Annotated in this window: 51 protein-coding genes, 1 tRNA gene and 1 riboswitch (2 of these 53 cut by a window edge); of the genes, 14 read left to right on the forward strand and 38 right to left on the reverse strand. The window is 67.1% G+C overall.

Annotated features, from left to right (window positions below; genetic code table 11):
• From ABGI63_RS17310 to ABGI63_RS17325, 4 genes are all read right to left on the reverse strand, one after another.
• A protein-coding gene (locus ABGI63_RS17310) for a XapX domain-containing protein (protein WP_137944997.1) crosses the window boundary here: on the reverse strand, positions 1–104 show its beginning. It extends 169 nt beyond the left edge of the window; 104 of the gene's 273 nt are visible here — the first part of the coding sequence; it begins with the start codon at positions 102–104; its stop codon lies off the left edge, out of view.
• A 16-nt stretch (positions 105–120) separates the two neighbouring features.
• On the reverse strand, positions 121–774 hold the full coding sequence (locus tag ABGI63_RS17315) for a hydrolase (RefSeq protein ID WP_349743591.1): 654 nt from the start codon (positions 772–774) through the stop codon (positions 121–123).
• 44 nt (positions 775–818) lie between these two features.
• Positions 819–1,646 carry an alpha/beta fold hydrolase gene (locus tag ABGI63_RS17320; protein WP_349743592.1) on the reverse strand — a complete coding sequence of 276 codons (828 nt, stop codon included), beginning with the start codon at positions 1,644–1,646 and terminating at the stop codon, positions 819–821.
• A 153-nt stretch (positions 1,647–1,799) separates the two neighbouring features.
• On the reverse strand, positions 1,800–2,432 hold the full coding sequence (locus ABGI63_RS17325) for a response regulator transcription factor (RefSeq protein ID WP_349743593.1): 633 nt from the start codon (positions 2,430–2,432) through the stop codon (positions 1,800–1,802).
• Between the two features lie 201 nt (positions 2,433–2,633).
• On the opposite strand from ABGI63_RS17325, the gene ABGI63_RS17330 reads away from it, so the two are divergent.
• Positions 2,634–3,302 (forward strand): response regulator transcription factor, encoded by a 669-nt coding sequence (locus ABGI63_RS17330; RefSeq protein WP_349743594.1) that lies wholly within the window; start codon positions 2,634–2,636, stop codon positions 3,300–3,302.
• Between the two features lie 11 nt (positions 3,303–3,313).
• Here ABGI63_RS17330 and ABGI63_RS17335 read toward each other — a convergent pair whose 3' ends face one another.
• The 4 genes from ABGI63_RS17335 to ABGI63_RS17350 form a co-directional block, all read right to left on the reverse strand.
• The gene (locus ABGI63_RS17335) at positions 3,314–3,616 is read right to left on the reverse strand and encodes a hypothetical protein (protein WP_349743595.1); all 303 of its coding nucleotides are present in this window, start codon (positions 3,614–3,616) and stop codon (positions 3,314–3,316) included.
• Between the two features lie 170 nt (positions 3,617–3,786).
• Positions 3,787–4,716: a 2-hydroxyacid dehydrogenase gene (locus ABGI63_RS17340; protein WP_349743596.1), complete on the reverse strand. Its 930-nt coding sequence runs from the start codon at positions 4,714–4,716 to the stop codon at positions 3,787–3,789.
• Entirely contained in the window at positions 4,716–5,486 is a 771-nt protein-coding gene (locus tag ABGI63_RS17345; RefSeq protein ID WP_349743708.1) for a class II aldolase/adducin family protein, read from the reverse strand. The genes ABGI63_RS17340 and ABGI63_RS17345 overlap by 1 nt, the downstream gene beginning before the upstream one ends.
• Positions 5,487–5,590: 104 nt before the next feature.
• Entirely contained in the window at positions 5,591–6,631 is a 1,041-nt protein-coding gene (locus ABGI63_RS17350; RefSeq protein ID WP_349743597.1) for a GlxA family transcriptional regulator, read from the reverse strand.
• Between the two features lie 152 nt (positions 6,632–6,783).
• Here ABGI63_RS17350 and ABGI63_RS17355 point away from each other — a divergent pair, with 152 nt between their 5' ends.
• Positions 6,784–8,121 carry a tetratricopeptide repeat protein gene (locus ABGI63_RS17355; protein WP_349743598.1) on the forward strand — a complete coding sequence of 446 codons (1,338 nt, stop codon included), beginning with the start codon at positions 6,784–6,786 and terminating at the stop codon, positions 8,119–8,121.
• 27 nt (positions 8,122–8,148) lie between these two features.
• On the opposite strand, the gene ABGI63_RS17360 is transcribed toward ABGI63_RS17355, so the two are convergent.
• From ABGI63_RS17360 to ABGI63_RS17375, 4 genes are read right to left on the reverse strand one after another with little or no spacing between them, the layout of a single operon-like run.
• A complete protein-coding gene (locus ABGI63_RS17360) occupies positions 8,149–9,111 on the reverse strand; it encodes a tripartite tricarboxylate transporter substrate binding protein (protein WP_137944987.1) in 963 nt (320 codons plus the stop codon).
• Positions 9,108–10,625: a class I adenylate-forming enzyme family protein gene (locus ABGI63_RS17365; RefSeq protein WP_349743599.1), complete on the reverse strand. Its 1,518-nt coding sequence runs from the start codon at positions 10,623–10,625 to the stop codon at positions 9,108–9,110. Before ABGI63_RS17365 ends, ABGI63_RS17360 begins: the two co-directional genes overlap by 4 nt.
• 9 nt (positions 10,626–10,634) lie before the next feature.
• Positions 10,635–11,618 (reverse strand): tripartite tricarboxylate transporter substrate binding protein, encoded by a 984-nt coding sequence (locus ABGI63_RS17370; protein WP_432767434.1) that lies wholly within the window; start codon positions 11,616–11,618, stop codon positions 10,635–10,637.
• A 33-nt stretch (positions 11,619–11,651) separates the two neighbouring features.
• Complete coding sequence (locus ABGI63_RS17375) at positions 11,652–13,340, reverse strand: long-chain fatty acid--CoA ligase (RefSeq protein WP_349743600.1); 1,689 nt, start codon at positions 13,338–13,340, stop codon at positions 11,652–11,654.
• Positions 13,341–13,619: 279 nt separating this feature from the next.
• Here ABGI63_RS17375 and ABGI63_RS17380 point away from each other — a divergent pair, with 279 nt between their 5' ends.
• The 6 genes from ABGI63_RS17380 (at position 13,620) to ABGI63_RS17405 (ending at position 19,032) form a co-directional block, all read left to right on the forward strand.
• The gene (locus ABGI63_RS17380; protein ID WP_349743601.1) at positions 13,620–14,456 is read left to right on the forward strand and encodes an IclR family transcriptional regulator; all 837 of its coding nucleotides are present in this window, start codon (positions 13,620–13,622) and stop codon (positions 14,454–14,456) included.
• Complete coding sequence (locus ABGI63_RS17385) at positions 14,456–15,349, forward strand: DMT family transporter (protein WP_349743603.1); 894 nt, start codon at positions 14,456–14,458, stop codon at positions 15,347–15,349. The genes ABGI63_RS17380 and ABGI63_RS17385 overlap by 1 nt, the downstream gene beginning before the upstream one ends.
• A gap of 109 nt (positions 15,350–15,458) precedes the next feature.
• Positions 15,459–16,304: a PIG-L deacetylase family protein gene (locus tag ABGI63_RS17390; protein WP_349743604.1), complete on the forward strand. Its 846-nt coding sequence runs from the start codon at positions 15,459–15,461 to the stop codon at positions 16,302–16,304.
• 15 nt (positions 16,305–16,319) lie between these two features.
• Complete coding sequence (locus tag ABGI63_RS17395) at positions 16,320–17,300, forward strand: succinylglutamate desuccinylase/aspartoacylase family protein (RefSeq protein ID WP_349743605.1); 981 nt, start codon at positions 16,320–16,322, stop codon at positions 17,298–17,300.
• A 10-nt stretch (positions 17,301–17,310) separates the two neighbouring features.
• Positions 17,311–17,961 (forward strand): DsbA family oxidoreductase, encoded by a 651-nt coding sequence (locus ABGI63_RS17400; protein ID WP_349743606.1) that lies wholly within the window; start codon positions 17,311–17,313, stop codon positions 17,959–17,961.
• A gap of 81 nt (positions 17,962–18,042) precedes the next feature.
• Positions 18,043–19,032 carry a recombination-associated protein RdgC gene (locus ABGI63_RS17405; protein WP_349743607.1) on the forward strand — a complete coding sequence of 330 codons (990 nt, stop codon included), beginning with the start codon at positions 18,043–18,045 and terminating at the stop codon, positions 19,030–19,032.
• A gap of 22 nt (positions 19,033–19,054) precedes the next feature.
• Here ABGI63_RS17405 and ABGI63_RS17410 read toward each other — a convergent pair whose 3' ends face one another.
• The 16 genes from ABGI63_RS17410 to rimP form a co-directional block, all read right to left on the reverse strand.
• The gene (locus ABGI63_RS17410; protein WP_349743608.1) at positions 19,055–19,858 is read right to left on the reverse strand and encodes a substrate-binding periplasmic protein; all 804 of its coding nucleotides are present in this window, start codon (positions 19,856–19,858) and stop codon (positions 19,055–19,057) included.
• A gap of 25 nt (positions 19,859–19,883) precedes the next feature.
• A complete protein-coding gene (locus tag ABGI63_RS17415) occupies positions 19,884–21,119 on the reverse strand; it encodes a DEAD/DEAH box helicase (RefSeq protein ID WP_349743609.1) in 1,236 nt (411 codons plus the stop codon).
• Positions 21,120–21,163: 44 nt separating this feature from the next.
• Positions 21,164–21,742 (reverse strand): methylated-DNA--[protein]-cysteine S-methyltransferase, encoded by a 579-nt coding sequence (locus tag ABGI63_RS17420; RefSeq protein ID WP_349743611.1) that lies wholly within the window; start codon positions 21,740–21,742, stop codon positions 21,164–21,166.
• A gap of 23 nt (positions 21,743–21,765) precedes the next feature.
• Positions 21,766–22,815: a tRNA dihydrouridine(20/20a) synthase DusA gene (gene dusA / locus ABGI63_RS17425; RefSeq protein ID WP_349743612.1), complete on the reverse strand. Its 1,050-nt coding sequence runs from the start codon at positions 22,813–22,815 to the stop codon at positions 21,766–21,768.
• A 128-nt stretch (positions 22,816–22,943) separates the two neighbouring features.
• A complete protein-coding gene (locus ABGI63_RS17430) occupies positions 22,944–25,238 on the reverse strand; it encodes a M14 family zinc carboxypeptidase (protein ID WP_349743613.1) in 2,295 nt (764 codons plus the stop codon).
• Positions 25,239–25,332: 94 nt separating this feature from the next.
• On the reverse strand, positions 25,333–25,764 hold the full coding sequence (locus ABGI63_RS17435) for a hypothetical protein (RefSeq protein ID WP_349743614.1): 432 nt from the start codon (positions 25,762–25,764) through the stop codon (positions 25,333–25,335).
• A 41-nt stretch (positions 25,765–25,805) separates the two neighbouring features.
• Positions 25,806–27,098: an MFS transporter gene (locus tag ABGI63_RS17440; protein WP_349743615.1), complete on the reverse strand. Its 1,293-nt coding sequence runs from the start codon at positions 27,096–27,098 to the stop codon at positions 25,806–25,808.
• Positions 27,099–27,188: 90 nt separating this feature from the next.
• Positions 27,189–29,168 (reverse strand): gamma-glutamyltransferase family protein, encoded by a 1,980-nt coding sequence (locus tag ABGI63_RS17445; RefSeq protein WP_432767435.1) that lies wholly within the window; start codon positions 29,166–29,168, stop codon positions 27,189–27,191.
• An 82-nt stretch (positions 29,169–29,250) separates the two neighbouring features.
• Complete coding sequence (locus ABGI63_RS17450) at positions 29,251–30,372, reverse strand: enoyl-CoA hydratase/isomerase family protein (protein WP_349743617.1); 1,122 nt, start codon at positions 30,370–30,372, stop codon at positions 29,251–29,253.
• A gap of 11 nt (positions 30,373–30,383) precedes the next feature.
• Positions 30,384–31,289: a DMT family transporter gene (locus tag ABGI63_RS17455; protein ID WP_349743619.1), complete on the reverse strand. Its 906-nt coding sequence runs from the start codon at positions 31,287–31,289 to the stop codon at positions 30,384–30,386.
• 49 nt (positions 31,290–31,338) lie between these two features.
• Entirely contained in the window at positions 31,339–33,162 is a 1,824-nt protein-coding gene (gene typA, locus ABGI63_RS17460; protein WP_349743620.1) for a translational GTPase TypA, read from the reverse strand.
• On the reverse strand, positions 33,159–34,121 hold the full coding sequence (gene truB / locus ABGI63_RS17465) for a tRNA pseudouridine(55) synthase TruB (protein WP_137944966.1): 963 nt from the start codon (positions 34,119–34,121) through the stop codon (positions 33,159–33,161). The genes typA and truB overlap by 4 nt, the downstream gene beginning before the upstream one ends.
• 9 nt (positions 34,122–34,130) lie before the next feature.
• Complete coding sequence (gene rbfA / locus ABGI63_RS17470) at positions 34,131–34,541, reverse strand: 30S ribosome-binding factor RbfA (RefSeq protein WP_137944965.1); 411 nt, start codon at positions 34,539–34,541, stop codon at positions 34,131–34,133.
• A gap of 92 nt (positions 34,542–34,633) precedes the next feature.
• Positions 34,634–37,657, reverse strand: a complete 3,024-nt coding sequence (gene infB, locus ABGI63_RS17475; RefSeq protein ID WP_349743622.1) for a translation initiation factor IF-2 — start codon at positions 37,655–37,657, stop codon at positions 34,634–34,636.
• 67 nt (positions 37,658–37,724) lie between these two features.
• Positions 37,725–39,200, reverse strand: a complete 1,476-nt coding sequence (gene nusA, locus ABGI63_RS17480) for a transcription termination factor NusA (RefSeq protein WP_262972709.1) — start codon at positions 39,198–39,200, stop codon at positions 37,725–37,727.
• The gene (rimP, locus tag ABGI63_RS17485) at positions 39,197–39,751 is read right to left on the reverse strand and encodes a ribosome maturation factor RimP (RefSeq protein WP_349743623.1); all 555 of its coding nucleotides are present in this window, start codon (positions 39,749–39,751) and stop codon (positions 39,197–39,199) included. The genes nusA and rimP overlap by 4 nt, the downstream gene beginning before the upstream one ends.
• A 263-nt stretch (positions 39,752–40,014) precedes the next feature.
• On the opposite strand from rimP, the gene fabI reads away from it, so the two are divergent.
• On the forward strand, positions 40,015–40,794 hold the full coding sequence (fabI, locus tag ABGI63_RS17490; RefSeq protein ID WP_349743625.1) for an enoyl-ACP reductase FabI: 780 nt from the start codon (positions 40,015–40,017) through the stop codon (positions 40,792–40,794).
• A 121-nt stretch (positions 40,795–40,915) separates the two neighbouring features.
• Here fabI and ABGI63_RS17495 read toward each other — a convergent pair whose 3' ends face one another.
• On the reverse strand, positions 40,916–43,180 hold the full coding sequence (locus tag ABGI63_RS17495; RefSeq protein ID WP_349743626.1) for an Orn/Lys/Arg family decarboxylase: 2,265 nt from the start codon (positions 43,178–43,180) through the stop codon (positions 40,916–40,918).
• Between the two features lie 153 nt (positions 43,181–43,333).
• Here ABGI63_RS17495 and ABGI63_RS17500 point away from each other — a divergent pair, with 153 nt between their 5' ends.
• A complete protein-coding gene (locus ABGI63_RS17500; protein ID WP_349743627.1) occupies positions 43,334–43,762 on the forward strand; it encodes an NfeD family protein in 429 nt (142 codons plus the stop codon).
• Between the two features lie 27 nt (positions 43,763–43,789).
• The gene (locus ABGI63_RS17505) at positions 43,790–44,701 is read left to right on the forward strand and encodes an SPFH domain-containing protein (RefSeq protein ID WP_349743629.1); all 912 of its coding nucleotides are present in this window, start codon (positions 43,790–43,792) and stop codon (positions 44,699–44,701) included.
• Here ABGI63_RS17505 and ribB read toward each other — a convergent pair.
• Entirely contained in the window at positions 44,698–45,390 is a 693-nt protein-coding gene (ribB, locus tag ABGI63_RS17510) for a 3,4-dihydroxy-2-butanone-4-phosphate synthase (RefSeq protein ID WP_349743630.1), read from the reverse strand. The two genes, ABGI63_RS17505 and ribB, sit on opposite strands and share 4 nt — an antisense overlap.
• A 108-nt stretch (positions 45,391–45,498) precedes the next feature.
• Positions 45,499–45,650: riboswitch (FMN riboswitch) on the reverse strand.
• 134 nt (positions 45,651–45,784) lie between these two features.
• Between ribB and ABGI63_RS17515 the strand changes: the two genes are divergently transcribed.
• Positions 45,785–45,874, forward strand: a tRNA-Ser gene (locus tag ABGI63_RS17515).
• Between the two features lie 121 nt (positions 45,875–45,995).
• Here ABGI63_RS17515 and ABGI63_RS17520 read toward each other — a convergent pair.
• From ABGI63_RS17520 to ABGI63_RS25905, 3 genes are all read right to left on the reverse strand, one after another.
• Entirely contained in the window at positions 45,996–46,298 is a 303-nt protein-coding gene (locus tag ABGI63_RS17520; protein WP_349743631.1) for an STAS-like domain-containing protein, read from the reverse strand.
• On the reverse strand, positions 46,292–47,215 hold the full coding sequence (locus ABGI63_RS17525; RefSeq protein WP_349743632.1) for an STAS domain-containing protein: 924 nt from the start codon (positions 47,213–47,215) through the stop codon (positions 46,292–46,294). The genes ABGI63_RS17520 and ABGI63_RS17525 overlap by 7 nt, the downstream gene beginning before the upstream one ends.
• 141 nt (positions 47,216–47,356) lie before the next feature.
• Entirely contained in the window at positions 47,357–47,659 is a 303-nt protein-coding gene (locus tag ABGI63_RS25905) for an RNase H family protein (RefSeq protein ID WP_432767436.1), read from the reverse strand.
• A gap of 223 nt (positions 47,660–47,882) precedes the next feature.
• Here ABGI63_RS25905 and ABGI63_RS17530 point away from each other — a divergent pair, with 223 nt between their 5' ends.
• Complete coding sequence (locus tag ABGI63_RS17530; protein WP_349743633.1) at positions 47,883–48,812, forward strand: GGDEF domain-containing protein; 930 nt, start codon at positions 47,883–47,885, stop codon at positions 48,810–48,812.
• A gap of 145 nt (positions 48,813–48,957) precedes the next feature.
• On the opposite strand, the gene ABGI63_RS17535 is transcribed toward ABGI63_RS17530, so the two are convergent.
• From ABGI63_RS17535 to ABGI63_RS17555, 5 genes are all read right to left on the reverse strand, one after another.
• Entirely contained in the window at positions 48,958–50,925 is a 1,968-nt protein-coding gene (locus tag ABGI63_RS17535) for a hybrid sensor histidine kinase/response regulator (RefSeq protein WP_349743634.1), read from the reverse strand.
• Positions 50,922–51,377: a response regulator gene (locus ABGI63_RS17540; protein WP_349743635.1), complete on the reverse strand. Its 456-nt coding sequence runs from the start codon at positions 51,375–51,377 to the stop codon at positions 50,922–50,924. Before ABGI63_RS17540 ends, ABGI63_RS17535 begins: the two co-directional genes overlap by 4 nt.
• Positions 51,343–52,821 carry a sensor histidine kinase gene (locus ABGI63_RS17545; RefSeq protein WP_349743636.1) on the reverse strand — a complete coding sequence of 493 codons (1,479 nt, stop codon included), beginning with the start codon at positions 52,819–52,821 and terminating at the stop codon, positions 51,343–51,345. Before ABGI63_RS17545 ends, ABGI63_RS17540 begins: the two co-directional genes overlap by 35 nt.
• A gap of 18 nt (positions 52,822–52,839) precedes the next feature.
• Entirely contained in the window at positions 52,840–53,883 is a 1,044-nt protein-coding gene (locus ABGI63_RS17550) for an ABC transporter substrate-binding protein (RefSeq protein ID WP_349743637.1), read from the reverse strand.
• Between the two features lie 295 nt (positions 53,884–54,178).
• Positions 54,179–54,460 carry a hypothetical protein gene (locus ABGI63_RS17555; protein ID WP_349743638.1) on the reverse strand — a complete coding sequence of 94 codons (282 nt, stop codon included), beginning with the start codon at positions 54,458–54,460 and terminating at the stop codon, positions 54,179–54,181.
• Positions 54,461–54,760: 300 nt separating this feature from the next.
• Between ABGI63_RS17555 and ABGI63_RS17560 the strand changes: the two genes are divergently transcribed.
• On the forward strand, positions 54,761–55,984 hold the 5' portion of the coding sequence (locus ABGI63_RS17560; RefSeq protein WP_349743639.1) for a LamG-like jellyroll fold domain-containing protein. Its footprint extends 840 nt past the window's final position; only the first 1,224 of its 2,064 coding nucleotides appear in the window; the start codon lies at positions 54,761–54,763; its stop codon lies off the right edge, out of view.

The raw sequence follows: 55,984 nt of genomic DNA on the forward strand, positions 1-55,984 counted from the left end.
CCCACCAGCGCGATCACCGGCGGCGCCGGCGAGCGCACATTGAACAGCGCGTAGATCACGCCGACCAGCAGGCCGATGGCCAGGGACAAGAGGTAAGGCTTCATGGGCATGTCCTTCAGATCAGCCTTCGTGCGCGCCGAACATGGACTTGGCATAGATGATGCCCAGGCCATAGGCGCCGCCGAACTTCTTGGCGATGCCGGTGGTCAGCTCGTAAGTCTCGCTGCGGGCCCAGTCGCGCTGCAACTCCAGCATGTATTGCAGTGCGGTCATCGGGCGCACGCCGGCCTGCACCATGCGCTCGACCGCGCGCTCGTGCGCCTCGTCCGAGACGTCGCCGCAGGCATCGGTGATCACATAGACCTCGTAACCCTGGTCCAGCGCCGACAGCGTGGGCCCGACGATGCAGACCGAGGTCCACAGGCCGGCGAAAACCAGGCGGCTCTTGCCGATCGCATTGACCTGCTTGATAACGGCGGCGTCCTCCCAGGTGTTCATCGAGGTCCGGTCCAGCAGGGCCTGGCCCGGGAAGGCGGCGGTGATCTCGTCGAACATCGGGCCCGAGAAGCTCTTCTCGGCCACCGTGGTCAGGATGGTGGGCACCTTGAAGCCGGCGGCGGCGTGGGAGATCAGGGCGGCGTTGTTGCGCAGCGCGATCGCGTCGATGGACTTGGTCGCGAAGGCCATCTGCGACTGGAAGTCGATCAGGACCAAGGCATGGTCGGTCGGCGTCAGCAGCTTGGCGCCGGCGGTGGGAGTGGCGGTGATGGGCATGGCGATGCTTCTTTCAGACAGTCAATTGAGAAAACGATGGCGTATCAGCCTTGCAGAAAGGCCAGCAAGTCGGCGTTGAGCTTGTCCTTGTGCGTGTCGGCCAGGCCATGGGGCGCGCCGGGGTAGACGACCAGCTTGGCGTTCTTGATCAGCTTGGCCGCAGCCAGGGCCGCCGCAGCGATAGGCACGATCTGGTCGTCATCGCCATGCAGCACCAGCGTCGGGATGTCGAACTTCTTCAGGTCTTCGGTGAAGTCGGTTTCCGAGAAGGCCTTGATGCAATCAAAGGTGGCCTTGTGGCTGGCCATCATCCCTTGCATCCAGAAGGTGTCGACCAGGCCTTGCGAGAGCTGGGCGCCCGGGCGGTTGAAGCCGTAGAAGGGCCCGGAGGCGATGTCCTTGTAGAGCTGGGCGCGGTTGGCGCGCTCGCCGGCGCGGATGCCGTCGAACACCTCGATCGGCAATCCGCCGGGGTTGGCCTCGGTCTTCAGCATCAAGGGCGGCACGGCCGAGATCAGACCGGCCTTGGCGACGCGCTTCGTGCCATGGCGGCCGATATAGCGCGCCACCTCGCCGCCGCCGGTCGAGAAGCCGAACAGCGCCGCACCCTGGATGTCCAGCGTGTCCAGCAGCGCGGCCAGATCGTCGGCATAGGTGTTCATCTCATGGCCGCCCCAGGGCTGGCTGGACCGGCCATGGCCGCGGCGGTCATGGGCGATCACGCGGTAGCCATGCTCGGCCAGGAACAGCATCTGTGCTTCCCAGCTGTCCGCGTTCAGCGGCCAGCCGTGGCTGAAGACCACGGGCTGACCGCGGCCCCAGTCCTTGTAGTAGATCTGCGTGCCGTCTTGGGTGCTGATGGTGTTGCTCATCGAAGAAGCTCCGGTGGTGGGCGAATGGCGGTCGTGCAGACAATGCTGCAGACTCGGTCGCCAGCATAGGAAAGCCTCGACGCGGCCGCCACCACAGGATGGCCTGACACTCGCTAGCCCATTGGAGGCAGTCGGCCCACGGGCCGCAGCCACTCAGAGCCGTATCAGCCCGCGCTTGAGCGCGATCGAGACCGCATGGGTGCGGTCCTTGGCGCTGAGCTTGGCCAGGATGCTTTTCATGCGCGCCTTGATCGTCTCTTCGGACACCGACAGCATCGCGCCGACCTCGCGGTTGGAATTGCCGGCGGCAATGCGCTGCAGCACCTCAATCTCGCGCTCGGTCAGCGGCTCCTCGCCGGCATGGCTGGCCAGCTCGACGGCGATCTCGGCCGGGATCCAGCGCCCGCCGGCGTGGACGGCGCGGATCGCCGCCAGCAGATCGGTGCGCAGCGAACTCTTCAGCAGATAGCCCAGCGCGCCGGCCCTCAGCGCTCGCCAGGACTGGGCATCGCCCTTGTAGGTGGTCAGCACCAGGATGCGGGCCTGCGCAAACTCGGCGCGGATCGCGGTGATCGCCTGCACCCCGTCCATCTCCGGCATCTGCACATCCATCAGCGTGATGTCGGGCCGCAGCTGCCGGAACTGCGCCAGCGCCTCCAGGCCGTTGCCGGCCTCGCCGACGATCTGCATATCGGCCTGGCGTTTGATGACCGCAGCAATGCCTTCCCGCAGCAGCGGGTGATCGTCGACCGTCAAGACCCGGATGGGCCGATCTGTGTGCTGCACTATCGCTCCCACTATCGCTTCATGTCCCCGTGTTGCTGCGCTGGCTGGCCGTGACTTTAACTGCTGTGGCCAGGCCCGCCCGAGGCCTCGACGATTACTCTTTCGGGTAGTCGCGATACACCCCGCCGGGGGTGGCTGCCATCACTCCGTTTGCCGATGATAGAGGCCGATGCCGGCACGCTTGCCGGGAGCGGAGGTCAGATGTTCACGACAACAAAACCCGATATCGCGGTGCTGCACAGCACCCCCTTGACCGCCGCCGGCCTGGCCGCGGCCCTGGACGCCGATTGGCAGGTCCGGCAGCTGTCCGCGCTCGACGCCGGGCAGCTGCCGGCGCCCGGCGAACCGGTGCCGTCCATGGTCGTCGCGGACTACAGCTGCGGCCTGGCGCTGATGCGGCAGTACAAGGCCCTGCCCTGGTTGCGCCAGCGCCAGCCGCGCTGCCTGATCGTCACCGAGGCCACCCGCTGCTGGCAGGTCCGGCAGGCACTGGAGCATGGCGTGCAAGGCTATCTGGGCGCCGACTGCAGCCTGCAGGAGTTGCGCGAGGCGGTGCGCGGCGTCCACCAAGGCCAGCGCGTGCTGTGCGCGGCCGCCGCCGCCAGCATGGCGGAAAGTATGGCCCAGACCGCGCTGACGGCGCGCGAAATGGATGTGCTGCTGCTGCTCGGCGAAGGGCTGGACAATAAATCGATCGCACTGCGCCTGGACATCGCGCTGGGCACGGTCAAGTCCCATGTCAAGGCGGTGCTGGACAAGCTCGATGCCAGCAGCCGCACGCACGCGCTGGCGGCCGCGCTGCAGCGCGGGCTGATCGGCGACGAGCGCCGCGCCGCGCCGATGCGGCAGGCCTTGTCGGCCGCCTGCTGAGCGGGCCCGGCCTAGACAAGCCCATCGCGACCGGCCAGCGCCTCACGATCAGCCAGCAGCAGCGCATCGGCGCGGTCCAGCAGCCGCTCCAGCGCCAGGCGCGCAGGGTCCTGGCTCGGGAAGCCCTCGGCGATCGACTGCAGTTGCAGCAACAGGCCTTGCACCCCCTGCACCAGCACATCGTGGGCGGCCTGCTGCGCCTGCTCGCGCGCGCGTTGCCGGGCTGCACGCCGCCGTATAGCCGCCCGGTACCACCACAGACCCAGCAGGCCCGACAGCAGCAGCAATGCGGGCCAGACCAGGACAGGCAGCATCTGAAGGCCGGTCTGCTGATACCCCATGAATGGCCCGTCTCCGAATGGCTTGAGCGACAGCGTCGGGACTGTCTCCGAGACCCGTGTCGCGGATCTTGCTGCAAGCCTAAGACCGGACTCAAGGCCCGGCCACTCTCATTGGAGCTAGGGCTTTGTGGGCAGAAGGTTCTTCAGTAGCCCGCCGCCCGGTCCACCGCCCACTCGGGCCGCCGCCCGGCACGCACCGCGCGCAGCGCCGCCAGGCACTGCGCGGCCACCACGGTCTCGCGCGCCTCACCGGCGATATGCGGTGTGGCCAGCAGCCGGGGATGGTGCCAGAGCCAGGATTCGGGCGGCAGCGGCTCGCGCTCGAACACATCGAGCGCGGCGCCGGCCAGATGCCCCTCGTCCAGCAAGGCCTGCAGATCGGCCTCGACCAGATGGCCGCCGCGCCCCACATTGATCAGCACCGCGCCACGCGGCAGCTGGGCCAGGCGCTCGCGGTTCAGCAGGCCCTGTGTCGCCTCGGTCAGCGGCAGGGTGCAGACCAGCAGATCGCTCTGGGCCAGCAGCTGCGGCAGCGCGCCAGCGCCGGCCAGGCTCTGCAGGCCTGCGAACTGCTTGGCTTGGCGGCCCCACAGCGTCACCGGGTAGCCCAGCGGCACAAAAGCGGCCGCCACGGCCTGGGCCACCGCCCCCTGGCCCAGGATGCCGACCCGACAGCGCTCGGGCGGACGCACCGGGTGGCGGCGCCACTCGGCACGCGCCTGCTGGGCCGCATACAGCGGCAGATCGCGGCTGAAATGCAGTGCGCAGGCGATCACATACTGGGCCATGGTGCGGGCCTGCAAGGGGTCGACCACACGGCTCACCGGCAGCCCCGGCGGCAGGTCCGGCACGGCCAGCAGCTTCTCGACGCCGGCGCCGGTCGAGCACAGCAGACGCAGGTTCGGGTAAGCGCCGAGCTGGCCGGGCTTGAGCCGCCAGGCCAGGATGGCTTCGACCGCCTCGGGCGGCGGCGCATCGGCCTCGGTCCAGACCTGCACCTCCGGGGCGGCCGCGCGCAGCGCCGCGACGAAGGGCGCCGAGGGCAGCGGCGCGCTGAGAACCAGGATGGCCATCAGCTGTCGTAGCCCGGCAGGCGGCGATCGAGCCGGCGCAAGAGACCCGGCCAGACCAGATTCGCGCCCAGGCCCTTGCTGACCTCGCGTGCCTGCTCGGGCATGGTGGCTATGATGGCCTGCGGCACCCGGGTCAGCGCGCTGCCACCGGCCTGTGCCAGCAGCTGGATGCGGCAGGCCGCCTCCAGCGTGTACATCTGCTGGAAGGCTTCGGCGACGCTGCGGCCGCAGGTCAGCAGCCCGTGGTTGCGCAGAATCATGAAACGCGCCGTGCCCAGGTCTGCGGCCAGGCGCGGCCGCTCGGCATCGCGCAGCGCGACGCCCTCGTAGTCGTGATAGGCCAGGCTGCCCAGCACAAAACCCGACTGCTGCGACAAGGGCAGCAGCCCCTCGGCCTGGGCCGCGACCGCGATGCCATGCGGGGTGTGCGTGTGCATCACGCAGCTCATCTCGGGCCGCGCCTCGTGCACGGTGCTATGAATCACAAAGCCGGCCGGGTTGATCGCGAACGGCGTGTCCTGCAGCGGCCGGCCGTGGTGATCCACCTTGACCAGGCTGGAGGCCGTGATCTCCTCGAAGAACAGGCCGTAGGGGTTGATCAGGAACTGATCGCCCTCGCCCGGCACCCGCGCCGAGATATGGGTGAACACCAGATCATCCCAGCCGAACATCGCCACCAGACGGTAGGCCGCCGCCAGATCGACGCGCTGCTGCCACTCCTCGGGCGAGACCTGAGCCTGCAGGCTGGGGATGGGGGGCAATTGCTTCATCATCATCATCGAATCCTCGGGCCGGTTGCCGCCACGCATTGTCGCCGCCAGGTGGCGTCCAAGCCCTGTCACGCCGGCGACAGCGGCCGTGCGCCACGCCGCACTCAGGCCTGCATCAGCGCCTCACGCAGACCGCCGAAGCGCCGGCGGTACTGCGGCGCCGACAGCTGGACCTTGCGTCGGAACAAGCGTCCGAAAAAGGCCGCGTCCTCATAGCCCACCTGCTCGGCGATGGCTTCGATCGGCAAGGCCGTCGTCTCGAGCAGGTGCTTGGCTTCCTCGATGCGCAGGGTATGCACATACTCCAGCGGCGTCAGGCCGGTGGCCAGCTTGAAGCGGCGCTGGAAGCTGCGCTCAGGCAGCTGGCTCAGCGCGATCAGCGAAGACACCGGCGCGGCGCTGGCGTAGTTGTCGGCGATCCAGCTCTGGCAGCGGCCGATCACCGCATCGTCTGACTGGCGCGTGCGGGCCACGCGTGCAAACGGCTGCTGGCCGACCTGGTGCCAGTCGATCAGCCAGACCCGGGCCACATGGGTGGCGGCCTCGATGCTGACCAGGCGCGCGATCAGGTACAGCGCCAGGTCCATCCACGAGGTGCCACCACCGGCCATCACCAGCCGTTGCCCCTCGCCGGACACCACCAGCGAGCGTTGCGGCCGCACGCGCACCCCCGGGTGCAGCTGCTGCATCGCGTCGCAAAAGGCCCAGTGCGTGGTCGCGTCCTCGTTCTCCAGCAGGCCCGCAGCGGCGAGCAGCATCGCGCCGGTACAGGCCGCCGTCACCAGCGAGCCCGCAGCGTGGCAGCGCTGCAGCCACGCGAGTTCGTCGGCAAATCTTGCCGTGACCGGTTCATCGGGCGCGAACTGCAGATCGGGCACGATGACGACGTCGGGCCGGCAGTCCGCCAGGGCGCTGCTGACCTGGACCATCGCCCCGTTGGCCACCTGCATAGGGCCCGCTTGCCGCCCGACCGTGATCGGGCGCAAGGCCGGCGGGCCCGGCCTGCCGTCGACGACGATGGGCCAGTCACGCCCGGCACTGTGAAAGAGGTCGGTCAGGCCATAGGCCACCGAGGCCGTGCTGTAAGGCGTGACCAGCACGGCCATGGTCGGCAGTCCCTGGGTGGCAGCGCTGGCAGCGGGCATGACGATCAGGCGGCAGTGGAGCTGCGGCCAGTATCGCCGCAGCCGATGGCGGATTCGTCAGCTTGCTTGCCGGAATGGCTGCGAGCGCCCGCCAGCCTCGGCCCTACGCTGCAAGCACTCTCAACTGACGCCTCTGATGGCAAGGAATCTCCATGAAACTGCATGACCGACACGGCCTGGCATTGTCGAGCTCCAACAGCGACTCGGCCGCAGCCTACGACGCCGCACTCGATCTGTTCCACAGCTGGCGCCTGGACCCGCTGGCGCTGCTGGCGCCGGTGCTCGCCGACGATCCCGACTTCATTGCCGGCCACTTGCTGCAGGCCTCGGTGATGCTCAGCGCCTTCGAGTTCTCGCTGTTCGCTGCGGCCGGCGACAGCCTGCGACTGGCGGCGGCCAGCCGACACACGGCGACCGCCCGCGAGCGCTCGCTGCTGGCCGCGCTGCAAGCCTGGGCCGCAGGCGACATCGACGCCGGCCTGAGCGCGCTGGACCATCATCTCGTCAGCCATCCACGCGACCTGCTCGCGCTGCAGCTCGCGCATCTGGGCGATCTGGTGCTGGGTCGCACGACGATGCTGCGCGACCGCATCGCCCGGGTGCTCGGCCACTGGAGCGAGAGCGACAGCGGCTATGGCTATCTGCTGGGCATGCTGGCCTTCGGGCTGGAGGAGACCTGCGCGTTCGAGCAGGCGGAAGCCGTCGGTCGCCGCGCGGTCGAGCTGCAGCCCCACGATGCCTGGGCGGTGCACGCGGTGGCGCATGTCTGTGAGATGCAAGGGCGCCCCGCCGACGGGCTGCAATGGCTCATGGCCACCCGCGCCGACTGGCGTCATGACAACGGCATGGCGGTGCACAACCACTGGCATCTGGCGCTGATGCAGCTAGCGCGTGGCGAACACGCCGCAGCGCTGGCCATGTACGACGAGACCGTGGCACCGGGCCCCGAGGTGCTGAGCCTGAACCTGGCCGATGCCAGCTCGCTGCTGTGGCGTTTGCAGCTGCGCGGTGTGGAGCCGGGCGCACGCTGGACCGCGCTCGCGCAGCGCTGGCAAGCCCAGGGGGTCTGGGGCGGCTCGGCCTTTCTGGATCTGCATGCGGCGATGGCCTTCGTCAGCGCCGGTGATCGCGCCGGGCTTCAGGCGCTTCGCCAGGCGGCCATCGGCGCCGCAGCCGGCCCGGGTGGCGAGTCCGTGTGGCGCCGCCTTGCGCTGCCGGCGATCGACGGCTTCGCCGCCCTGCTCGACGGCAAGCCGGTGCGCTGCACCGAGCTGCTGCTGCCGCTGCTGCCCGCCACCCAGCCGATGGGGGGCAGCCATGCGCAGCGCCAGGTGCTGCTGCTGACGGCGCAGGAAGCCGCGCGCCGCAGCGGCCAGCAGGCGCTGGCCGCCGCGCTGGCCGCCGAGCAGTCCGTGCATGGCAGCCGCGTGCTGCCCTCCCGGCACATCGGCACGCCGGCTGGCACGAACCGCGCGCTGGCGTCGGCCTGATCGGCCGTCGCGGCAGGCCGTCCGCCCTCAGTCCACCTTCACCTTGGCATTGCGTATCACCTGGCCCCATTTGGCCGTTTCGCTGGCGATGAAGCTGCCGAACTCGGCCGGGCTGCCGCCCATGGGCACCGTGCCCATGGCCTCCAGGCGCTGGCGCACCTCGTCCAGGCGGACGATGGCGTTGACCTCGTCGGCCACTCGCTTGACGATCGCCTCGGGCGTGCCGGCCGGCGCCAGCAGGCCGGCCCAGGTGCTGCCGGTGAAGCCGGCCACGCCCTGTTCGACAAAGGTCGGCAGCTCGGGCAGCGCGGGCAGGCGCTTGTCGCTGGCCACGCCGATCAGCCGCACCTTGCCGGCCTTGCCGGGGGCGATCAGGCCGGAGGCGGCGTCGAGAAAGAGCTGGATCTGGCCGCCCATCAGATCGGTCAGCGCGGCGGCCGCGCCGCGATAGGGGATGTGCACCATATAGCTGCCGGTCAGCGCCTTCAGCAGCTCGGTGCTGAGGTGGGCGGCCGAGCCGTTGCCGCTGGAGCCGAAGCTGATCTTGCCGGGGTTCTTCTTCGCATAGGCGATCAGCTCGGCGGCGGTCTTGAAGGGCGCCTCATTGGGGACCGCCGCGACCAGCGGCGACAGGCCGATCAGCGAGACCGGCGCGATGTCCTTGGCCGGGTCATAGGGCAGCTTCGGATACAGCGTCGTGTTGGCCGCATAGGCGGCGATCACGACGGCCATCGTGTAGCCATCGGGCGCCGATTTGGCCAGCGCATCGACGCCGATGATGCTGTTGGCGCCGGGCTTGTTGTCGACCACGACGGCCTGGCCCAGCCGCTCCTGCAGCTTCTGCGCGATCAGGCGCGCGGTCACGTCGGTGAAGCCGCCGGGCGGGTAAGGCACGATGAGCTTGATCGGCCTGGCCGGCCAGGCCTGGGCCCAGGCCGGTGCGCTCAGCGCGGCCAGGCCAAGGGCAAACTCGCGGCGGTTCGTCTTCATATCGTCTCCTGCTGCTTGTAGCCATCCCTGAGCTCGCGCTTGAGCACCTTGCCGATGGCGCTGCGTGGCAGCTCGGCGATCAGGCACAGATCGGCCAGGCGCTGGGTCTTGCCGACGCGGGCGTTGAGCCATTCGCGCAGCGCTGCGGCCGGCATGTCGAAACCGGCGCGCCGCACGACAAAGGCCACCGGGGTTTCGCCCCAGACGCTGCTGGCCACGCCCACCACCGCCGCCTCGGCGACGGCCTGGTGCTGGCGCAGCTCGGCCTCCAGATCGCTGGGGTAGATATTGAAGCCGCCCGAGATGATCATGTCCTTCTTGCGGTCGAGCAGGATCAGAAAGCCCTCGGCATCGAAGCGGCCGATGTCGCCGGTACGGATGAAGCGCTTGCCGTCCGGCGCGAACCACTCGGCCTCGCGCGTCTTCTCGGGCTGGCCGTGGTAGCCGGCCATCATCGCCGGCGAATGGCCGACCACCTCGCCGGCCTGGCCGGCCGGCAGTTCCAGCCCCGCCTCGTCGATCAGGCGGATGTCGTGCCCCTCGGCGGGCCGGCCCACGGTATGCAGCTTGTCGGGCTGCAGATGGGCTTCGAGGATGCAGGTGCCGCCGCCCTCGGTCATGCCGTAGAACTCGACCAGGCCACCGGGCCAGCGCGCCAGCACCTCGGCCTTCAGCGCGGCCGGGAACGGCGCGCTGGTGCAGAACTTGATCCGGCAGGCGCTCAAGTCATGGTCGTCGAAGCTCGGCAAGGCCATGATGCGCTGGTACTGCACCGGCACCAGCATCGTGTGCGTGGCACGGCGGGCATGGGCCAGGGCCAGATAGGCGGCGGCATCGAACTTGGCCATCAAGAGCACGCAGCCGCCATAGGCCAGGGCCGGGAAGAACACCACCAGGGTCGTGTTCGAGTACAGCGGCGTGGCCAGCAGGGTCACGCTGTCCGGCCCGTAGCCATAGGCCGCGCCACGCCGCACATGCATCCAGCGCATGCCATGAGGCTGGACGATGCCCTTGGGCGCGCCCGTGGTGCCGGAGGAATAGATGATGTTGAACGGCTCCTCGGCGCCGATCTCCACCGGCTGCGGCCGCGTGCCGAGCGGCGCCAGCCAGGCCTCGAAAGCGGCCTCGTCATCGAGCGAGATACGGCGGATGTCGCCGGCCGAGATCGGCGCCGCCGCGTCGGCAAAAAGCAGCCGCGCCTGCGCATCGCCCAGCATGCCGGCCAGCGCCGCCGCCGTGACCGAGGGGGCCAGCGGCGCGACGACGACGCCGGCCCGCAGCGCGCCGAGAAACAGCGCCGCCTGGCGCGGCGTGGCCAGGCCGCACAGCGCAATCGCCTGGCCGGGCGCGACGCCCTCGCGCTGCAGCGCGCCGGCGATACGGTCCATCAGCGCGTCGAGCGCGGCATAGCTCAACACCGTGTCGCCCTGGCGCAACGCCGGCGCGGCCGGTCGCTGCAGCGCATGCTGCTGGATCAGGTCGGCGATGCGCTGGAAGTCCTGGTCATCGGCCATCCCCACCGCCTACTTCGCTGCCAGGCCCAGGCGCTCGATCAGCGCCTTGTCCTTGGCATAGGTCTCGACCGCCCACTGGCGGTACTCCGCGCCGTTGCGATACCACATGGCCTGATTCAACTGCTCCAGCAACTCGATGTGCTTGGGGTCGTCCATCGCCTTCTTGTAGGCATCGTGCAGCGCCTTGACGACCGCCGGGTCCATGCCCTTGGGGCCGGCCAGGCCATAGGGCGAGGTCGACACGACGTTATAGCCCAGCTCCTTGGCGGTGGGCACCTGGGGCCAGCGCTTGGTGCGCTGCTCGCCGAAGGTCACCAGCAAACGCATCTGGCCGCCGTCGACGAACTTGTCCCAGCCGCTGGCATCGCTTTGCGCCATCACATGGCCGCCCAGCAAGGCCTGCTGCAGATCGGCATTGCCCTTGAAGGGGATGTGGTTGAGCTGCACCTTGGCATTGCCGGCCAACTCCTCCAGCAGCAGATGCGGGCTGCTGCCGGTACCGGTGGAGCCGTAATTGATCTGGCCCGGTGCCTTGCGCGCGGCCTCGATGTAGTCGTTGAAGCTCTTGAACGGCGAGTCGCTCTTGACGGTGAAGCCGAAGGTGTAGCCGCTGATGCCGATGATGAACGTGAAGTCGTTCAGCGGGTCCCAGGCGGTCTTCTGCATATGCGGGATGCGCAGCATGCCCAGCGGGTACTGCGAGATCGTGTAGCCGTCGGGCTTGGCGGTCTGCGCCATCGTGCCCGGGCCCAGCGTGCCGCCGCCACCGGGCTTGTTCTCGATGATGATCTGCTGGCCCAGATGCTTGGACGCGAGCTCGGACAGCGCACGCAGATGCCGGTCGGTCGAGCCACCGGCCGGCCAGGGCACGATCAAGGTGACCGGCTTGCTCGGGAAGGCCTGGGCCTGGGCGCCGGCGAGCGGCGCCAAGGTGGCCGCAGCGGCAGCCGCCAGCATCAGGCGGCGGCCCCACATCATCGTTTGCTTGCTCATCACTTGTCTCCTGGTTTTATGAGAGAGGGGGATTCAGGTGCGCGACTGCTGCTCCTGCAGTTCGCGCCACATCACCTTGCCGCTGCCCGACTTGGGCAGCGCGGCGACGAACTCGACGATGCGCGGGCTCTTGTAGGCGGCCATATGGCCATGGGCCCAATCGATGATGTCCTGCTCGCTGACCGATTCCGCCAGGCCGGGCTTCAGCACGACCAGGGCTTTGACGGTCTCGCCGCGTCGGGCGTCCTGCACGCCGATCACGCAGGCCTCCTGCACGGCCGGGTGGTGGTACATCAGCGCCTCGACCTCGGCCGGCCAGACCTTGTAACCCGAGGCATTGATCATGCGCTTGAGGCGGTCGGTCATGAAGAAGTAGCCGTCCTCGTCGATGCGACCCAGGTCACCGGTGCGCAGAAAACGCCGGCCGGCGATCTCGACAAAGGCCTGGGCGGTGGCGGCGGGGTTGCGCCAGTAGCCCTGCATCACTTGCGGCGCGGCGATGATGATCTCGCCGCTCTCGCCCTGCGGCAGCTCGGCCAGGCTGACGGGGTCGACGATGCGCGCATCGACATCGAAGACCGGGATGCCCAGGCACTGGGGCTTGGGCCGGTGCACCGGGTTGATATGGGTGGCGGCCATGGTCTCGGACATGCCGTAGCCCTCGACATAGTCCAGTCCGGTCAGCGCCTTCAGCTTGGCGCAGATGGCCTCGGGCATCGCCGCGCCGCCGCCGCGGATGCCGGCCAGGCTGGACAGGTCATAGTCCGCCAGCCTGGGGTTGGCCAGGAAGTCGATCAGCATGGTCGAGATGGTCTGCCAGACGGTGACCCGGTAGCGCTGCATGCACAGCGCCGCCGCATCGCGATCCCAGCGCGGCAGCACGACGATGGTGGCGCCGATATAGAGCGGCCCGTTGAGGCTGCCCGACAGGCCGGTGACATGGAAGAAGGGCAGCACCGACAGATAGACCGCGTCCTGGGTGCGGGCGAACCAGTTGATGCCGCCGACCAGGGTGCTCATCACGCTGCGGTGGGTGTGCATGCAGCCCTTGGGCTGGCCGGTCGTGCCCGAGGTGTAGGGCATCACGCAGAGATCGTCGGGGCCGGCCGTCAGCGGGCCCGGCACACGCCCGGCCTGCAGCATCTCGCGCCAGGCCCGCAGTCCCGTGCCGACCAGGGGCCGCGCCGGCGCGGCGACGAAATCGGGCACGCTCAGATCGGTAGCCTCGCGCAGATAGTCGCTATAGCACGCGACGATCAGATGCTGCAGCCCGCCCGTGCCCGGCAAGGACTGCAGCGGCTGCAGCTGATCCAGCAGATCCTGCGCGACGAAAGCCGTGCCGGCGCCGCTGTCCGCGACATAGTGGCGCAACTCCTCGCCCCGGTTCATCGGATTGACCGGCACGACCACCGCATTGGCGCGCAGGATGGCGTAGAAGGCCAGCACCCATTGCGGGCTGTTCTGCATATAGAGCAGCACCCGGTCGCCCGCCTGGACGCCGCAGTCCTGCTGCAGATAGCCGGCGATGCGCTCCGTCTCGCGCAGGAACTCGGCGAAGCTGATCGCCGTGTCGTAGAAGATGATGAAGGGCTTGTCGGGGTAGCGCGCGGCGGCCACCTCGACATTGAAGAAGAGGTGGGTCTGCGGCAGGGTCAGGTGTTGCGGCAGGCCCGGCGGCCAGTGCGCCAGATGCGGTGCCTGCGATGAAGGGACTGAATTCATGGGGCTGGGCCATGGCCGGCATCGCTGCGCGGCCGCTGGCTTCTTGTCTCCGTCCTTGCTTATAGGTCGATGCCTGGGGCACCGCTGTCGCATCGGCGTCATTCCTTCATTCCGCTCGACGGAATACACAAATGCTACGACCCAGTCTACGCAGCCCTTCGGCGGCTGTAAATTGGAATGGATCTGAAATCAGGGATTGCGAGCATCCAGGCGCCGCAGCGAGCAAAGACGTGGCGCGCTATATTCCGTCGAGCGGAAAATAACCGGATTGCAGCAAGCATGGGACGACAGCGCAGCAGCCTCGCCGAGGCCGCCGAGGGCAAGGAGACGGCCGACCCGGCCGAGGACCGCCGCTTCGTCACCGCGCTGGCCCGCGGGCTGGAGCTGCTGCGCTGCTTCAAGCCGCAGGACCGCTGGCTTGCCCATCAGGAGATCGCCCGCCGCACCGGCCTGCCCCAGGCCACCGTCTCGCGCCTGAGCTTCACGCTGACCAGCCTGGGCTATCTGCGCCACCGCCCGCAGACCGGCGAGTACGCGCTGAGCCCGGCCGTGCTGTCGCTGGGCTTCTCGGTGCTGACGAATTTCGAGATCGGCCGCATCGCCCGCCCCTTCATGGAGACCCTGGCCGAGCACACCCAGGCCGCGATCTCGCTGGGCGTGCGGCATGACTTGAGCATGGTCTATGTCGCCCACTGCCGCAGCACCGCGCGGCTGATCCTGGGCCTGGATGTCGGCACCCGGCTGCCGCTGGCCGAGACCGCGATGGGCCGCGCGATGTGGTGCTGCGCCTCGCCGGGCATGCGCACCCTGCTGGGCCAGCGCCTGCAGGCCCAGGACGCCGGGCGCTGGGCCCGCCAGCAGCCGGCGCTGCGGCGCGCCGAGGCCGACTACGCGCGGCGCGGCTATGCCTGCTCCGAATCGGAGTGGGAGAGCGATATCGCGGCCATCGGTGTCGGCATCGACATCGGCGACGGCCGCGAGCCGCTGGCGCTGACGGTGGGCGGCCCGGCCACGCGGCTGCGTGGCGCGCTGCTGCACGAGGACTTCGCTACTGCGCTGAAGCACACCGGCCGCGAGATCGTCGACGCCATCCAGGCGGCCGACTGGCGCGACTGATGCCGGGCCGCACCCCTTGGCTGGCCTATGCCTGCCTGGCACTGAGCACCAGCCTGGTCGGCAGCTATGTCGGCCTGTCCAAGCTGCTGCTGGCGGTGTTCCCGGTGTTTCTGCTGGCCTGGCTGCGCTTTGGCAGCGCGGCCGTGCTGATGGCCGGCTGGGTCCGGCGCGGTGCCGACGAAGCCCGGCTCGATGCCCGCTCGCGCCGCCTGCTGTTCCTCGAGTCCTTTGTCGGCAACTTCCTGTTCTCGATCTGCCTGCTGTTCGGCCTGCAGCTGAGCTCGGCCGTGGTGGCCGGCGTCATCATGGCCGGCATCCCGGCTGCGGTGGCCCTGCTGAGCCGGCTGCTGCTGGGCGAGCGCATCGCGCCGCGGGTGATGGCCGGCATCGTGCTGAGCGTCAGCGGCATTGCGCTGGTAGCACTGAACCGCGAGGGCCAGGGTCAGACCACGCCCTGGGGCGCCGCCCTGCTGCTGGCGGCGGTGTTCTGCGAGGCCGGCTATGTCGTGATCGGCAAGCAGCTGACCGCCCATCTCTCGCCCAAGCGCATCAGCGCGCTGATCAATCTCTGGGGCCTGGCCCTGGTGACACCGCTGGGCCTGTGGCAGGCGCTGAGCTATGACTTCGCCCGGCCCAGCGGCCAGCACTGGGCGCTGCTGCTGTTCTATGCGGCGGCGGCCAGCATGGTGACGGTCTGGCTGTGGATGACCGGGCTGAAGAAGGTGCCGGCCGCGCAGGCCGGCGTCTTCATGGTTTTTCTGCCGATCGCCACCGCGCTGGTGGGCCTGGTCTTTCTCGGCGAGCGCATCGGCGCCGTCCAGCTGCTGGCCTATGGCCTGGCCCTGGCCGGCGTGCTGCTGGCCACCGCGCCGAGCAGCAGGAAAAATGCATGAGACCCCCAACAAAAGCTATGACCGCGTCTCGCCGACACCCACTCGCCTTGCCCTAGCATTGCCGGCACCCTCGTCCCTTACCACTCCCCTCTTCTCTTCGCCCCTACCCATGGACGACTTTGAATACTGGCAGCAGCAGGTGTCAGGTTTTGCCGCACTGATGCAGGCCCGGCCGGCCGCCGCCGCCAAGCCGGCACGCGGCAAGCCGCTGCCCGGCCACTGCATGATCTTCTCACCCCACCCCGATGACGAATGCATCGTCGGCGCGCTGCCGCTGCGGCTGCGCCAGGAAGCGCAGTGGCGCATCACCAATGTGGCCGTGACGCTGGGCAGCAAGCCCGAGCGCCGCGAGCCGCGCTGGCGCGAGCTGCAGGCCGCCTGCGAGGTGCTGGGCTTCGACAATATCCGCCTGACCGAGCAGGGCCTGGCCCTGGTGCGGCCCGAGACCGAGACCGAATCGCCCCAGCTCTGGCGCGCCCATCTGCAGTGCGTGACCGAGTTATTGGCCGAGCAGAAGCCCGCCCTGGTGCTGGCCCCGCATGCGCGCGACGGCATCGCCACCCATATCGGCGTGCACAAGCTGCTGACCCAGGCGCTGCAGGCCAGCGGCATCAGCTGCGTGCTGGCCGAGACCGAATACTGGGCGACGCTGCAGGCGCCGAACTGGCTGGTCGAGACCGGCGTGGCCGACACCGCGCGCCTGGTCCAGGCCCTGGCCTGCCACCACGGCGAAATCGCCCGCAACCCCTATCACCTGCGCCTGCCGGCCTGGCTGGCCGACAGCGTGCGCCGTGGCGGCGAGCTGCTAGCCGGCGCCGGCAGCGACGTGCCCGGCTATGCCTTCGGCACGCTGTACCGGCTGAGCCTGTGGGCCGACGGCCGGCCCCAGCAAGACCTGTCCCCCCGCCTGTGCCCCGCCGATCAGGCGATCGATGCGCGCTGGCTGAAGCCCTGAGAAAGATCCCCGGCAATGTCTGAACACCCTACTCATCTGCGCATCCATCAGTTCGCCGGCCTGCACGCCGGCCCGCGCCTGCTGGTCAGCGCCGCCGTGCATGGCAACGAGATCTGCGGCGTGGCCGCGATCCGGCGCCTGGTGGCCGAGCTCGACAGCGGCGCGCTGCGCCTGCTGCGTGGCACCCTGAGCCTGATCCCCATCGTCAACCCGCTGGCCCATGCGCTGGGCCGGCGCGAGGGCGAGCGCAATCTGAACCGCAATCTGCGCCCGGCCGTGATTGCGCAGGACTTCGAGGACCGCATCGCCGGCCCGCTGTGCCGCTGGCTGGCCGATCACGAGGTGCTGCTGGACCTGCATTCCTTCCAGGGCCAGGGCCAGCCCTTCGCGATGCTGGGCCCGCGCAACAACAGCGGCGAGCTCGAGCCCTTTGCCCATGAGCTGGCCGAGGCGCGGCTGGCCGCCTGCGTCGGCACCGGCCGCATCGTCGAGGGCTGGCTCTCGACCTATGCCCTGGGCCTGCAGCGGCGCGCGGCCAGGACCGGCGACGGCACGCGCCGCGCCACCCTGCAGCAAGACCCGCATTACGGCGTCGGCACCACCGAGTACATGCGCTCGCAGGGCGGCTACGGCATCACGCTGGAATGCGGCCAGCACGAGGACCCGGCCGCGCCGGAGTTTGCCTACCGGGCCATTCTGCGCACCCTGGTACTGCTGGGCATGGTCGAGCCCGGCGTCGTCGCCCCCCGCCCGGCCGAGCCGCCCGAGCTCTTGCAACTCTATGAGGTGATCGACCGCGAGCACGAAGGCGACCGCTTCGAGCGCGCCTGGGTCAGCTTCGACGCGGTCAGCAAGGGCCAGCTGATCGGCAGCCGCCATGACGGCACACCGGTGCTGGCGCCCGATGATGGCCGCATCGTCTTCCCGGCTGCCAATGCCCAGCCCGGCAGCGAGTGGTTCTATCTGGCGCGAGCGAGTGAGCGCCGGCTCGGCTAGAGTGCGGACCATGCGTATCGATTTTGTCTCCGACGTTTCCTGCCCCTGGTGCGTGATCGGCCTGAAGTCGCTGGAGCAGGCCCTGGCCCGGCTGCCCGAGCTGGCGGTGGACCTGCACTTCCAGCCCTTCGAGCTGAATCCGCAGATGGCCCCCGAAGGCCAGGACATCGACGAGCATCTGGCACAGAAATACGGCGCCGGGCCTGAGCAGCTGGCGGCCACGCGCGAGGCGATACGCCAGCGCGGCGCGGCGCTGGGTTTCACCTTCACCGCGGGCGCCCGCAGCCGCATCTACAACACTTTTGACGCCCATCGCCTGCTGCATTGGGCCGGGCTGCAGGACGCCGACCGGCAGAAGGCCTTGAAGCTGGCCCTGTTCGGCGCCTACTTCAGCGCCGGCAAGAATCCGGGCGCCCATGAGGTGCTGCTGGATGCCGCCGCCGAGGCCGGCCTGGACCGGCAGGCGGCTGCGGCCGTGCTGGGCTCGGACGCCTACCGGCAGGAGGTGCGCGATGCTCAGAGCTTCTATCTGAGCCAGGGCATCAACTCGGTGCCGGCCATCATCATCAACGAGCGTCATCTGATCCAGGGCGGCCAGCCCAGCGAGGTGTTCGAGCAGGCGCTGCGCCAGATCGCGGCCGAGGCCATCCCGTCGGCCTGAGCGACAATAGAGCCCAGACCTTTCCCCCCAACCGCCCCGCCCTCGGGGCGGTTTCATTTGCGCACGACGCCGAGCAACAAGATGTTCAAGAACTTGACGATTTACCGCGTGGGCCCGAGCTGGCAGCCCACCCAGCAAGAGGTTGAAGAGGCCCTGGCCAAGGGCCAGTTCCTGCCCTGCGGTCCCAGCGAGCCGCTGTCGCTGGGCTGGGTGCCGCCGCGCGGCATCGAGCACGCGCCCCTGGTCGAGGTGATCGACGGCCATCTGCATCTGAAGCTGACGATAGAGTCGCGCGTGCTGCCGGGCTCGGTGGTCAAGGAGCGGGTCGACGAGATCGCCGCCCAGATCGAGGAGCAGACCGGCCGCAAGCCCGGCAAGAAGGCGCTGAAGGACCTGAAGGAACAGGCCACCCACGAGCTGCTGCCGCTGTGCTTCAAGAAGCGCAGCAGCATCCGCATCTGGATCGCGCCCGAGCAGCGCCTCTTGATGATCGACGCGTCCAGCCCGGCGCGCTGCGAGGAGGTCGTCAGCCTCCTGATCAAGGCACTGGACGGCCTCACCCTGCACCTGGTGCAGAGCGCCGAGACGCCGGCCGCCTGCATGGCCGCCTGGCTGATGGACGGTGTGCCGCCCGAGGGCTTCACGATAGACCGCGAGTGCGAGCTCAAGAGCGAGGACGAGATGAAGTCGGTGGTGCGCTATGCCCGCCATGCGCTGGACATCGAGGAGGTGCGCCAGCATCTGAGCAGCGGCAAGCGCCCGACCAAGCTGGCGATGAGCTACAAGGACCGCGTCTCCTTCCTGCTGACCGACACGCTGGCCATCAAGAAGATCGCCTTTCTGGACCTGGTGTTCGAGGGCCATGACAAGCCCGAGAAGGACGAGCAGTTCGACGCCGATGCGGTGATCGCCACCGGCGAGCTCGCCGAGCTGATCCCGGCCCTGATCGAGGGCCTGGGCGGCGAGCACGACTTCCTGGGCTCGGCCCCGAAGTCACTGGACATCGCCGAGCTGCTGCCGCCGGATCAAGACCTGGCCCCGGCCAGCGATGAGGCGCCGCCCTGGGCTTGAGCCTGCGCCGAGGCCTGGCGCCTCAGCGCATCGACATGCCGTAGCGCTGGGCCAGCCTTGCGATCTCGCCGCTGGCCTGCAGGCTGTGCAAGGCCTTGTCGACGGTCGCGACGGCCCAGCGCGATTTCGGCGACACCAGGCAGTGCGTGTCGACCACCGAATAGGGTTTGGCACTGAGCACAAAGCGCTCGCGCTCTTTCGGATGGCGCTGGAAATAGCCCTCGATCTCGGCCTCCGAGACGATCAGCACATCGGCCATGTCGCGGCTGACGAGGCGAAACAGGTTGTCGGACTGCGTGTCGTTGATACGCTTGATGCGGCCCGCCTCCATCAGCGGCTGCAGGCTGGGAAAGCTGTAGCCCAGCAGCACGGCCACGCGCTGGCCGTCCAGATCCTCGGGCAGATGTCCCGGGGCCGGCCGCTCGGCCGGGCCAACCACCCGCTCGATCTGCGGCAGCACCGCCTGGGTCCATTGCGACGCCGGCGCCCGAGTCCAGACCGGGCTGGAATAGCAGACCAGGTCGGCCTGGCCGCCCAGCACCGCCGGCTCGATGCGACGGCGCGGGTAGAGCTGCTGCACGGCCCGCGTGCCCAGCTCCGCCGCCAGCCGCTCGGTCAGATCATGCAGAAAGCCGCCGCTGACCTTGCCGCCCTCCACCGTCAGCAGCGGATAGCCCATGCCCGAGGTCTGGGCAATACGCAGGGTCGGCAGGGTCGGCAGGGTCGGCAGGGTCGGCAGGGTCTGCTTGGACTGCTCGGCGAGGGCTCCGCTTGCACACAGCACCAGCAGAGTGGCCAGACAGGTCTGGCGAGCGGACGGGTTCATCTTTCTTTGTCCCAACGAGTCCAGGTCAGGATGCCGATTGTGCCGCCGCCTCGCGCAGCTTGTCCTTTTTGCTCTTGCGCTTGCCCTTGATACCACCGACGGCCTGGGCCTCGCTGGCGACTTCGCCGGGCTCGAAGCCGGCGATCTGCTCGCGCGCGACGCGCTGGCCCTGGCGTTTCTCGATCAGGCGGAAGTGTGCCTCGGTGTCGGCCGTGATGAAGCTCAGCGCGACGCCGCTGGCACCGGCCCGGCCGGTGCGGCCGATGCGGTGGGTGTAGTCGGCCGGCGAGCGCGGCAGCTCGTAGTTCAGCACCGCCGGCAGCTCCGGGATGTCCAGGCCGCGGGCCGCCACATCGGTGGCCACCAGCACCTGGATCTCATTGGCTTTGAGCGCCGCCAGCACCTGGCGCCGCGTGCCCTGGCTCAGCTCGCCATGCAGGGCCGCCGCCTTGATGCCGGTCTTCCAGAGCTTGTCCGAGACATGCTCGGCCGCGTACTTGGTGGCGACAAACACCAGCAGCCGCGGCCAGGCCTCGGTGGCGATCAGATGGCGCAGCAGCGGCGTGCGCGCGGCGGTATCGACCTGGATCGCGCGCTGCACGATGTCCGGCAGCTCGGCCGGCGTGGCCTCGATCGCGATGCGCTGCGGCTCGCGCAGGAGGGCATCGGCCAGGGCCTGCACGGCCGGCGCGAAGGTGGCCGAGAAGAACAGGTTCTGGCGCTGCGCCGGCAGCAGGCCAAGCACCCGCTGCAACTCTTCGGCAAAGCCCAGCGCCAGCAGGCGGTCGGCCTCGTCCAGCACCAGGGTCTGGGCCGTGTCCAGGCGCAGCGCATTGTGCTCGACCAGGTCCAGCAGCCGGCCCGGCGTGGCCACCATGATGTCCACGCCGCCGCGCAAAGCCATCAGCTGCGGGTTGATGGACACACCGCCATAGGCGATCGCGATCTTCAGCGGCTCGGGCAGCGCGCGAGCGAACTCGCGCAGCACCTCGCCGACCTGCTCGGCCAGCTCGCGGGTGGGCAGCAGCAGCAGCGCGCGCAGGCGGCGCGGGCCACCGTCACGAGCGGCCAGCACCCGCTGCAGCAGCGGCAGCGCATAGGCCGCGGTCTTGCCCGAGCCGGTCTGGGCCAGGCCCAGCACATCGCCGCCGCCCAGCACGGCGGGAATGGCGGCGGATTGAATCGGGGTCGGTGCGTGATAGCCCTGCTCGCGCACGGCGCGCAGCAAGGCGGGGGACAGGCCCAGGGTGGAGAAAGACATCGAGGGCGGGCCTGTGAAGAGGAATGAAGGCGGGATTCTACGGTTCAGCCGAACAGCGGCGTCTGCTCGCCGACCTGCTGGCCGGTGGCGCGCGCCTCGATGGCCAGCAGGCGCAGTTTCGTGGCAACGCCGCCGTGAGCAGAGAAGCCCACCAGATTGGCAGACGCGATGCCGCCCGCCCCCATCACCCGATGGCAGGGCACGATGGGCGCAAAGGGGTTGCTGCCCTCGGCGCGACCGACCGCGCGGGCCGCGCCCGGCTGGCCCAGGCGCGCGGCGACTTCACCATAAGTCAGGGTCTGGCCGACCGGGATGCGCCGGGTCAGCGCATGGACCTGGCGATTGAACTCGGGCACGCCGCGCTCGTCCAGCACGATCTCGAGCAGATCGCGCGGCTCGCCGGCCAGCAAGGCCTGCACGCCGGCACGGGCCTGCTGCACCGGCGGCGGCAGCTGCTCAAGCGCCAGCACCTCGCGCGCGGCCACAAAGCGCACCCGCATGCGGTCGCGTGTCGCGGCGGCGCTTTCCTCGGGCAGCTGCGAGCCGACGATGCCCTGCCCTCCCCAGGCCAGCGCACAAGTCCCCAAGGCCGTGTCATAGCAATGGAAGAACAGGGTGTCCATCAGATCGCTTTTCAGACCGGCTATCAGACGGTCTGGGTGGCCCGCTCGGCCTTGTCCTGCGCCACATGGGTAGCGACGCCCATACGCTCCCGGGTGGCCAGGGCCGCGACCTCGTCCACCGGCAGGCGCTTGAGTTGCGCGTCGCTCCAGACCTGGCGCCAGCGCCGGGCCCCGGCCTGGCCATTCCACAGGCCCAGCGCATGGCGCATCGCCTGGGTCCAGGGCCGCCCGGCCTCGACCTGCGCGCGCAGATAGTCCAGCCAGTCGGCCTCGACCTGCTCGCGGCTGGCGGCCGGGTCGGCCCTGCCGAAGAAGCGCGAATCCCATTGCGCCATCTGCCAGGGCTCGTGATAGGCCTGGCGGCCCACCATCACGCCGTCCACATGCTGCAGCTGCTCGGCGATCTCGGCATCGCCCTTGAGGCCGCCGTTGATGACGAGGGTCAGCGCCGGGAACTCGCGCTTGAGGCGGTGCACCAGCTCGTAGCGCAGCGGCGGGATCTCGCGGTTGTCCTTGGGCGACAGGCCCTGCAACCAGGCATTGCGCGCATGGACGATGAAGACCTCGCAGCCGGCCTCGGCAATGGTGCCGACGAAGTCGCGCACGAACTCATAGCTCTCGACCTTGTCGATACCGATGCGGTGCTTGATCGTGACCGGAATGCTGACGGCATCCTTCATCGCCTTCATGCCCTCGGCCACCAGGGCCGGCTCGGCCATCAGGCAGGCGCCGAAAGCGCCGCGCTGCACCCGCTCGCTGGGGCAGCCGCAGTTCAGATTGACCTCGTCATAGCCCCATTGCTCGGCCAGCTTCGCGCAGGCCGCCAGATCGGCCGGCTCCGAGCCACCCAGCTGCAGCGCGACGGGGTGCTCCTGCACGTTGAAGTCCAGATGGCGCGGCTGGTCGCCATGCAGCAGCGCGCCGGTGGTCACCATCTCGGTGTAGAGCCGGGTCTGGCGGGTCAGCAGGCGGTGAAAGCTGCGGCAATGCTTGTCGGTCCAGTCCAGCATGGGGGCGACCGACAGGCGCCAGGGGCTGGGGGCTGCAGTGGAGTTATCGAGAGAATCGGGCATGTCTTGGCGGGGATGAGCCGCAATTATCCCGCCGAACGGCATTGGCCTGTGCAGGCAGGCCGGCAACACCACACGGTCGGCCGGCCTGCCTTGCCCCGAAAGATCAGGGCTTGTGATCTACGCTTTCCTCAAGGTGTGTAGCTGATCTGCAAGCTGGCGCCCGAATAGGCACGGTAGCCGTACAGCCCGATATAGAGCCAGCCCGGGGCCGGATTGCTCAGGCTGCAGGTCTCGAGATTGGTGCTGCCCTCCTTCTTGCAGTTGTAGCTGCTGGCCGTGGGTTTCTGGCCCGGCTGGGTGAACAGGTCCAGGTCGCCGCTGCCGCCACTGGTGCGCACCTGCAGCTGGGTGGTGCCGGCCGGCACCGCGACCTTCCAGTAGCGCCAGCTGCGGGCCGCCCCGGCCAGGCCGCCGACGCTGTTCAGCAGCACCGGCACGCCGTCGTCGCTCAGCACCACGCTGCGGCTGGTGTTGGCGCTCAAGCCCTCGTTGTCGGTCACGGTCAGGCGCACGTTGTAGCTGCCGGCCGCCGCATAGGTCTTGACCGGGTTGGTGCCGCTGGCGCTGCTGCCGTCACCCAGCTCCCAGCTGCGCGCGGTGATGCTGCCGTCATCGCTGCTGCGGTCGCTGAAGGAGACCGTCAGGCCGTTGACGCTGTAGTCGAAAGCGGCCTGTGGCGGCGTGCCACCGCTGCCGGATTCGATGTCCAGGTAGACGGCGCTCGGCGCGCCCCAGTTGCCGGCGCTGTCGCGGCCGCGCAGATAGACGATGTGCCGGCCCACCGCGAGCCCGCTGGTATCGAGCGTGGCGCGCACCGCCTCGGAGGCCGCATTGAAGCTGCCGTCGCTGGCCGCCATCGGCTGCGCCACCGCACCGGCCTGCCAGGGCGCGAGGTCGAGGTAGTACTCGGCCGCGTTGACCACCTGGGTCGGCTCGGCGCCATTGCTGTTGTTGTAGCGGGTGTCGTCGATGCGGGCCGTCAGGGTCACCGGCGTGCCCGCGCGCACCCGGGCCGTCGACAGCGCCGGCTCCAGGCTGTCCGGGCCAGCCGGCGTGATGTAGGGCATGCGCGCCACCTTGGCCGCGTAGATCAGGGCCGGCAGATTGCCCGGCAGCAGGGTATTGCTGTAATAGCTGCACTGCTCGAAGAAGGCCGTGCCCAGCTCGAAGGTGAAGGCCGCGACGCCCAGCTCGCCGTAGCTGGGGCCATCGCTGGTGCCGTCGGTCTCGTACAGGCTCAGCGAGCGCTGCGGCGTGTGGCCGTTCCAGTAGGCGAACTTGCGCCCCAGCGTGGCGAGCTGGCGGTCATTGCCGGCCACCGCACCGTTCGTGCCCCAGGGCCACAGCAGCAGGCGGCCATGGCTGTGGATGTCCAGATGGATGCCGCTGGTGTCCAGCGGCGCGGCGTCGCCACGGTTGGGGCCGCGGCGGTCCGGCCAGAGGCTGCGGATATAGGCCTCGACCGCACGGGTCTCGGGCTCGGAAGCGCCGCTGGGGCCGCGGTAGGTCTCGCTGCAGGCATTGCCGCTGGAGCCGGTACCGCCGGTGGAGTTCCAGCCGAAACCGAAGTTGCGGTTCAGGTCGGCGCCGCGGCTGTTGCTGGTGGCGCCGCAGTAGGCGGTGTTGGTGTTCTTGCGCCACAGCAGGCCGGTCTCGGCCTTCTTGCGGCCGTCGGGGTTGGTGACCAGCAGCAGGTGCACCTCGTGGTGGTCGAGGATCCAGCTCAGATCGGCGTCGACGCCATGACCGTTGATCAGGCGCTTGGCGAACTCCAGCACCAGCGGCGTGGTCGTGTACTCGCGCGCATGGATGCCGGCATTGACGAAGAGCTTGGGCTTGTCGCCGGCGACCGCGCTATTGCTGAGCTTGAGCACCCGCAGGTCGTAGCCGCCGAGATTGCGGCTCTTCTGCCAGGAGTCGCCGATGTCGATCCAGCGCGCCAGCTGCGGCTTGGCGGCGATCAACGCATCGGCCTGGCTGAACACCTCCTCGACGGTCGGATAGCAGCTGTAGTTCGGGATGCCCAGGGCCACGACCTCGCCGGCCTGCGCCTGTTGTTGGCGCTGCTGCTGCAGGGCCGTGCTCTCGCGCCGGGCCTGCTGGGTCTGCTGCTCCCACCAGCGCTTGTCGGGCTCCAGGCGGAAGCCCTGGGCACGCAGCTCGCGCGCCTCGGCCGGGCTGATATTGACGACGACATAGCCCAGCTCGTACTTCGACTCCAGGGTCTCGAAGCGGCTGTGGGCGATCGCCTGGGCGCGCGCCAGGTCGCTGAAGTAGGCGCGCATCACGACCCGGTTCTCGGTCTGCTGGCCGGCAATCTCATGGGCCTGGGCCAGGGGCCAGCTCAAAGCGAGCAGGGCTGCGGCGAGCAGGGGACGCAGCCGGCCGCGCAGGGCGGCCTTGGGGGTTTGAACAGGATTCACTGAAGAGGTCCTCCGATCATGGGCCGGCCGCTCGTGGCAGCCACCCAGTCAAGACGGCAAAACGGTGCCGCCGCCGTACTGCAATGCGTGAACGCTATTGCTGCTCCAGCGCCAGCTGCCATTGCAGGCGCTGCAGCCGCCCATCGGCCAGGCTCAGGCGCAGGCCGTCGCGCCGGCCGCGCCAGCTGATCCAGGCACAGCCGGCGTCGCGGGCCCAGGGCCGGTCCGCCTCGCAGGCGCGCAGCAGCCCGCCCAGCTGGGTGTCCAGCATCTCGGTCGTCGGGGGGTGGCGCTGCAGCTGCGCGGCCAGCGCCTGCAGCAGGCGGTGCTTGCGGCCCTGCCAGGCATCGAGCTCGGGCTGCCAGGGGCCGCCCTCGAACCAGCCCTGGCGCTGGGCCAGCGGCCGCAGCTCGGCGACCAGGGCGCTGGCCGCGACGGGCCATGCCTCATCGGCCTGCGGGCATGACGCCAGCAGGCCCAGGGCCAGCATCAGCCAGGCCCTTGCGGATTGTTGCCGCGCTCCCATCGCGGCAGTGTGCGCTGATCGCCCACGGCGCGGCTCAGGGCTTACCCCTTGGGAGCGGCGCCGAACAGCTCCGGATGGCGGTGGGCATACCAGTCCTTGACCTGCTCGTGATCGAGGGTCAGCAGGGTCTTGAAGTCGGGCACGAACAGATAGCCCAGCGCGCTGGCCGCCGACAGCAGGCCGAACAGGAAGTAGACGGTGGCCACCTCCAGCTTCAGCAGCGCCAGGCCGGCCAGCGCCGGCCCGGCGGCCGCCGCGATATTCATCGTCATCATGCCCACCGAGCTCAGACGGGCCCGGAAGTGCTCCGGGATGGCCAGCATGCGATGGGTCTGGCCGACCAGCACGCCGCATGAGTTGGCCAGGCCGACCAGGAACAGGGCCAGCACCAGCACCTCGCCCTGACCGGTCCAACCCGCCAGCGCCAGGCCCAGGCCCTGGGCGGCGGTGGCGCCGACACGGGTCGCGTAGCGGCCGATCCGCCGGGCCACCCAGGCCGAGCCGCCCAGCGCGCCGACCAACATGCCCAGCGACAGCCCGGTCTCGGCCGCGCCCAGCCAGGCGCCGGAGAGCCCCAGGGCCTTGATCTTCAAGGGCACCAGCATCGTGAAGGCCGGGAACATGAACAGCATGCCGACGAAGTTCACCAGGGTCCACCCCCGCTCCAGCGGCATGGTCCAGCTGGCCCGCAGGCCCTGCCGCAGATCGTCGCGCCAGGCGCTCATGCCACGCCCCGCGCGTGCCGGCGGCGCCCGCTGCGGCAATCGGCGCGCCAGCAGCACCGCGCTGAACAGCAGGCCGGCCTGCAGCCACAGCGCCGCGCCGGTCGACCAAGCCAGCAGGCTGCCGCCCAGGGCCGGGCCCAGCACCCGGCCCAGCGACTGCGCGCTGCGCTGCAGGCTCAGGGCATCAGGCAGTTGCGGGGTCTCGACCAGGTCGGCAGCCACCGTCATCAGCGTCGGCATCAACAGGCCCGAGGCCAGCGCGCTCAGCAGCGCGGCCAGCAGGACCCAGCCGAGGTGGTAGTGGTCGAGGCTGACCAGGCTGGCCAGCAGCAGGGCCACCAGGGCATAAAGCACGAGGCCCAGCATGATCAGCCGGCGTTTGGCCAGGCGGTCGCCCAGCGGCGACAGCACCGGCATCACGATCACCGCCAGGGTGGCCGCGCTGAAACCGTAGATGGCCAGATCACGGGCTCCACCCTGGCCGGCAATCCACCATGGCGCGGCGACCGCACCGACCATCAGTGCCAGCCAGCTCAGCAGCTCGCTGCACAGCAGGGCCCGGAACGGAGGGCCCAGGGCGTCCACACGCCCGCGCATCACGGCAATCACCGCATCTCCCTGCGGCGCCCTCCTGGGAGCGCCGCCATCTCGTTGTTGATTTGATTGGTGCCGGTGATTGTGGCCGAACGCGGGTGCGACTCAGGGCTTGAAGCTGTCGCCCAGCGCCACGCCCTCGCGGCGCGGATCGGCGCCGCCGGTCAAGGTCGGCGTGCCATTGAGCGGCACGCGGATGATGGTGGAGATGCCGCTGGACTGCGCATTGACCGAGACCGTATGCCCCAGCGCCCGCAGGCCGATGACCAGGGGATCGGCCGCACCGCTGTTGGCGGCGTTCACATTCGGGTGCTCGCCGCCGACATTGGTGGTGACGCTGTTGGCGGCGCCGAAGTCGATCAGATTGGTCGCCTGCTGGGCGTCCAGCCCCCAGTCCAGCGCGCCGACCACGGTCTTGATCACGTACTGGATGATGGTGCCGCCGCCAGGCGAACCGGTGCCCATGTAGAAGTCGCCGATCTTGCCATCGGCGCCAGTCTTGAACACCAGGGTCGGCGCCATCGAGCTGCGCGGGCGCTTGCCGGCGGCCACGCTATTGGCGATCGGCAGGCCGGCCCCGTCGGTCGGCGTGGCGGAGAAATCGGTCAGCTGGTTGTTGAGGACAAAGCCCTGGGTCATGTGGAAGGAGCCGAAGGAGCTTTCCACCGTGGTCGTCATCACGACCGCATTGCCCTCCTTGTCGACGATGGTCATATGGGTGGTGCCGTTCTCGGCCGTGCTGGACAGGCCTTGCGCCGGGGTGCCGAAGTCGCCCGGCTGCGCCGTGCCCATGCTCTTGCTGAAGCTGATCAGGCCGGCGCGGCCGCGCAGATAGGGCTTGGCCAGCATCGCCTCCCAGCTGCCGCCGGGCAGCGGCACGAAGTCGGTGTCGGCGATGTATTTGTCGCGGTCGGCGTAGGCCAGGCGCCCGGCCTCGCTGATCAGGTGCACGCCGAACACGCTGGGCTTGCCGCCTTCGAGGTCGAGCGCGCTGGGGCCGTGCAGGCCCAGGTTGAAGTTCTCCAGCACGCCCAGGGCCGAGGCCACCGTGATGCCGCCCGACGAGGGCGGCGGCATGCCGCAGACCCAGTAAGCCCGGTAGGTGGTGCAGACGGCCTCGCGCTTCTTGGGCTGGTAGGCGGCCAGGTCGGCCAGCGTGGTCTTGCCCGGGGTGATGGGCGTGCCGCCGGTGGCGGCCGCGACGCCGATCTTGTCGACGATGGCCTGCGCGATGGGGCCGCTGTAGAAGGCATCGGCGCCGCCGTTGGCGATTGCCGTCAGCGTCGCGGCATAGGCCGGGATCTTCAGTGTCGTGCCCAGGGCCTTGGCACTCTGGTCGGCGTTGAAATAGGTGGCGGCGGCCTCGGCATCGGCCAGCAGATTGCTGCGCGAGGCGCTGATCGCGGCGGCCATGCGGCCACTGATCGCAAAACCGTCGGTGGCCAGCTGGATGCCGGGCTGGAACAGCTCCTTCCAGGCGGTCTTGCCATGGGCTTTGTGGGCCATCTCCAGCATGCGCACGACGCCGGGCGTGCCGATCGAGCGGCCGCTGGCACGGGCATTCGGCTTGGGCGCGCTCTGGTCGCCGGCGTCATCGATCCAGCGCAGGTAGTTGGGCGTGGCAGCGGCCGGCGCGGTCTCGCGGCCGTCGTAGCTGACCACGGTCTTGGTCTTGGCGTCGTAGTGCAGCATGAAGGCTCCGCCGCCCAGCCCGCTGGACTGCGGTTCGACCAGGCCCAGCACCGCCTGCACGGCCACGGCCGCATCGGTGGCCGTGCCGCCGGCCTTCAGCACCTCGCAGCCGGCCTTGCTGGCCAGCGGATTGGCCGTCACCACCATATAGCTCTTGGCATGCACCAGCTTCTTGCCGACGCGGTAGCCCGAGGCCGGCTCGGGCGCCGCCGGATCGCCCGGTAGGCCGGAGCCGACCACGACCGTGCCGGTATCGCTGAGGGCCTGACAGCCGGTGTCCGCCAGCGGCGGAACGAGCTCCTCGTCGTCGCTGCCTCCACAGCTGCCGAGCAGCCAGAGCGGCGCAAGCAGCAGGGCGAGTTGGAACGGGCGGGCAGCTAGGCGCATGAGCATCTCCGTGAGAGGGTGACGACCCATCCTAGGCTGCTGCCCTGCCCCTCCCCACTTGCACCGTGCGAATGCCGGATCGAGACCCCTAGAACAAGGCCCGCAGCGGATGCTGATCCGGCGCCCAGGGGCTCTCGAAGAAGGCCTCGACCATGGCCGGCGTCACCTCCTCGATGCGGGCCGGGTTCCAGCGCGGCGCATGGTCCTTGTCGACCGCCAGCGCGCGGATGCCTTCGACGGTCTCGCTGGCGGCGCCCGGGCGCAGCTGGAAGCAGCGATGCACCAGGTCGCGCTCCATGCGCAGATCCTCGGCCAGGCTCATGCGGCGTGCGCGGCGCAGCTGTTCCAGGGTCACGGCCATCATCAGCGGCGAGCGCTTGGCGAGGACCGCATGGGTCCGCTGGGCCCACTCGTCATCGACGGCGGCCCGCAGCGAGGCCATGATGGCGGCCACATCGGGCAGCGCGAAATGGCGGTCGATGCGGGACTGCAACTGCAGATGCTCGTCGGGCGGCGCCAGATCGGCCCGCTCCATCACGGTGGCGACCACATGCTCGGCGCTGCCCTGCTCACCGTGCCGGAAGGCCTCGATGATGGCGGGCAGCTCGCTGCTCTGCACGAACACATCAGCGAGGTTCAGCTCGATCGCATCGCCGGCGCCGATCACCTGGCCGGTCAGCGCCAGCCACTCACCGATCCGGCCGGGGCACTGGCTCAGGAAGTAGCCGCCGCCGACATCGGGGAACAGGCCGATATGGGTCTCGGGCATCGCCAGCTTCGAGTGCTCGGTCAAGACCCGCAGCCTGGCGCCCTGGCTGATGCCCATGCCGCCGCCCATCACCACACCGTCCATCAGGGCGATATAGGGCTTGGGATAGTGGTGGATCAGGTGATTGAGCGCGTACTCCTCTGTGAAGAAGTCCTCGAGGGCGCTGTCACCGGTCAGCGCGGCCTGGTGGAAGAAGCGGATGTCGCCGCCAGCGCAGAAGGCGGGCGGTTTGCCTTCGCGACCCGCGCCCAGGATCACCACGGCCTGGATCTGCGGCGCACTGGCCCAGGTCTTCAGCAAATGGGTGATGTCGCGAATCATTGCCAGCGACAGCGCGTTCAGCGCCGTGGCGCGGTTCAGAGTGATCAGTCCCAGACAGCCATTGATTTCGGCCAGGATCTGACCGTCGGACTGCAGCGTGGAGATGGCGGCGGACGGCATGTCCAGTTCCCTTAGTTTTTTGATCTTGTTCCGCAGGCCCGCGAGCGCAGGCCCAGCACTTCATTGCCCAGCAGGGCAAACAGCACCATAGCACCCCCGGCCAGGGCTGCGGAAGACGGGGCTTCCCCAGCACCGAGCCAGGCCCACAGCACGCCGAAGATCACCTCCAGCAAACCCAGCAGCGCGATCTCGGGCGCGGCCAGCACCCGGGTCAGCCGCACCGCCAGCAGGCAGGGCACGGCCAGTTGGAACACACCGAGGCCGGCCAGCAGGGTCAGGTCATGCGCGCCGGCCTGCACAGGCCAGGCCAGCGGCAGGGTCAGCGCGGCAGAGATCAGCGCGCCCAGCAACACGGCCAGCAGCATGTCCGGGTCGGAGGCGCTGCCGGCCTTGCCGCGCTGCACATGCTGCAGCAGGGTCCAGTTGGTGGCGGCGGCCAGCGGCACGGCAAAGGCCACCGCGACACCGATCAGCGCGCCCGGACCGCCCTGCATTTCGTGGCCGAACATCCAGGCCATGCCCAGGCTGCCCAGCGCGATCGCCACCCAGGTGCGCGTCGGCAACCGGTGCCGCAGAAAGACACGGGCGAACAGCGCCGTCAGCAGCGGCCCCAGCGACATCGTCACCAGCACATTGGCCACCGAGGTCAGCGTGATGCTCACCATGAAGGCGGTGAACATCGTGGCCCAGCACAGGGCCGAGACCCAGACGCTGGCCGAGGCTCGCCGGATCTGCCCGGCCAGCGCCGGCCCGCGCATCCAGGCCAGGGCCGCCGCCAGCGCCAGCGCATTGAAGGCACTGCGCCAGAACGTCACCTCGAAGCTGCGTGCCGCCTCCAGATGCCGCGTCACCACACCCGCCGTGCTCCACAGCAGCGTGACAACAAGCATCAGCAATACCGCACGACGATGGGTCATAGACAAAATTGAGAGCGGCCCCGAAGGGCCGCAAGACAGCGAGGGCTGCTTAGTTGCGCGACGCGCGCTTGCGTTCATTTTCAGAGAGGTGACGCTTGCGCAGACGCACGCTCTTGGGCGTGATCTCGACCAGCTCGTCGTCCTCGATGAACTCGACGCCGTACTCCAGGGTCAGCTCGATCGGCGGCGTGATCTTGATCGCGTCTTCCTTGCCGCTGACGCGGAAGTTGGTCAGCTGCTTGGTACGCGTGGCATTGACGACCAGATCGTTGTCGCGGCTGTGGATGCCGACGATCATGCCTTCGTAGACCGGATCATTGGGCTTGACGAACATGCGGCCGCGGTCGTCCAGCTTGCCCAGCGCGTAGGTGAAGATTTCACCGGCATCCATCGAGATCAGCACGCCGTTCTTGCGGCTGGCGATCTCGCCCTTGTGCGGCTCGTAGCCGTCGAAGATATTGCTGATCAGGCCCGAACCGCGGGTCAGGTTCAGGAACTCATTGCTGAAGCCGATCAGGCCACGCGCCGGGATGCGGTACTCCAGGCGCACGCGGCCACGGCCGTCCGGCTCCATATTGACCAGCTCGCCCTTGCGCTCGCCCAGCGCCTGCATCACGCCGCCCTGGTGGGTTTCTTCGACGTCGGCCGTCACCAGCTCGATAGGCTCGTGCTTCTCGCCATTGATGTCCTGGAACACCACGCGCGGCTTGCTGACGGCCAGCTCATAGCCTTCACGGCGCATATTCTCCAAGAGAATGGTCAGGTGCAGTTCGCCACGCCCCATCACCTCGAAGATGCCGTCCTCGTCGGTTTCCTTGACGCGCAGCGCCACATTGCTCTGCAGCTCTTTTTGCAGGCGGTCCCAGATCTGGCGGCTGGTGACGAACTTGCCTTCGCGGCCGGCCAGCGGGCTGGTGTTGACGCAGAAGTTCATCGTCAGGGTCGGCTCATCGACCTTCAGCATCGGCAGCGGGGCCGGGCTGGCCACGCTGGTCACGGTCACGCCGATGCCGATTTCCTCGATGCCGTTGATCAGCACGATGTCGCCGGGGCCGGCTTCGGTGGTCTGCACGCGATCCAGGCCTTGGAAGGTCAGCACATTGTTGACGCGCCCCTTGACGGCCTTGCCGTCCGGGCCTTCCATCACCAGCACGTCCATCGCCGGCTTGATCGTGCCCTGGCTGATGCGGCCCACGCCGATACGGCCGACGAAGGTGCTGTAGTCCAGTGCCGAGATCTGCAGTTGCAGCGGCGCGGCCGGGTCACCCTTTTGCGAGGGCACATGCTTGAGCACGGTGTTGAACAGGGCCGACATATCGGGACCCCACTGCTCGCCCGGTGCGCCCTCTTCCAGCGAGGTCCAGCCATTGATGCCGGAGGCGTAGACAACCGGGAAGTCGAGCTGCTCGTCGGTGGCGCCGAGCTTGTCGAACAGGTCGAAGGCGGCATTGATCACGGCATCGGGCTTGGCGCCCGGCTTGTCGACCTTGTTGACGACGACGATGGGCTTCAGGCCCAGGGCCAGCGCCTTCTTCGTGACGAAGCGGGTCTGCGGCATCGGGCCTTCCTGGGCGTCGATCAGCAGCACCACGCCGTCGACCATCGACAGCGCACGCTCCACCTCGCCGCCGAAGTCAGCGTGTCCGGGGGTATCGACGATATTGATGTGGGTGCCTTCCCAGCTGACCGCGCAGTTCTTGGCCAGGATGGTGATGCCGCGCTCGCGTTCGATGGCGTTGTTGTCCATCACGGTGTCGACCACTTTTTCGTGCTCGGCAAAGGTGCCGGACTGGCGCAGCAGCTGGTCGACCATGGTGGTTTTGCCATGGTCAACGTGGGCGATGATGGCGATGTTGCGAATCTGCTTACTCATACGACGCTTTCAAAAAATCTGGGTTCGCTACGAAGGCCTTCGACCTCCTGAGCGCTCAATAGTCGGTCGGCGATCAACTCGCCGGCGCTGATGTGTGCACTGCCTAAAAGTACATGCGGCTCGGGCCCGTAGACCCTGACATGCGCCGCATCTGCAACGGCAACACGGCGCCGCAGACCGGTGAGAAAACGGGCGGCCTCGTCGCCGGGCAAGCTCAGCGCGGGCCAGTCCGCCAGCAAGGCGTCCGGGGGGCGCAGCAAGGCCTCGCGCTCGGTCTCGGTCAGCGCCGCCAGTGCGTCCAGGCTGATGGCCTGGGCCACGCTCAGCGGGCCGGAGCCGATGCGGCGCAGCGCGCCCAGCGAGGCACCGCAGCCCAGGATCTTGCCCAGGTCTTCGGCCAGCGTGCGGATATAGGTCCCCTTGGAGCAGCGCACCCGCAAGCTCAGGGTGTCATGCTGCCAATCCAGCATGTCAATCGAGTGAATCGTGATGCGGCGCGTCGGGCGTTCGATCTCGATGCCGGCGCGGGCGTACTCGTACAGCGGCCGGCCTTCGTGCTTGAGCGCCGAATACATCGGCGGCTTCTGCTCGATCTCGCCGCTCAGCGCGGCCAGCGCGGCGGCGATCTGCTCGGCGGTCACCGCCACCTCGCGCTGCTCCAGCACCTCGCCCTCGGCGTCGCCGGTGGTGGTCGTGAGGCCCAGCCGCAGCACCGCCTCGTAGGCCTTGTCGGCATCCAGGCTGACCTGGCTGAACTTGGTGGCAGCGCCAAAGCACAGCGGAAGCAGGCCGGTGGCCAGCGGATCCAGCGTGCCGGTATGGCCGGCCTTCTCCGCCCGCAGCAGCCATTTGGCTTTCTGCAGCGCGTCGTTGCTGGACAGGCCCAGCGGCTTGTCCAGCAACAGCACGCCGTGCACGGCACGGCGTGTGATCCTGGGGCGCGGGGCGGGGCTGTTCATCGCGATGGCTCAGTCCTTGGCGGGCTCGCCAGCGCTACTGTCGGGCAGTGCGGGCTCGTCGTCCAGTGCCCGCGTCGCATTGGCCTTGTGGATCAGCGAACTCAGCTCGGCCGCGCGCTCGATGCTGCGGTCGAAATGGAAGTGCAGGGTCGGCACGGTGTGGATCTGCAGGCGCTTGAACAAGCCGTTGCGCAGAAAGCCGGCGGCCTCGTTGAGGGCCGCCTCGGTCTCGACCGGATCGCCGACCAGCACCGAGAAGAACACCTTGGCATGGGCGTAATCGGGCGTGACCTCGACGGCATTGACCGTGGCCATGCCGATGCGCGGATCTTTCAACTCACGGACCAGCTCGGCCAGATCACGCTGGATCTGGTCGGCCACGCGGAAACCGCGGTTGGGAATAGCTCGTTTATGTCGCATGCTCAACTCCTAGCGCCCTGTAAACGCAAACCCCGCCTTCGTGTGGAAGGCGGGGTTTGCTGACAAGTCTTTCGACTGAGGGCAACGCCGCCTTACAGCGTTCGGGCCACTTCCTTGATCTCGAAGAATTCCAACTGGTCGCCCTCGGCGATGTCGTTGTAGTTCTTCAGCTTGATACCGCACTCGAAGCCTTCCTTGACTTCCTTCACATCGTCCTTCTCGCGGCGGACCGAGTCGACCTCGCCGGTGTAGACCACGATGTTCTCGCGCAGCAGGCGGAACTTGGCACCACGGCGCACCAGGCCCGAGGTGACCATCGAACCGGCCACCGTGCCGATCTTGGAGGCCACGAAGACCACGCGGATCTCGGCCGTGCCGATGACTTCCTCGCGCTGCTCGGGAGCCAGCATGCCGGTCATCGCTGCCTTCACCTCATCCACGGCGTCATAGATGATGTTGTAGTAGCGGATGTCGACCGCATTGCCTTCGGCCAGCTTGCGCGCACCGGCATCGGCCCGCGTGTTGAAGCCGATGATGACCGCCTTGGAGGCGATCGCCAGGTTGACGTCGCTCTCGCTGATGCCGCCCACCGCCGCGTGCACGATCTGCACCTTGACCTCGGGCGTCGACAGCTTCAGCAGCGAAGAAGCCAGCGCTTCCTGCGAGCCTTGCACATCGGCCTTGATGATCAGGCTCAGGGTCTGCTGGTCGCCACCGATGTTTTCGAACATATTCTCGAGCTTGGCGGCCTGCTGGCGAGCCAGCTTGACGTCGCGGTACTTGCCCGAACGGAAGGTCGCGATCTCGCGCGCCCGACGCTCGTCGGACAGCACCATGAACTCGTCGCCGGCCTGCGGCACTTCGGTCAGACCCTGGATTTCCACCGGGATCGACGGGCCAGCCTCGGTACAGGGCTTGCCATCCTCGTCCAGCATGGCGCGCACGCGGCCATAGGTCGAGCCTGCCAGCACCACATCGCCACGCTTCAGGGTGCCGCTTTGCACCAGGATGGTCGCGACCGGGCCGCGGCCCTTGTCCAGCTTGGCTTCGATCACCAGGCCCTTGGCCATCGAATCCTTGGCGGCCTTCAGTTCCAGCACTTCGGCCTGCAGCAGCACCTGTTCCAGCAGGGCATCGATGCCCTCGCCGGTCTTGGCCGACACCGGCACGAACGGCGACTCGCCGCCGAACTCCTCGGGCACCACCTCTTCGGCCACCAGCTCGCTCTTCAGGCGTTCCAGATTGGCACCGGGCTTGTCGATCTTGTTCATCGCCACGACCAGGGGCACGCCGGCCGCCTTCGCGTGGTGGATGGCTTCCTTGGTCTGCGGCATCACGCCGTCGTCCGCCGCCACCACCAGGATGACGATGTCGGTGGCCTTGGCGCCGCGGGCACGCATCTGCGTGAAGGCCGCGTGACCCGGGGTGTCCAGGAAGGTGATCATGCCGCGCGGCGTGTCGACGTGGTAAGCGCCGATATGCTGCGTGATGCCACCGGCTTCGCCGGCGGCCACGCGGGCCCGGCGGATGTAGTCCAGCAGCGAGGTCTTGCCGTGGTCGACGTGACCCATGACGGTGACCACCGGCGCACGCGACAGCAGCTCGTGAGTCTGCTCGGTGACGCCCTCTTCCTCGAGGAAGGCATCCGGATCGTCCAGCTTGGCCGCGAAGGCCTTGTGACCCATTTCTTCCACGACGATCATCGCGGTTTCCTGGTCCAGCTGCTGGTTGATCGTGACCATCTGGCCCAGCTTCATCAACTGCTTGATGACCTCGGAGGCCTTGATGGACATCTTGTGCGCCAGATCGGCCACCGAGATGGTCTCGGGGATGTGCACTTCCTGCACCACCGGTTCCGACGGTGCAACGAAATTGGACGGGGCGCCACCACGATCATCGCGACCGCCGCGACGGCCACCGGCGCCACCCTTGGGGGCACGCCAGCCCGAGGACGGACGGGCACCGGCGGGACCGGTCGAACCGATGGTCTTCAGACCGCGTTTCTTGGCGGCATCGTCGGCCCAGCTGCTCGACAACTTCTCGGACTTGACCGACTTCTTGTCGCCCGGCTTGGCAGCCCCGGCAGCGGCCGGCGCGGGAGCGCCCGGCGTGCCCGGCTTCTTGTGGATCGTGCCCTTGATTTCCTTGGCCGGATCCGGCTTCGGCTCTTCCGGCTTCTTCGCGACCATCACTTTCTTCGGTGCATTCATCATCGCACGGATCGCCGCAGCCTCGGCCTCGGCGGCCTTGCGGCGGCGCTCCAGGTCGACCTGTTTTTGCTTCTCTTCGGCGCCCACATCGACCGCCTTGATCACCCGCAGCGCGGGCTTGGGCGGCTCGACCGGTGCTGCCGGCGCAGCGACGGGCGCCGCAGGTGCGGCGGCTTCCGGCGCCGGTGCGGCCACTTCGGGCGCCGGGGCAGCGGCCGCAGGTGCGGCACGACGCGCACCACCGGCCACTGCCTTGTTGATCGCGGCAGCGGCTACCTTGGCGGCTTCACGGGCCGCCGAGTTGTCGGCAGCGGCAGCGGCAGCCGGCTTGGCTTTGGCGGCCTTGGCCGCAGCGGCGTCGGCCGCAGCCTTGGCGGCGGCTTCCTCGGCGGCACGGGCTTCGGCAGCCAGCTTGTCCTGGCGGCGCTGCTCTTCGGCGGCACGGGCAGCACGCTCGGCTTCCTCACGCTCGCGCACGCGGATCGCCAATTCCTCTTCCTGGCGACGCAGGGCTTCGGCCTGGGCCTGGGCTTCCTCTTCGCGGCGCTGCAGATCGGCCTCTTCGGCGGCGGCGGCGCCAGCCTCGTCCAGACCACCCGGCGCGTCATCGCGCTTGACGAAGGTGCGCTTCTTGCGCACCTCGACCTGGATGGTGCGGGCCTTGCCGCTGGCGTCGGCCTGCTTGATCTCGCTGGTCGACTTGCGGGTCAGCGTGATCTTCTTGCGGTCGGCGCCGCCGGTACCGTGCGCGGTGCGCAGGTAGTCCAGCAGACGTTCCTTGTCGGCTTCGTTGAGGGCGTCATCGGTAGACGCCTTTTTGACGCCCGCAGCTTGCAGCTGCTCAAGCAGCGTGCTCGCAGGCCTTTGAAGCTCTGCAGCGAACTGGGCGACGGTAGTCACAGCCATTGTTGGATCCTTAACTTATGCGTTCTTTGCTGTGCGAATGACGGGTTTGTGCGGGCATCTCGCTGCCTCAGACAAACCAATGTTCGCGGGCCTTCATGATCATGGCGCGGGCCGCAGCCTCGTCCATGCCGGCCAGTTCAACGAGTTCGTCGACGGCCAGATCGGCCAAGTCGTCACGGGTATGGATATTGCCGTCAGCGAGCTTGGCGACCAGTTCGGGCGTCATGCCCTCCAGGTCGCGCAGGTCTTGGGACACTTCCTCGACCTTTTCCTCGCGGGCAATTTCCATGGTCAGCAGCGCATCCTTGGCCCGGGTGCGCAACTCGTTGACCGTGTCCTCGTCGAAGGCCTCGATTTCCAGCATTTCCTGCATAGGCACATAGGCCACTTCTTCCAGGCTGGTAAAACCCTCGGCGATCAGGATGTCGGCGACTTCGGCATCGACGTCGAGCTTGTCGACGAAGAGCTTGCGCACCGATTCCGATTCGATCTCATGCTTGGCCGCGGATTCCTCGGCCGACATGATATTGATACGCCAGCCGGTCAGCTCGGAAGCGAGCCGCACGTTCTGGCCGCCACGGCCGATCGCGATGGCGAGGTTTTCCTCGTCCACCACCACGTCCATGGCATGTCGTTCTTCGTCCACCACGATGGACTGCACATTCGCTGGCGCCAGCGCGCCGATCACGAACTGGGCCGGATCTTCCGACCACAGCACGATGTCCACGCGCTCGCCGGCCAACTCATTGGTCACGCCGTTGACGCGCGAACCGCGCACGCCGACGCAGGTACCGATCGGATCGACCCGCTTGTCGTGCGACAGCACGGCGATCTTGGCGCGGCTGCCGGCATCGCGGGCGCAGCTCTTGATCTCCAGCAGGCCCTGCTCGATCTCGGGCACCTCCTGGGCGAACAGCTCCTTCATGAACTCGGGCGAAGAGCGCGAGAGCATGATTTGCGGACCGCGCTGGGTCGGGTCGATGCCCAGGATGACGGCGCGCACCCGGTCACCGGTGCGCAGGTTTTCCTTCGGGATCATCTCGCCGCGCTTGAGGCGGCCTTCGATGCGGCCCGACTCGGCAATGATGTCGCCCTTGTCCAGGCGCTTGACCGTGCCCATGAAGATCTTCTCGCCGCGCGACAGGAAGTCGTTCAGCAGTTGCTCGCGCTCGGCGTCGCGGATCTTCTGCAGGATCACCTGCTTGGCGGCCTGGGCACCGATACGACCGATGGGCACCGAGTCGATCGGCTCCTCGATATGGTCTTCGACCTCGATGTCGGCGATCTGCTCCTGGGCTTCGAACAGCAGGATCTCGGCATCGGCATTCTGCAGGCCGGCCTCATTGGGCACGACATGCCAGCGACGGAAGGTCTCGTAGGCGCCCGAATCGCGGTCAACGGAGACGCGGATGTCCACCTCGCCGCCATACAACTTCTTGGTGGCCGAGGCCAGGGCAGCTTCCACCGCGCCGAACACCACATCGCGTTCCACGCTCTTCTCGCGCGAAATCGCATCCACCAACATCAAAAGTTCGCGGTTCATTGATCAGGACCTCCGTCAACCTTGTCATCCTTGGGCACGGCACTGGGCTTGCCGGCCTTCTTGTCTGGCGCCGGCTTGGCGCCGCGCCCCTTGAAGTTCACCACCGGCACCAGCCGTGCCTCGCGGACCTCTTCAAGAGAAAAATCCAATGCCTGATCGCTCTTGCCGTCGTTGAAGACCAGGCGCCAGCCCTCCCCCTCGGCTTCCAGCAGACCCTTGTACTTCTTGCGCCCCTGGAACGGCATGCGCAGGGTCACCTCGATCTCCAGGCCGGCAAAGCGCTGGTAGTCGGCCGCTTTCTTCAGCGGGCGATCCAGACCGGGCGAGGACACCTCAAGGCGCTCGTAGGCGCAATTCTCGACCTCGAGCACATACTGCAACTGGCGCGTCACGCGCTCGCAGTCTTCCACCGTGATCAGCTCGCCGGCCAGTGCCTGCTCAGCCAATTTGTCAATATAGACACGCAGCAGGCCGCCGGGGCTGCGTTCGCAGTCCACCATGTCGTAACCCAGACCGGTCACGGTTTTTTCAACGGCGGCTTGCCAGTTCATGCTTTGACTCATGCAGCGGGTATCTCGGGCTCTCGTGAGGACTGTCGGTATGTAAAAGCGATCAAGCAAAAAAAATGGGCTGGATGAATCCGCCCACCTCAGTGCCCCGCCAAAAGTCTCTGAACAGCCCATAAAGAGTCTTCAAAGCCCCTCAGCGAAGGCAGGATTGTACTATGCAAGCACCATGCCCGCAAGCTGCGGCGCTCGCGAAGTACCGATGGCATGCCAAAATCCGAGGCTTATTTTAATGACAAGGAGCCACCATGGGTTTTCTCGCCGGCAAGCGACTGCTGATCACGGGCGTGCTGTCCAACCGCTCGATTGCCTACGGCATCGCCAAAGCCTGCCACCGCGAGGGGGCCGAACTGGCTTTCAGCTATCAGGGCGAGCGTTTCAAGGAGCGCATCACCGAGTTTGCCGCCGAGTTCGGCTCGACGCTCGTTTTTGATTGCGATGTGTCGGACGATGCCCAGATCCAGGCTCTTTTCGACCAGCTGGGCGAGGCCTGGCCCGAGTTTGATGGCTTTGTCCACTCGATCGGTTTCGCGCCGCGCGAAGCGATCGCCGGCGACTTCCTCGACGGTCTGACACGTGAGAACTTTCGCATCGCCCACGACATCTCGGCCTACAGCTTCCCGGCCATGGCCAAGCTGGCCGCCCCGCGCCTGCGCGCAGGCAGCTCGCTGCTGACACTGAGCTATCTGGGCGCCGAGCGCTATGTGCCCAACTACAACACCATGGGCCTGGCCAAGGCCTCGCTGGAAGCCAGCGTGCGCTATCTGGCGCATTCGCTGGGTGCCAAGGGCGTGCGCGTCAACGGCATCTCGGCCGGCCCGATCAAGACCCTGGCCGCCTCGGGCATCAAGGACTTCGGCAAGCTGCTGAGCCAGTTCGCCGCCAGCGCGCCGATCCGGCGCAATGTGACGATCGAGGATGTCGGCAACACCGCCGCCTTCCTGTTCTCCGATCTGTCGGCCGGCATCAGCTCCGAGATCATCTATGTCGACGGCGGCTTCAGCCACGTCGCAATGTCGGCAGAGTAAGCAGCCGCCCGCCGGGCCGCTCCCAAGGGCGGCCGAACGGAAAAAGCGCCGGTCAAGCCGGCGTTTTTTTTCATCCCCTCGGGGGATCGCCCAGGTATGCCCTGGGCGAGGTGCTTACCAATCAGCCGGCCGAAACGCAGTCGACGTAGTAAGTCGACTTGCCATCCTCGCCCTTCTCCTCCACCAAGCCATGCACATCGGTGGCAAAGCCGGGGAACTTGGCATTGAACTCGCGGGTGAACTTCAGGTAGTCAACGATCTTCTTGTTGAAGCGCTCGCCCGGGATCAAGAGCGGAATGCCGGGCGGATAAGGCGTCAGCAAGGAGGTCGTGACCCGGCCTTCCAGGCGATCGACCGCCACCCGCTCGGTCTTGCGGTGCGCGATATGGGCATAGGCATCGCTGGGCTTCATCGCCGGCTCCAGATCCGACAGATAGACCTCGGTGGTCAGGCGCGCGATATCGCCCTTGGCATAGGCCTCGTGGATGCTCTGGCACAGATCACGCAAGCCCATGCGCTCATAGCGCGGCTGGGCGGCGACGAACTCCGGCATGATGCGCCACAGCGGCGCGTTCTTGTCGTAGTCGTCCTTGAACTGCTGCAAGGCGGTCAGCAAGGTGTTCCAGCGACCCTTGGTGATGCCGATCGTGAACAGGATGAAGAACGAGTACAGGCCGGTCTTCTCGACCACGACACCGTGCTCGGCCAGGAATTTGGTGACGATGGAGGCCGGAATGCCGCTGTCGGCGAACTTGCCGCTCATGTCCAGGCCGGGCGTGATGATGGTGGACTTGATCGGGTCCAGCATATTGAAACCGGCAGCGATATTGCCGAAGCCGTGCCACTTCTCGTTGGCCTTCAGCATCCAGTCGGCCGGCTTGCCGAAGCCGTCCTCGGTCAGCTTGTCCGGGCCCCAGACCTTGAACCACCAGTCCTTCTTGCCGTAGTCCTTCTCGACCTTGCGCATCGCGCGGCGGAAGTCCAGCGCCTCCGAGATGCTTTCTTCCACCAGGGCCGTGCCGCCGGGTGGCTCCATCATCGCCGCCGCGACATCGCAGCTGGCAATGATCGAGTACTGCGGGCTGGTGCTGGTGTGCATCAGATAGGCCTCGTTGAACAGGTGCTTGTCCAGCTTGACGTTCTGCGAGTCCTGCACCAGCACCTGCGAGGCCTGACTCAGGCCGGCCAGCAGCTTGTGGGTGGACTGGGTGGCATAGACCATCGCGGTCTTCGGGCGCGGGCGGTTCTTGCCCATTGCATGGAAGCTGCCGTAGAAGTTGTGGAAGGCCGCGTGCGGCAGCCAGGCCTCGTCGAAATGCAGGGTGTCGATCCAGCCGTCGAGCTTGGCCTTGATGGTCTCGGTGTTGTAGAGCACGCCGTCATAGGTGCTCTGCGTCAGGGTCATGATGCGCGGCTTGACCTTCTTGGCATCCACGCCCTTGAGCAGCGGGTTTTTCGCGATCTTCTTCTTGATCGACTCGGGCGAGAACTCGCTCTCGGGGATAGGGCCGATGATGCCGTAGTGGTTGCGCGTCGGCGTCATGAAGACCGGCACCGCGCCGGTCATGATGATGGCGTGCAGGATGCTCTTGTGGCAGTTGCGGTCGACCACGACCACATCGCCCGGCGCCACCGTGTGGTGCCAGACCATCTTGTTGGAGGTGGACGTGCCATTGGTGACGAAGAAGCAATGGTCGGCATTGAAGATGCGCGCGGCATTCTTCTCCGAGGCCGCCACCGGGCCGGTGTGGTCCAGCAGCTGACCGAGTTCCTCGACCGCATTGCAGACGTCGGCGCGCAGCATGTTCTCGCCGAAGAACTGGTGGAACATCTGGCCCACCGGGCTCTTCAGGAAGGCCACACCGCCGGAGTGCCCGGGGCAATGCCAGCTGTAGGAGCCGTCCTGCGCATAGTCCATCAGCGCCTTGAAGAACGGCGGCGCCAGCCCGTCCAGATAGCTCTTGGCCTCGCGGATGATGTGGCGGGCCACGAACTCCGGCGTGTCCTCGAACATATGGATGAAGCCATGCAGCTCGCGCAGCACATCATTGGGCAGATGCTGGGAGGTGCGGGTCTCGCCATACACATAGATCGGGATGTCCGCGTTCTTGAAGCGGATCTCCTCGATGAATTTGCGCAGGCTCAGCACAGCCGGATCAAGCTCCGGGCCGGGCGTGAACTCGTTGTCGTCGATCGACAGGATGAAGGCGCTGGCCCGGCTCTGCTGCTGGGCAAACTGGCTCAGATCGCCGTAGCTGGTGACGCCCAGCACCTCGAAGCCCTCTTTCTGGATCGCATCAGCGAGGGCTCGGATACCCAGACCGGACGTATTCTCCGAGCGGTAGTCCTCATCAATGATCACAATCGGAAAGCGAAAACGCAGCATTCGGGGCCTCCAAAGGGCTGGGGCAAAAAAAACAGAAGGCGCGAAGTGTAGGGCCAAGCATTGCCCGTGCGCGCGCGGCTTTGCGCTTTGTCTCACAAAGCGCACGAGCCCGGGAACTACACTCGAATCACATCATGAGCTTGGGGAGGTGACATGGACATGAATCAGGCCACCGTCTGGTGGCTGATCGCCGGCGCCCTGGTGGCCGTCGAACTGGCCACCGGCACGTTCTATCTGCTGATGCTGGCCGTCGGTGCCGCCGCTGCCGCACTGGCCGCCCACCTCGGTCTGGGCCTGACGGCGCAGATCGCCACAGCCGCCTTGGTCGGCGGCGCTGCCGTCGTGCTCTGGCATCAAAAGCGCGCCGCCCGCGGCCAGGCCGCCCCCGCCAACGCCAATCCCGATGTCAATCTGGACATCGGCCAGAGCGTGCAGGTCGACCACTGGCAGCCCGGCGGCCGCGCGACGGTCAAGTACCGCGGCGCCGACTGGCAGGCCCGCTACCAAGGCAGCGACACACCCGTCGCCGGTCGCTATGTGATACGCGCGGTCGAGGGCAGCTGCCTGCTGCTGGATCACTGACACCTACATCAAGAGGGAGCTTCATTCATGGAAATCGCACTGGTTCTGCTGGTCATCGCGGCCATCTTCGTGGCCCGCTCGATCAAGGTCGTGCCGCAACAAAACGCCTGGGTGGTCGAGCGCCTGGGCAAGTTCCATGCGACCTTGACGCCGGGGCTGAACTTCCTCGTGCCCTTTGTCGACCGCCTGGCCTACAAGCATTCGCTGAAGGAAATCCCGCTCGACGTGCCCAGCCAGGTCTGCATCACCAAGGACAACACCCAGCTGACGGTGGACGGCATCCTCTATTTCCAGGTGACGGACGCGATGCGCGCCAGCTACGGCTCCAGCAACTACATCGTCGCGATCACCCAGCTGGCCCAGACCACGCTGCGCTCGGTGATCGGTCGCATGGAGCTGGACCGCACCTTCGAGGAACGCGCCATCATCAACACCTCGGTCGTCGAAGCGCTGGACGAAGCCGCGCTGAACTGGGGCGTCAAGGTGCTGCGCTACGAGATCAAGGACCTGACCCCACCGCCGGCCATCCTGCATTCGATGCAGGCCCAGATCACCGCCGAGCGCGAGAAGCGTGCGCTGATCGCCGCCTCCGAGGGTCGCCGCCAGGAGCAGATCAATATCGCCACCGGCGAGCGCGAGGCCGCCATCGCCCGCTCCGAGGGCGAGAAACAGGCCGAGATCAACAAGGCCCAGGGTGAGGCTGCCGCGATCACCGCAGTGGCCGATGCCACCGCCGACGCGATCCGCAAGATCGCCGCCGCCATCGAGCAACCGGGTGGCCAGCAGGCCGTGCAGCTGAAGGTGGCGGAACAGGCCGTCGACGCCTACGCCCAGCTGGCCCAGAAGAACAACACGATGATTGTCCCGGGCAATATGAGCGAGGTCGGCGGCCTGATCGGCACGGCCATGGCCCTGATGAAGGGCCACAAACCTGGTTAAGCAGCCTGACGCCAGCCCTTTTGCCGGTAGTCGGCCAGCTCGGCAATGCTGAGCATCGGCAGGCCATGGCGCTGGGCAAAGTCCAGCACCTGCTGGCCGCGGCTCATCGTGCCGTCGGCATTCATCAGCTCGCACAGCACCGCAGCCCCCGACAGGCCTGCCATCAGGGCCAGATCGACCGAGCCCTCGGTATGGCCGCGCCGTGCCAGCACGCCGCCAGGCGCCGCGCGCAGCGGGAACACATGGCCGGGCCGCGCCAGATCGGCCGGCTCCGCATCGGGAGCAATCGCCGCACGCACCGTCGTCAGCCGGTCGGCCGCACTGACACCGGTGCTCACCCCCTGGCGGGCCTCGATGCTGACGGTGAAGGCCGTGCCATAGCGGCTTTCGTTGTTGGCAACCATCGGCGGCAGCGCCAGCCGCTCGATCTGCGCGTCCTGCAGGCACAGGCAGACGATGCCGCTGCACTCGCGGATCAGCAGGGCCATCGAGGCCTCGCTCAGGCGCTCGGCCGCGATGATCAGATCGGCCTCGTCCTCGCGGTCGTCGTCGTCGGTCAGCAGCACCGGCCGGCCGGCGCGCATCGCGAGCAGCGCCGCCGCCAGGCGTGCGGGCATGCGCAGGATCTCCTGCTCGCTGCAGGCCGCAGCGTCGGGATGCAAAGGGGTAGAAATAGTGTATTGAGACATGTTGAAACGCTCCTCGTGAAAGGTGAGAGAAGGCATTTCAGGGCGCGCAAACAAGCACCCGTCGCGGCGCGGGCGACAGGCACCCACGCCGCAACCGGGCGCTCGTTGGCACATCTTCTTTCATCCGGACTGTGACCGTCGGCCCTGGCATCGCACCAGATCTGCTGACCTCGAACCAGGAAGGTGCGAGCGCTCGCGGGCTCGCCAGCTCGCGCTGGCCTACCGCCGGTGGGGAATTTCGCCCCGCCCTGAAGACGTGTGCCGGCCTGCGCCGGCGCCGCTATCGTAGCTGCGCCTATGGCCCCATCACTGTCCGCTGTGCGACTTGCGCGCCCATCAAGCAAAGCGACTTTCGCTCGGGCCGGATAAAAACTGCGCTATGATGGCGGGCTTCGGAGAGGTGGATGAGCGGTTTAAGTCGCACGCCTGGAAAGCGTGTGTGGGTTTATCCCCACCGCGGGTTCGAATCCCGCCCTCTCCGCCAGACGCCAGAAAGCCCCAAAATCCCTGTCAAATCAATGACTTGAGATTCTGGGGCTTTTTCAATTAACCCCACACACTAACCCCACGACGATTGAGGCGCGCAACGTGCCCCGGGGCTGCCGTTAGCCCTGGCTCCAGCTGTTCCGATGCTCCGCCACAAACTCAAAACGGCTGCGTATGAGGTCATTGATTTGGCGCGTTGATTGAACGAAGTTCAGCGTACGACGAACTTGATCGAAAGACACATGCTCAAGCAGACGCACAAACGCCCCGTTGACGAAGGCAGACGGCACTGATGTGATGCCCGTAAAGTCAACAATGACCTTTTCCCCCTTCTGAACCGGTTCGATCAGTAGGCGAAAGATCACATCGCCGTCCTCATAAGAGGAGGCTGCAGGTGTTAGCTCTGATACCTTCACTACCATTTGAACGACTCCACGACCGCATCCTCAGCCGCTCGGTCAAGCGTATCAGTCCTGAGGATCACACGCACCAGTGTGCCTGGATAGAAACCAGCCGTGCGCGTCGTAATCTTATATGGATGAAGCCCGTTGGGCGTCGGGGCAGCAGACAACGCACCCTCGCCCGCCGCAATCAGCACATTGCCGCCATTGTTTTGCGTGACGTAGCGTATCAAGGTCGGAAGTCCAGCACCGCGATTTTGGACGTTGCTCTGCGTCGTAAAACCCTCCATGCAAGCGAGTCTTAGTGCCGCCGCATCGCCGGTGTCAGGCCGCTTCGTCCTCACGACATTGGGGATACCGGACCCAAAGTCTGAAATCGCTATTTGTATGCGGTTTCTTTGGGGAAAGTGCTGTGCAAAGGTGCATCCAATGCTCACACCGGAATGGTCACGCACGTTGTGCAGCACTTCTTCGAGGGACACACGCACCCCCGCTAGAGACTCCGGCGTTAGGCCTACGGCATTGCCGACCCACGGCATGAGCGTGTGAAGCAGGTACTCCTGAGCGCGCTGACTGTGAATTAGCCCGAGCGGGATGGTAGTGCTGCGGGGGCTGCTCCCGGGGAATACGCGCTCACCTAAGTACCGCTCAAAAAACAGCGCGTCGTCTAGAAAACGCACTCCGCCTGTACTCATCGTGTGATTCTTGAAAAGGACTTTACAGCCAAGCTGTCTAAAGTACTCGATCACATTGGAGAGAACGACTACGCCAACAGGCTCGACAAATGAAAGCCTCGCAAAGTCAAAGACGACGGTAGAGCACTTTGCGTCTCGTTGCTCGTCCACCACCTGAGCCAAGAAGGCAAACATAGTGTCAGCATTGAAGTAGTGCGGAAGAAGCACCGTCCGTTTCACCGGGAAGATAACGTTCCAGATCATCCCCACCCTCCTTTTTCACCCACTCATCTGGCAGCAGGGTGCTGGAGACGGCTCGGCTCGTTTAGTCTGCAAACGATAGCACCTGCACCACGCACAGGCAGTGCTGGCGGGGCCCGGTTTTCCCTATCCCTTCGATGACCTTTACACCCAGGGTGGCGGCTCCCCACCCGCAGGGTCACACGCGCTCCATTGGGGCATTGCCACTGCGTCAGTCGGACCTACCATGTGCATTCGCGCAATCAGACTCAGAATCTCCTGGCCTTTCTGCCCGGGTATTCCCCGCCATTCGATGTTATGCCCATTCGCCAGGCGCACCAGGCGCTCCCAAAGGTCCCTATTGACCACCTCCTTGCCCGCACTGTTTCGCCAGCCGTCAGCGATCCATTTGGGCAGCCATTCGTTCATGCCCTTGATGAGCACCTGATTGACCGACTGCACGGTCAACTGCGGCGGGCAAGTGTTGCAGAGCTCTAAACCGGCCAGTCACCAGCGGCAGGTCACGGCCGGGACTGCCCAGTCACCCCTCCTGCCGAGAGCAGCCATTGGCCAGACAGGATCGAGCCCGGCGCTGCGAGTCAAGATCGGTCTCGACTCTGCGGAAAACTAACGTGTTCCAGCAGCAGCCCGCCGCTATGCTTGCGCGTCGTATCCAGCCCCTCCCTCAACCATGCACCCCAGCGAATCCAACGGCGCCGTCTACCGGACCCTGCTTGAATCCACCCGCGCCATCCCATGGAAGATCGACTGGGCGACCTTGACCTTCAGCTATATCGGCCCGCAGATCGAAGCCCTGCTCGGCTGGGCGCCCTCGACTTGGGTCAGTGTCGATGACTGGGCCTCGCGCATGCATCCGGACGACCGCGAGCGCGTCGTCAACTTCTGCGTCTCGCAGTCGCAGGCAGGCGTGGACCACGAGGCCGACTATCGGGCGCTGACCGCCAGCGGCGAGTACGTGTGGATCCGCGATGTCGTGCACGTGGTGCGCGATGAACACGGGGCTGTCGACTCGCTGATTGGCTTCATGTTCGACATCACGGAGCGCAAGAAAACCGAGGAAAAGCTGCTGAGCCTGCAGAAGGAACTGGAGGATCTCTCCTTCCTCGACAGCCTGACCGGGGTGGCGAATAGGCGCAAGTTCGACGCCGTGCTCGCCAAAGAGTGGGAAGAGGCCCGACGCAACACCCAGCCGCTCTCGCTGATCGTGTTCGATGTTGACTTCTTCAAGCGCTACAACGACCACCACGGCCACCTCGAAGGTGATGACTGCCTGCGGCGCATCGCGCAGGCACTGGCTTGCGCTGCGAACCGCCCACGTGATCTTCTCGCCCGCTACGGTGGCGAGGAATTCGTCCTGGTGCTACCGGCCAGCGACGAGATGGCCGCCGCTGCCGTTGCCGAGCGCTGCCGACAGGCCATCTTCAAAGCCCAGATCCCGCACGAGAACTCGCCACTTGGCCAGTTGATCACGGTCAGCATGGGTGTGGGTACCGTGATCCCGGCGGCCAGCCAAGACTCATCTCACTTCATCGACCTTGTGGACCGCAGGCTGTATCGGGCCAAGCAGGCCGGGCGGAATCAAATCGTGTCAGCGGCTTGATGTCGGCAAGCGCCGGCCATCACCTCCCTGACTGCAATAGCTCTACGATCCCACTCGCGTGTTCGTTTCGCCGATATTCTCGGCGGAACCATCCCAGTCGAGGCTCATGCCGCCAGCGGCATTCATTCCATTCACCGAGAACACCCTATTCCATCGGCCGCGACTGGCCCGCCAGGATCCGCCCAACCATGTCACCGAGGTCTTGCGAGGTGTTCTGCTTCTCCAGCAGGCCGCGTACGCTCGTGTTGCGCACATCATTGCGAAGTTCCTCGGTTATCAACCCGGTGCTGATCACAACAGGCATATCGGGCCGGACGCGTGCCACTGCATGCGCGATGTCGAGGCCCGAGCAGTCCGGCATATTGAAGTCGGTGACGACGAAGTCAAAGGTCTCCGGATGTTCCCGCACGGCAGTGATCGCCTGCTGGGCGTCCTGAAAAATGCTGACGCGATAACCCGCACGCTGCAAAATTCGCTCGACCATCAGGGTCATGGTCTCGTCGTCGTCGACATAAAGCACATGCTCGCCATGTCCCTGAAATGGCTGGGCCTGCACAGCCTGCGCCGAGGCAACGTCCACCTGCGCTTCGACGCAGGGGACATACATATGAAAGCGGCTGCCCCGACCCGGCTCGCTCTCGACCTCGATTGCACCATGATGGGCGGTCAGGATGCCATGCACGACCGACAGGCCCAGGCCGGTGCCGCGCCCGACCGGCTTGGTGGTGAAGAAAGGCTCGAAAATGCGCTCTCGGATCTCGGCGGGGATGCCTGCCCCGTTGTCGCTGACCCAGAGTCGGACATAGGCGCCTTGGGCCAGCCCGCCCAGGCGCCGGGCGGCGACCCCGTCCAGCCAGACCGGTTCGAGGCCGATGTCGATGCGACCGGCCCCGTCCTTCAGCGCATGCCAGGCGTTGGTGCACAGATTCATCAGCACCTGCTGGATCTGGGTGGCATCGGCCTGCACATGCAGCGGCACATCGGACAACGCCAGATGGATCTCGACACCGGCCGGCAGGGTGGCACGCAGCAGCTTGTAGGTTTCCTCGACCACCGGCCGCAGCGGCTGGGTCTGCAGCTCCTGCGGCTCGCGGCGGCTGAAAGTGAGGATCTGCCGCACCAGATTGCGCGCGCGCACGCTGGCCTTGTGAATCTCGTCGAGATTGCTCAGCGCCGCATGGGGCAGGCCCAGCTCGGCACGGGCCAGATCGACGTTGCCGAGGATGGCACCGAGGATGTTGTTGAAATCATGGGCGATGCCACCTGCCAGCGTACCGATCGATTCCATTTTCTGGATATGGTGCAGCTGAGCCTCGAACTGCTGGCGGTCCGCCTCGGCCTTCTTGCGCTCGCTGATGTCGGTGACGACCACACGCACCATCGAGATATTGAGCTTGGCCTTGACGCGCACGCAGTCGAGCTGGGCATGGAAGCCGAGCTCGCCGACCCCGTGCAGCAGCAACTCGAGGCGGTGCCGGCTGCCACGATGCAGGGTTTGCAGGAAATGCTCGTACCAGCGGTCGAGCTCGGCGGGGGCCACCGACTGCGCGAAGCGGGTGTGCAGCAGATGCTCGCGGCGGCCGCCCAGCATCGCGGCGCAGGTCAGGTTGAGCTGCACGATCTCCCCGTCATGCGACAGGGTCATGTAACCGACCGGCGCGAAGTCGTACAGATCCATATAGCGGTCGCGCGAGAGCTTGAGGTCGATCTGTGCCTGGCGATGCTTGGCACGGATCAGCGCCTGCTCCATCTCGCGCTCCAGCACCGGAGCCAGGCGCGCCAGGTTCTGCTTCATCACATAGTCGCTGGCACCGGCCTTCATCGCCGCCACGGCCGTCTCCTCGCCGATCGTGCCGGAGACAAAGATGAAGGGAATGTCGAGCTCGGTGGTGCGGAAGATGTTGAGGGCTTCCAGGCCGCTGAAGTGCGGCAGGCTGAAATCCGCCAGCACCGCATCCCAGCGCTCCTGGCTCAGCGCCGCCCGCAGCGCCGCTGCGTCCTGGACGCGCCGGTAGCTCGGCAGATAGCCACCGCGCCGCAGCGCCAGCATGGCCAGCTTGGCGTCGTCCTCGGAGTCCTCGACGAAGAGAATCTGGATGTCTTTGCTGCTCACTCGATGACCCCGCGCGGTGGCAAGAGATTGATGGCGAGCCAGTAGATGCCCAGCACCTTGACGGCCTCCAGAAACTCCGTGAAGTCGACGGGCTTGCGCACATAGCTATTGGCGCCCAGCGAATAGCCCGAAATCAGGTCCTGCTCCTCCTTCGAGGAGGTCAGGATCACCACCGGCAACAACTGGGTGCGCGGATCGGCCCGGATCGCCTTCAGCACGCCCAGGCCGTCGAGCTTGGGCAGCTTCAGATCCAGCACCACCAGGGTCGGCAGCGGCGCGTCGGCTCGGTCGGCATAGGCACCGCGGGCGAACAGGAAGTCCAGCGCCTCGATGCCATCACGCGCCACGGTGACCGGGTTCACCAGATGGCTGCGCTTGAACGCCCGCAACGTCAGTGCGGCATCGTCGGGGTTGTCCTCAACCAGCAAGATGACCTTGTTCGCTTCGTTCATCGCCCTGCTCCCTCAAGCTGAAGAAAAACGTCGCGCCCCGGTCCGGCTGGGCCTTCACCCAGATCTTGGCCCCGTGGCGGTGGAAGATGCGCTGCACGATGGCCAGGCCGATGCCGGTGCCGGAGAACTCGCTCTCGTGGTGCAGGCGCTGGAAGGCACCGAACAGCCGGCTCGCATAGGCCATGTCGAAGCCGACCCCGTTGTCGGCCACGAAACAGGTTCGGCCCCCGTCCTGCTCCGCAACGCCCACCCGTATCACCGGCTGCGCCGTCTTGCCGGTGAACTTCCAGGCGTTCTCCAGCAGGTTTTGCATCGCAATCTGCAGCAGGGCCTTGTCGGCCTGCACCGTGATGCCGGCGTCGATCTCCCAGCGCGCGGCGCGCTCGGGTTGCTGCTGCTGCAGCGACGCGGCGATCTCTCGGGCGATCTCGCTCAGGTCGACCGCCCGGATCGACAGTTCGGCCCGCGTCACCCGCGACAGGCCCAGCAGCTCGTCTATCAGCCGGCCCATGCGCTGGCTGGCGGCGCGGATGCGCTGCAGCGCGTCGCGGCCCTCCTCATCCAGCTTGTCGGCATAATCCTCCAGCAGGGCCAGCGCGAAGCCGTCCATGCTGCGCAGCGGGCTGCGTAAATCGTGCGAAACCGAATAGCTGAAGGCCTCGATTTCCTTGTTGAGCGTCGCGAGCTCCTGGTTGCTGCGCTCGATATGGGCGAAGGAGTCACGCAGCGCCGCGGTCATCGCGTCGAAATGCCGGGCCATCTGCCCGATCTCGTCGTTGCTGGCGATCTCGTGCCGGTAGTCCCAGTTGCCGGCCGCCACCTCCCGCGTGGCCTGCTCCAGCCGGCCGATCGGCAACAGGATGTCGCGCCGCAACAGCCAGGCGGCAGTGGCGACGATGGTCGCGATCAGGGCCAGACCCGCCAGGATCACGATCACGACGCGCTGCTGCGCGGCATTGATGCGCTCGGTCGAGAATTCCGCCAGGCGCGACGCATCCGTCACGCTCTCCTGCTGGTAGATCAGCAGGCGGCTGGACAGCTGCTCCTCGAAGCGCCGGGTCGCCGCGTCCGCCGTGCTCGCTGGCGCCACCGTTGGAGCAGGCTCGAGCTCATCGAATAGGCGGTGCGTGGCCGCATGGCGGCGGCGCAGGGCGTCGAGCAAGCCGGCTTGCTCGGCACCGTCAAAGGCGATCTCGTCCAGCAGGCGCTCCAGGCGCGCGGCGACCTTTTGCTCCTGCAGACGCGCGCGCTCCTGCCGGTACAGGATGTACTCGAAGGTCACCAGCCGCAGGTCGCTGAGCGCGCGGGCGACCGCGGTGGTCTGGCGCAGCTGGCGCTGCGCGTCCTCGACCTCGCTGTTGGCACGCCAGATCATCAGCGCGATGAAGGCTATCGTGGAGATCGCGGTGAAGGTGGCCAGCCGGGCTTTGGTGCTGATCTTCACAAGCGCTCCTGTTCGGCCCTAGTGCACGACCGTGACCCGCTCCGGCCGCACGGCCAGTAGCGCATCGAGATGGAGGTGCGATAGGAAGTTCGGCGCCGCGCCCGCGGGGGCATGGCCGCGCGCCAGGGCCCAGCGGGCCTCATCCTCCAGTGTGATGAGCTGGGACTGCAGCAGGTCGACGCGAAAATCCTGATCCTGCCAGCCCGGGGCGAGGCTGCCGGGCTCGACGCGCAGGCGCTCGGCTACCAGCTGCAGCGCCAGCTGCGGCTGCTCGCGTTGATAGGTCTCGGCGGCCAGCAGTGCGCGCAGCAGCTTCTCGAGCCTGCGGGGATGCTGCCGCAGATAGTCGTTCTTGCCGATCAGCACATAGGTCGAAGTATAGGCATGGGGCTCGGTCAGCGAGACCGCGCCCTCGCCCAGCCCCGTCACCGCACGGCCGCGCGTCGGTTGCCAGGCCGCGATCGCATCGAGCCGGCCCTCGATCAGCTCGCGATCCAGCCGGTCCGGCGCGGCGTCGACCAGGGTCACACTGTCGGGCGCCAGCCGGTGGCGGGTCAGAAAGGCCCAGAGGTAGTACTCGCCGCTGGTGCCCAGGGTGATGCCGATGCGCTTGCCGGCCAGGTCGCCGGGTAAGCGGATCTGGCGGTCGCGCCGTGCAATCACGGCCATCTCGCTGGAGGCACTGGCCACCGAGGCGAGGATGGCCAAGGGCTGGCCCTTCATCACGTTGACGACAAAGGGAACCTCGGCGGCCGCCGCGAGATCGACCTTGTCCTGGGCCAGCAGATCCAATGCAAGCTTGCCGTGCGTGGTCGGCACGATGCTCACATCCAGCCCCTCGGCCGCGAACAGCTGGCGGGCGGCAGCAATATGCAGCAAGGCAGCATGCGGCGCCGAAGGCACGGCGATGGTGAGCTTCTCGCCCGGCGCTGTCTTGCTGGCGGGATGCCAGGCCAGCAGGCTCAGCAGCACGAGGATCAATGCCAGGACCAGACCGGCAATCCCCCAGATCCGGCGACCGGGCGTCAACCCGGCCGCCCCGGCTTCAGGCGCAGCATTCATCGCATCGACTCCCTTGCACGGTCTGCTCGAGGCGGGCCTGACACCGGCTGCTCAAGCACAAGCATGCAATGCATGTGTTTTCGGCAAATGTACGGGTGCCACAGGGGCCTGACAAGGGCTATGCCTACAGCTTCGGGCACGGCGCAGACGCGAACTCGGAAGTGCTGCGACAGGGCAAGTACGATATGTCCCAGCCGGTGCCGGTCAGCTTTAGCACTTCCAACTACTGGAGCGTCAGCGCCTTTGGCTTTGTCAACGCAGGTGGGTTTGACCAGCCAGCGTGCATGGCTGCGAATCAGCTCAGGGCCCTGCGGGATGGGTGTCCAAAACGCCCGGCCGTCAGATCGGCAAACGCGCTGAACAGCCAGGGGCAACCCGGTGCCACGGCATAAAGCTGGCGATGGCCAGTGGAGCGGCGGCGCACCGTCAGCAAGCGGTCGGGCAGACCGACATGACGGAGTTCATCCGGGCGCCCCTCCGACATCTCGAAATCGCTGGGCTCGAAGCCCGCAAGCTCCAGGGTTGATGCCAGCGTGGACCACAGATGCGTCGGGTGCGTTTCTTCAGGCGTTCTCATCGGAATCTCGGGTCAGGGGAAATCGGCCAATGCCTGTTTCGGTAGACGCCAGTGTGCTCAGGCCCGGTGACGCCGTGATGAAGCACGCCGGCGCGAGCCGCCTCCTACGTAACAATTTGTTCGAGCAGCGCTTGCGGACAGATGGTCTGCGCAGCGCACCGCCAGCAAGCCACGCCTCGCTTCGGTGCGCCTCGCACGGCCACCGCACAGCGCCAGTGCAAACGGGCTAATGCCGGCGTCATGGGCGGGTCGTTGCCCGTGGCGACACTGGGTGCAGCACTGACTCCCACAGGCCCTTGCATGAACAGCGACAACACCGGCAACGACGACCTCAATATGAGCGGCGAAGACGCACCCACCCCTGACCGCCGCCAGCTGCTGCGCGGTGCGGCCGGCCTCTCGGCATTCGCGATGGGCGGCAGCCTGTTGGGCGGCGCGGAGCCGGCCGAAGCCGCCGGCAGCGCCGTCACCAGCTTTGCCATCGCGGTGCTGCCCGACACCCAGTTCTACGCCCGCTACGCCACCACCGATGAGGGCCAGCAGTTCCAGAATCGCTACGGCTCAACGCCTTTTGCGGCGCAGACCGGCTGGATCGCCAGCAATGCCCGCAGCTACAACATCCCCTTCGTCATCCATCTGGGCGATGTGGTTGACCAGCAGGGCAAACCCAACCAGTGGCGCGTGGCCGACGCCGCGATGCAGCAGCTGGAAAACGTTGGCGTGCCCTACTCGATCCTGGCCGGCAATCACGACGTCATCAACGACCACGACTACCACCAGCCCTCCGATCAAGGCTTCGGCACCGATGCCCAGCGTCAGCTGGCGGCCGAGCCCTACCTGCAGTGGTTCCCGCGCAGCCGGGCGGCCCGGCAATCAACCTTCCGTGAGCGTGACAGCTCCGGCTTTCACGAGTACCACGTCTTCGAGTCGCATGGCATCAAGTTCATGGTGCTGTCGCTGTCATGGCGCATCTCCGACGCCGGCATCGCCTGGGCACGCAGCGTCATCGCACGCAACCCCACATTGCCGGTGATTCTGTCGAACCACCAGTTGCTGAACATCGACAGCGACGGCATCAGCCCGCTGGAAACGGCCTACGGCAAGATGCTGTGGGCCCAGCTGATCAACGACAACGATCAGATCTTCATGACCTTGAACGGTCACCACCACGGCGCCGCCCATCTGCGCAAGTTCAATGCCTTCGGCAATGAAGTGCACCAGATGGTGGTCGACTACCAGATGGACTATCAGGGCGGCAACGCCATGATGCGGCTCTATGAGGTCGACTTCAGCAACAACAAGATCGATGTGATGTCGTTCTCGCCCTGGGTGGTCGGCAAGCCCAAGCAGACACTCAACCAGTTCGACTTCGCGGAGCTGACCCAGGCCAACAATCGCTTCACGATCCCGATCAATTTCAAGAAGCGCTTTGCGGGCTTCCTGCGCTGGCGACCGACGATGTCCAGCAATGGCGCGGCCATCCTGCCGCGTGTGCGCACCGAGCTGCTGGCCAACTACGTCGAG

It is taken from the genome of Roseateles cavernae (genome assembly GCF_040187885.1).
GTDB classification, from domain to species: Bacteria; Pseudomonadota; Gammaproteobacteria; order Burkholderiales; family Burkholderiaceae_C; genus Roseateles_E; species Roseateles_E cavernae.

Excerpts from the sequence above, each read along its gene's own strand:
- ABGI63_RS17390 (WP_349743604.1), top strand. The coding sequence starts at position 15,459 with ATGGACGACTTTGAATACTGGCAGCAGCAGGTGTCAGGTTTTGCCGCA.
- ABGI63_RS17400 (WP_349743606.1), top strand. The coding sequence starts at position 17,311 with ATGCGTATCGATTTTGTCTCCGACGTTTCCTGCCCCTGGTGCGTGATC.
- ABGI63_RS17415 (WP_349743609.1), bottom strand. The coding sequence starts at position 21,119 with ATGTCTTTCTCCACCCTGGGCCTGTCCCCCGCCTTGCTGCGCGCCGTG.
- ABGI63_RS17540 (WP_349743635.1), bottom strand. The coding sequence starts at position 51,377 with ATGAACGAAGCGAACAAGGTCATCTTGCTGGTTGAGGACAACCCCGAC.
- ABGI63_RS17385 (WP_349743603.1), top strand. The coding sequence starts at position 14,456 with ATGCCGGGCCGCACCCCTTGGCTGGCCTATGCCTGCCTGGCACTGAGC.
- ABGI63_RS17335 (WP_349743595.1), bottom strand. The coding sequence starts at position 3,616 with ATGCTGCCTGTCCTGGTCTGGCCCGCATTGCTGCTGCTGTCGGGCCTG.
- ABGI63_RS17450 (WP_349743617.1), bottom strand. The coding sequence starts at position 30,372 with ATGCCGTCCGCCGCCATCTCCACGCTGCAGTCCGACGGTCAGATCCTG.
- fabI (WP_349743625.1), top strand. The coding sequence starts at position 40,015 with ATGGGTTTTCTCGCCGGCAAGCGACTGCTGATCACGGGCGTGCTGTCC.
- ABGI63_RS17445 (WP_432767435.1), bottom strand. The coding sequence starts at position 29,168 with ATGCTCATGCGCCTAGCTGCCCGCCCGTTCCAACTCGCCCTGCTGCTT.
- dusA (WP_349743612.1), bottom strand. The coding sequence starts at position 22,815 with ATGCCCGATTCTCTCGATAACTCCACTGCAGCCCCCAGCCCCTGGCGC.
- ABGI63_RS17320 (WP_349743592.1), bottom strand. The coding sequence starts at position 1,646 with ATGAGCAACACCATCAGCACCCAAGACGGCACGCAGATCTACTACAAG.
- ABGI63_RS17340 (WP_349743596.1), bottom strand. The coding sequence starts at position 4,716 with ATGGCCATCCTGGTTCTCAGCGCGCCGCTGCCCTCGGCGCCCTTCGTC.
- rbfA (WP_137944965.1), bottom strand. The coding sequence starts at position 34,541 with ATGCGACATAAACGAGCTATTCCCAACCGCGGTTTCCGCGTGGCCGAC.
- nusA (WP_262972709.1), bottom strand. The coding sequence starts at position 39,200 with ATGAACCGCGAACTTTTGATGTTGGTGGATGCGATTTCGCGCGAGAAG.
- ABGI63_RS17380 (WP_349743601.1), top strand. The coding sequence starts at position 13,620 with ATGGGACGACAGCGCAGCAGCCTCGCCGAGGCCGCCGAGGGCAAGGAG.
- rimP (WP_349743623.1), bottom strand. The coding sequence starts at position 39,751 with ATGAACTGGCAAGCCGCCGTTGAAAAAACCGTGACCGGTCTGGGTTAC.
- truB (WP_137944966.1), bottom strand. The coding sequence starts at position 34,121 with ATGAACAGCCCCGCCCCGCGCCCCAGGATCACACGCCGTGCCGTGCAC.
- ABGI63_RS17520 (WP_349743631.1), bottom strand. The coding sequence starts at position 46,298 with ATGGTAGTGAAGGTATCAGAGCTAACACCTGCAGCCTCCTCTTATGAG.
- ABGI63_RS17435 (WP_349743614.1), bottom strand. The coding sequence starts at position 25,764 with ATGGGAGCGCGGCAACAATCCGCAAGGGCCTGGCTGATGCTGGCCCTG.
- ABGI63_RS17370 (WP_432767434.1), bottom strand. The coding sequence starts at position 11,618 with ATGAGCAAGCAAACGATGATGTGGGGCCGCCGCCTGATGCTGGCGGCT.
- ABGI63_RS17420 (WP_349743611.1), bottom strand. The coding sequence starts at position 21,742 with ATGGACACCCTGTTCTTCCATTGCTATGACACGGCCTTGGGGACTTGT.
- ABGI63_RS17350 (WP_349743597.1), bottom strand. The coding sequence starts at position 6,631 with ATGCCCGCTGCCAGCGCTGCCACCCAGGGACTGCCGACCATGGCCGTG.
- ABGI63_RS17455 (WP_349743619.1), bottom strand. The coding sequence starts at position 31,289 with ATGACCCATCGTCGTGCGGTATTGCTGATGCTTGTTGTCACGCTGCTG.
- ABGI63_RS17550 (WP_349743637.1), bottom strand. The coding sequence starts at position 53,883 with ATGAATGCTGCGCCTGAAGCCGGGGCGGCCGGGTTGACGCCCGGTCGC.
- infB (WP_349743622.1), bottom strand. The coding sequence starts at position 37,657 with ATGGCTGTGACTACCGTCGCCCAGTTCGCTGCAGAGCTTCAAAGGCCT.
- ribB (WP_349743630.1), bottom strand. The coding sequence starts at position 45,390 with ATGTCTCAATACACTATTTCTACCCCTTTGCATCCCGACGCTGCGGCC.
- ABGI63_RS17360 (WP_137944987.1), bottom strand. The coding sequence starts at position 9,111 with ATGAAGACGAACCGCCGCGAGTTTGCCCTTGGCCTGGCCGCGCTGAGC.
- ABGI63_RS17330 (WP_349743594.1), top strand. The coding sequence starts at position 2,634 with ATGTTCACGACAACAAAACCCGATATCGCGGTGCTGCACAGCACCCCC.
- ABGI63_RS17500 (WP_349743627.1), top strand. The coding sequence starts at position 43,334 with ATGGACATGAATCAGGCCACCGTCTGGTGGCTGATCGCCGGCGCCCTG.
- ABGI63_RS17395 (WP_349743605.1), top strand. The coding sequence starts at position 16,320 with ATGTCTGAACACCCTACTCATCTGCGCATCCATCAGTTCGCCGGCCTG.
- ABGI63_RS17555 (WP_349743638.1), bottom strand. The coding sequence starts at position 54,460 with ATGAGAACGCCTGAAGAAACGCACCCGACGCATCTGTGGTCCACGCTG.
- ABGI63_RS17505 (WP_349743629.1), top strand. The coding sequence starts at position 43,790 with ATGGAAATCGCACTGGTTCTGCTGGTCATCGCGGCCATCTTCGTGGCC.
- ABGI63_RS17365 (WP_349743599.1), bottom strand. The coding sequence starts at position 10,625 with ATGGCCGATGACCAGGACTTCCAGCGCATCGCCGACCTGATCCAGCAG.
- ABGI63_RS17345 (WP_349743708.1), bottom strand. The coding sequence starts at position 5,486 with ATGAAGCAATTGCCCCCCATCCCCAGCCTGCAGGCTCAGGTCTCGCCC.
- ABGI63_RS17355 (WP_349743598.1), top strand. The coding sequence starts at position 6,784 with ATGAAACTGCATGACCGACACGGCCTGGCATTGTCGAGCTCCAACAGC.
- ABGI63_RS17530 (WP_349743633.1), top strand. The coding sequence starts at position 47,883 with ATGCACCCCAGCGAATCCAACGGCGCCGTCTACCGGACCCTGCTTGAA.
- ABGI63_RS17375 (WP_349743600.1), bottom strand. The coding sequence starts at position 13,340 with ATGAATTCAGTCCCTTCATCGCAGGCACCGCATCTGGCGCACTGGCCG.
- ABGI63_RS17525 (WP_349743632.1), bottom strand. The coding sequence starts at position 47,215 with ATGATCTGGAACGTTATCTTCCCGGTGAAACGGACGGTGCTTCTTCCG.
- ABGI63_RS17495 (WP_349743626.1), bottom strand. The coding sequence starts at position 43,180 with ATGCTGCGTTTTCGCTTTCCGATTGTGATCATTGATGAGGACTACCGC.
- ABGI63_RS17410 (WP_349743608.1), bottom strand. The coding sequence starts at position 19,858 with ATGAACCCGTCCGCTCGCCAGACCTGTCTGGCCACTCTGCTGGTGCTG.
- ABGI63_RS17315 (WP_349743591.1), bottom strand. The coding sequence starts at position 774 with ATGCCCATCACCGCCACTCCCACCGCCGGCGCCAAGCTGCTGACGCCG.
- typA (WP_349743620.1), bottom strand. The coding sequence starts at position 33,162 with ATGAGTAAGCAGATTCGCAACATCGCCATCATCGCCCACGTTGACCAT.
- ABGI63_RS17405 (WP_349743607.1), top strand. The coding sequence starts at position 18,043 with ATGTTCAAGAACTTGACGATTTACCGCGTGGGCCCGAGCTGGCAGCCC.